At 72.6% G+C, this 54,121-nt stretch carries 53 protein-coding genes (1 of these 53 cut by a window edge); 18 read left to right on the forward strand and 35 right to left on the reverse strand.

What is annotated here, in order from left to right; translation table 11 throughout:
• From ACQB60_RS16990 to argH, 3 genes are all read right to left on the reverse strand, one after another.
• Positions 1-997: the 5' portion of an MFS transporter gene (locus tag ACQB60_RS16990; protein ID WP_496926820.1), read on the reverse strand. It extends 557 nt beyond the left edge of the window; 997 of the gene's 1,554 nt are visible here — the first part of the coding sequence; it begins with the start codon at positions 995-997; its stop codon lies beyond the left edge, outside the window.
• A complete protein-coding gene (locus ACQB60_RS16995) occupies positions 994-1,545 on the reverse strand; it encodes a TetR/AcrR family transcriptional regulator (RefSeq protein WP_496926821.1) in 552 nt (183 codons plus the stop codon). Before ACQB60_RS16995 ends, ACQB60_RS16990 begins: the two co-directional genes overlap by 4 nt.
• Before the next feature lie 82 nt (positions 1,546-1,627).
• Positions 1,628-3,058 carry an argininosuccinate lyase gene (gene argH / locus ACQB60_RS17000; protein WP_496926822.1) on the reverse strand — a complete coding sequence of 477 codons (1,431 nt, stop codon included), beginning with the start codon at positions 3,056-3,058 and terminating at the stop codon, positions 1,628-1,630.
• 146 nt (positions 3,059-3,204) lie between these two features.
• On the opposite strand from argH, the gene ACQB60_RS17005 reads away from it, so the two are divergent.
• The 3 genes from ACQB60_RS17005 to ACQB60_RS17015 all read left to right on the forward strand — a co-directional run bounded on the left by ACQB60_RS17005 (position 3,205) and on the right by ACQB60_RS17015 (position 5,567).
• Positions 3,205-3,792: a pyridoxamine 5'-phosphate oxidase family protein gene (locus ACQB60_RS17005; protein ID WP_496926823.1), complete on the forward strand. Its 588-nt coding sequence runs from the start codon at positions 3,205-3,207 to the stop codon at positions 3,790-3,792.
• A gap of 3 nt (positions 3,793-3,795) precedes the next feature.
• Positions 3,796-4,509, forward strand: coding sequence for a L,D-transpeptidase family protein (locus ACQB60_RS17010; protein ID WP_496926824.1), 714 nt, complete (start codon positions 3,796-3,798; stop codon positions 4,507-4,509).
• Positions 4,510-4,589: 80 nt separating this feature from the next.
• Positions 4,590-5,567 carry a bile acid:sodium symporter family protein gene (locus ACQB60_RS17015; protein WP_496926825.1) on the forward strand — a complete coding sequence of 326 codons (978 nt, stop codon included), beginning with the start codon at positions 4,590-4,592 and terminating at the stop codon, positions 5,565-5,567.
• A gap of 22 nt (positions 5,568-5,589) precedes the next feature.
• On the opposite strand, the gene ACQB60_RS17020 is transcribed toward ACQB60_RS17015, so the two are convergent.
• From ACQB60_RS17020 to argC, 5 genes are read right to left on the reverse strand one after another with little or no spacing between them, the layout of a single operon-like run.
• Positions 5,590-6,171, reverse strand: a complete 582-nt coding sequence (locus ACQB60_RS17020; RefSeq protein WP_384843216.1) for an arginine repressor — start codon at positions 6,169-6,171, stop codon at positions 5,590-5,592.
• A gap of 16 nt (positions 6,172-6,187) precedes the next feature.
• The gene (locus tag ACQB60_RS17025) at positions 6,188-7,393 is read right to left on the reverse strand and encodes an acetylornithine transaminase (protein WP_496926826.1); all 1,206 of its coding nucleotides are present in this window, start codon (positions 7,391-7,393) and stop codon (positions 6,188-6,190) included.
• A complete protein-coding gene (argB, locus tag ACQB60_RS17030; protein ID WP_496926827.1) occupies positions 7,390-8,316 on the reverse strand; it encodes an acetylglutamate kinase in 927 nt (308 codons plus the stop codon). Before argB ends, ACQB60_RS17025 begins: the two co-directional genes overlap by 4 nt.
• Positions 8,313-9,470 carry a bifunctional glutamate N-acetyltransferase/amino-acid acetyltransferase ArgJ gene (gene argJ, locus ACQB60_RS17035; protein WP_496926828.1) on the reverse strand — a complete coding sequence of 386 codons (1,158 nt, stop codon included), beginning with the start codon at positions 9,468-9,470 and terminating at the stop codon, positions 8,313-8,315. Before argJ ends, argB begins: the two co-directional genes overlap by 4 nt.
• Positions 9,467-10,495 carry an N-acetyl-gamma-glutamyl-phosphate reductase gene (argC, locus tag ACQB60_RS17040; RefSeq protein WP_496926829.1) on the reverse strand — a complete coding sequence of 343 codons (1,029 nt, stop codon included), beginning with the start codon at positions 10,493-10,495 and terminating at the stop codon, positions 9,467-9,469. The genes argJ and argC overlap by 4 nt, the downstream gene beginning before the upstream one ends.
• 189 nt (positions 10,496-10,684) lie before the next feature.
• Here argC and ACQB60_RS17045 point away from each other — a divergent pair, with 189 nt between their 5' ends.
• The 5 genes from ACQB60_RS17045 (at position 10,685) to ACQB60_RS17065 (ending at position 14,674) form a co-directional block, all read left to right on the forward strand.
• A complete protein-coding gene (locus ACQB60_RS17045) occupies positions 10,685-11,161 on the forward strand; it encodes a VOC family protein (RefSeq protein WP_496926830.1) in 477 nt (158 codons plus the stop codon).
• Between the two features lie 139 nt (positions 11,162-11,300).
• Positions 11,301-12,293, forward strand: a complete 993-nt coding sequence (locus ACQB60_RS17050; RefSeq protein ID WP_496926831.1) for an aldo/keto reductase — start codon at positions 11,301-11,303, stop codon at positions 12,291-12,293.
• A 124-nt stretch (positions 12,294-12,417) separates the two neighbouring features.
• Positions 12,418-12,990, forward strand: coding sequence for a GrpB family protein (locus ACQB60_RS17055; protein WP_496926832.1), 573 nt, complete (start codon positions 12,418-12,420; stop codon positions 12,988-12,990).
• The gene (locus ACQB60_RS17060; protein WP_496926833.1) at positions 12,987-13,451 is read left to right on the forward strand and encodes a DUF6314 family protein; all 465 of its coding nucleotides are present in this window, start codon (positions 12,987-12,989) and stop codon (positions 13,449-13,451) included. The genes ACQB60_RS17055 and ACQB60_RS17060 overlap by 4 nt, the downstream gene beginning before the upstream one ends.
• A gap of 125 nt (positions 13,452-13,576) precedes the next feature.
• On the forward strand, positions 13,577-14,674 hold the full coding sequence (locus tag ACQB60_RS17065) for a pyridoxal-phosphate dependent enzyme (protein WP_496926834.1): 1,098 nt from the start codon (positions 13,577-13,579) through the stop codon (positions 14,672-14,674).
• 24 nt (positions 14,675-14,698) lie between these two features.
• On the opposite strand, the gene ACQB60_RS17070 is transcribed toward ACQB60_RS17065, so the two are convergent.
• The 3 genes from ACQB60_RS17070 to ACQB60_RS17080 all read right to left on the reverse strand — a co-directional run bounded on the left by ACQB60_RS17070 (position 14,699) and on the right by ACQB60_RS17080 (position 17,348).
• The gene (locus ACQB60_RS17070; protein ID WP_496926835.1) at positions 14,699-15,301 is read right to left on the reverse strand and encodes a histidine phosphatase family protein; all 603 of its coding nucleotides are present in this window, start codon (positions 15,299-15,301) and stop codon (positions 14,699-14,701) included.
• A gap of 140 nt (positions 15,302-15,441) precedes the next feature.
• Complete coding sequence (locus tag ACQB60_RS17075) at positions 15,442-15,894, reverse strand: GNAT family N-acetyltransferase (protein ID WP_496926836.1); 453 nt, start codon at positions 15,892-15,894, stop codon at positions 15,442-15,444.
• Positions 15,891-17,348 carry an aminotransferase-like domain-containing protein gene (locus tag ACQB60_RS17080; RefSeq protein ID WP_496926837.1) on the reverse strand — a complete coding sequence of 486 codons (1,458 nt, stop codon included), beginning with the start codon at positions 17,346-17,348 and terminating at the stop codon, positions 15,891-15,893. The genes ACQB60_RS17075 and ACQB60_RS17080 overlap by 4 nt, the downstream gene beginning before the upstream one ends.
• Between ACQB60_RS17080 and ACQB60_RS17085 the strand changes: the two genes are divergently transcribed.
• Positions 17,347-18,408, forward strand: coding sequence for a DMT family transporter (locus ACQB60_RS17085; protein ID WP_496926838.1), 1,062 nt, complete (start codon positions 17,347-17,349; stop codon positions 18,406-18,408). The two genes, ACQB60_RS17080 and ACQB60_RS17085, sit on opposite strands and share 2 nt — an antisense overlap.
• A gap of 77 nt (positions 18,409-18,485) precedes the next feature.
• The gene (locus ACQB60_RS17090; protein WP_496926839.1) at positions 18,486-18,683 is read left to right on the forward strand and encodes a DUF1918 domain-containing protein; all 198 of its coding nucleotides are present in this window, start codon (positions 18,486-18,488) and stop codon (positions 18,681-18,683) included.
• Between the two features lie 7 nt (positions 18,684-18,690).
• Here ACQB60_RS17090 and ACQB60_RS17095 read toward each other — a convergent pair whose 3' ends face one another.
• On the reverse strand, positions 18,691-19,926 hold the full coding sequence (locus ACQB60_RS17095; RefSeq protein WP_496926840.1) for a glycoside hydrolase family 10-like protein: 1,236 nt from the start codon (positions 19,924-19,926) through the stop codon (positions 18,691-18,693).
• A gap of 206 nt (positions 19,927-20,132) precedes the next feature.
• Here ACQB60_RS17095 and ACQB60_RS17100 point away from each other — a divergent pair, with 206 nt between their 5' ends.
• Entirely contained in the window at positions 20,133-20,993 is an 861-nt protein-coding gene (locus tag ACQB60_RS17100; RefSeq protein WP_384843170.1) for a 3-hydroxybutyryl-CoA dehydrogenase, read from the forward strand.
• 224 nt (positions 20,994-21,217) lie between these two features.
• A complete protein-coding gene (locus ACQB60_RS17105; RefSeq protein ID WP_384843168.1) occupies positions 21,218-21,475 on the forward strand; it encodes a hypothetical protein in 258 nt (85 codons plus the stop codon).
• A gap of 13 nt (positions 21,476-21,488) precedes the next feature.
• Here the strand turns inward: ACQB60_RS17105 and ACQB60_RS17110 are convergent, their stop codons facing one another.
• The 10 genes from ACQB60_RS17110 to infC form a co-directional block, all read right to left on the reverse strand.
• Positions 21,489-22,031 carry an NUDIX hydrolase gene (locus ACQB60_RS17110; RefSeq protein ID WP_384843165.1) on the reverse strand — a complete coding sequence of 181 codons (543 nt, stop codon included), beginning with the start codon at positions 22,029-22,031 and terminating at the stop codon, positions 21,489-21,491.
• 134 nt (positions 22,032-22,165) lie between these two features.
• Complete coding sequence (locus ACQB60_RS17115; RefSeq protein ID WP_384843162.1) at positions 22,166-23,518, reverse strand: NsdA family TPR-like regulatory protein; 1,353 nt, start codon at positions 23,516-23,518, stop codon at positions 22,166-22,168.
• 290 nt (positions 23,519-23,808) lie between these two features.
• Positions 23,809-24,957 (reverse strand): PP2C family protein-serine/threonine phosphatase, encoded by a 1,149-nt coding sequence (locus tag ACQB60_RS17120; protein ID WP_496926841.1) that lies wholly within the window; start codon positions 24,955-24,957, stop codon positions 23,809-23,811.
• 195 nt (positions 24,958-25,152) lie between these two features.
• The gene (gene pheT, locus ACQB60_RS17125; protein ID WP_496926842.1) at positions 25,153-27,708 is read right to left on the reverse strand and encodes a phenylalanine--tRNA ligase subunit beta; all 2,556 of its coding nucleotides are present in this window, start codon (positions 27,706-27,708) and stop codon (positions 25,153-25,155) included.
• Entirely contained in the window at positions 27,708-28,829 is a 1,122-nt protein-coding gene (gene pheS / locus ACQB60_RS17130; RefSeq protein ID WP_496926843.1) for a phenylalanine--tRNA ligase subunit alpha, read from the reverse strand. The genes pheT and pheS overlap by 1 nt, the downstream gene beginning before the upstream one ends.
• A 149-nt stretch (positions 28,830-28,978) precedes the next feature.
• A complete protein-coding gene (locus ACQB60_RS17135) occupies positions 28,979-30,121 on the reverse strand; it encodes a sensor histidine kinase (protein WP_496926844.1) in 1,143 nt (380 codons plus the stop codon).
• A 55-nt stretch (positions 30,122-30,176) separates the two neighbouring features.
• Complete coding sequence (locus ACQB60_RS17140) at positions 30,177-31,022, reverse strand: TrmH family RNA methyltransferase (RefSeq protein WP_496926845.1); 846 nt, start codon at positions 31,020-31,022, stop codon at positions 30,177-30,179.
• Positions 31,023-31,140: 118 nt separating this feature from the next.
• Positions 31,141-31,527 carry a 50S ribosomal protein L20 gene (rplT, locus tag ACQB60_RS17145; RefSeq protein ID WP_055699044.1) on the reverse strand — a complete coding sequence of 129 codons (387 nt, stop codon included), beginning with the start codon at positions 31,525-31,527 and terminating at the stop codon, positions 31,141-31,143.
• 94 nt (positions 31,528-31,621) lie between these two features.
• Positions 31,622-31,816 carry a 50S ribosomal protein L35 gene (gene rpmI, locus ACQB60_RS17150; RefSeq protein WP_007829094.1) on the reverse strand — a complete coding sequence of 65 codons (195 nt, stop codon included), beginning with the start codon at positions 31,814-31,816 and terminating at the stop codon, positions 31,622-31,624.
• Positions 31,817-31,922: 106 nt separating this feature from the next.
• A complete protein-coding gene (gene infC / locus ACQB60_RS17155; RefSeq protein WP_496927100.1) occupies positions 31,923-32,594 on the reverse strand; it encodes a translation initiation factor IF-3 in 672 nt (223 codons plus the stop codon).
• Positions 32,595-32,967: 373 nt separating this feature from the next.
• Here infC and ACQB60_RS17160 point away from each other — a divergent pair, with 373 nt between their 5' ends.
• A complete protein-coding gene (locus tag ACQB60_RS17160) occupies positions 32,968-33,333 on the forward strand; it encodes a DUF1844 domain-containing protein (protein WP_496926846.1) in 366 nt (121 codons plus the stop codon).
• Positions 33,334-33,359: 26 nt separating this feature from the next.
• On the opposite strand, the gene ACQB60_RS17165 is transcribed toward ACQB60_RS17160, so the two are convergent.
• From ACQB60_RS17165 to ACQB60_RS17175, 3 genes are all read right to left on the reverse strand, one after another.
• A complete protein-coding gene (locus ACQB60_RS17165; RefSeq protein ID WP_496926847.1) occupies positions 33,360-34,091 on the reverse strand; it encodes an SseB family protein in 732 nt (243 codons plus the stop codon).
• 62 nt (positions 34,092-34,153) lie between these two features.
• Complete coding sequence (mycP, locus tag ACQB60_RS17170; protein ID WP_496926848.1) at positions 34,154-35,344, reverse strand: type VII secretion-associated serine protease mycosin; 1,191 nt, start codon at positions 35,342-35,344, stop codon at positions 34,154-34,156.
• Positions 35,341-36,945, reverse strand: coding sequence for a hypothetical protein (locus ACQB60_RS17175; protein WP_496926849.1), 1,605 nt, complete (start codon positions 36,943-36,945; stop codon positions 35,341-35,343). The genes mycP and ACQB60_RS17175 overlap by 4 nt, the downstream gene beginning before the upstream one ends.
• A gap of 160 nt (positions 36,946-37,105) precedes the next feature.
• Between ACQB60_RS17175 and ACQB60_RS17180 the strand changes: the two genes are divergently transcribed.
• Entirely contained in the window at positions 37,106-38,314 is a 1,209-nt protein-coding gene (locus ACQB60_RS17180; RefSeq protein ID WP_496926850.1) for an amino acid deaminase/aldolase, read from the forward strand.
• 34 nt (positions 38,315-38,348) lie between these two features.
• On the opposite strand, the gene ACQB60_RS17185 is transcribed toward ACQB60_RS17180, so the two are convergent.
• The 6 genes from ACQB60_RS17185 to ACQB60_RS17210 all read right to left on the reverse strand — a co-directional run bounded on the left by ACQB60_RS17185 (position 38,349) and on the right by ACQB60_RS17210 (position 45,707).
• On the reverse strand, positions 38,349-39,401 hold the full coding sequence (locus ACQB60_RS17185; protein WP_496926851.1) for a DUF2510 domain-containing protein: 1,053 nt from the start codon (positions 39,399-39,401) through the stop codon (positions 38,349-38,351).
• Positions 39,402-39,444: 43 nt separating this feature from the next.
• A complete protein-coding gene (locus tag ACQB60_RS17190) occupies positions 39,445-40,767 on the reverse strand; it encodes an HAD family hydrolase (protein ID WP_496926852.1) in 1,323 nt (440 codons plus the stop codon).
• A 22-nt stretch (positions 40,768-40,789) separates the two neighbouring features.
• Complete coding sequence (locus ACQB60_RS17195) at positions 40,790-42,088, reverse strand: haloacid dehalogenase-like hydrolase (RefSeq protein ID WP_496926853.1); 1,299 nt, start codon at positions 42,086-42,088, stop codon at positions 40,790-40,792.
• Positions 42,089-42,165: 77 nt separating this feature from the next.
• Positions 42,166-42,948: a 3-oxoacyl-ACP reductase gene (locus ACQB60_RS17200; RefSeq protein ID WP_496926854.1), complete on the reverse strand. Its 783-nt coding sequence runs from the start codon at positions 42,946-42,948 to the stop codon at positions 42,166-42,168.
• The gene (locus ACQB60_RS17205; RefSeq protein WP_496926855.1) at positions 42,945-44,327 is read right to left on the reverse strand and encodes an aldehyde dehydrogenase family protein; all 1,383 of its coding nucleotides are present in this window, start codon (positions 44,325-44,327) and stop codon (positions 42,945-42,947) included. Before ACQB60_RS17205 ends, ACQB60_RS17200 begins: the two co-directional genes overlap by 4 nt.
• A gap of 9 nt (positions 44,328-44,336) precedes the next feature.
• Positions 44,337-45,707 carry a glutamine synthetase family protein gene (locus tag ACQB60_RS17210; protein WP_496926856.1) on the reverse strand — a complete coding sequence of 457 codons (1,371 nt, stop codon included), beginning with the start codon at positions 45,705-45,707 and terminating at the stop codon, positions 44,337-44,339.
• Between the two features lie 77 nt (positions 45,708-45,784).
• Here ACQB60_RS17210 and ACQB60_RS17215 point away from each other — a divergent pair, with 77 nt between their 5' ends.
• The 3 genes from ACQB60_RS17215 to ACQB60_RS17225 all read left to right on the forward strand — a co-directional run bounded on the left by ACQB60_RS17215 (position 45,785) and on the right by ACQB60_RS17225 (position 48,873).
• Entirely contained in the window at positions 45,785-46,510 is a 726-nt protein-coding gene (locus tag ACQB60_RS17215) for a FadR/GntR family transcriptional regulator (RefSeq protein WP_496926857.1), read from the forward strand.
• Positions 46,511-46,688: 178 nt separating this feature from the next.
• Positions 46,689-48,134, forward strand: a complete 1,446-nt coding sequence (gene eat, locus ACQB60_RS17220; RefSeq protein ID WP_496926858.1) for an ethanolamine permease — start codon at positions 46,689-46,691, stop codon at positions 48,132-48,134.
• Positions 48,135-48,147: 13 nt separating this feature from the next.
• Positions 48,148-48,873: a gamma-glutamyl-gamma-aminobutyrate hydrolase family protein gene (locus ACQB60_RS17225; RefSeq protein WP_496927101.1), complete on the forward strand. Its 726-nt coding sequence runs from the start codon at positions 48,148-48,150 to the stop codon at positions 48,871-48,873.
• 349 nt (positions 48,874-49,222) lie between these two features.
• On the opposite strand, the gene ACQB60_RS17230 is transcribed toward ACQB60_RS17225, so the two are convergent.
• Positions 49,223-50,140 carry a LysR family transcriptional regulator gene (locus ACQB60_RS17230; protein WP_496927102.1) on the reverse strand — a complete coding sequence of 306 codons (918 nt, stop codon included), beginning with the start codon at positions 50,138-50,140 and terminating at the stop codon, positions 49,223-49,225.
• A gap of 139 nt (positions 50,141-50,279) precedes the next feature.
• Here ACQB60_RS17230 and ACQB60_RS17235 point away from each other — a divergent pair, with 139 nt between their 5' ends.
• Entirely contained in the window at positions 50,280-51,404 is a 1,125-nt protein-coding gene (locus ACQB60_RS17235; RefSeq protein ID WP_496926859.1) for a TDT family transporter, read from the forward strand.
• Here ACQB60_RS17235 and ACQB60_RS17240 read toward each other — a convergent pair.
• The 3 genes from ACQB60_RS17240 to ACQB60_RS17250 form a co-directional block, all read right to left on the reverse strand.
• Positions 51,373-52,101, reverse strand: coding sequence for a helical backbone metal receptor (locus ACQB60_RS17240; RefSeq protein ID WP_496926860.1), 729 nt, complete (start codon positions 52,099-52,101; stop codon positions 51,373-51,375). The genes ACQB60_RS17235 and ACQB60_RS17240 overlap by 32 nt on opposite strands.
• Before the next feature lie 14 nt (positions 52,102-52,115).
• On the reverse strand, positions 52,116-52,700 hold the full coding sequence (locus ACQB60_RS17245) for a helix-turn-helix domain-containing protein (RefSeq protein ID WP_496926861.1): 585 nt from the start codon (positions 52,698-52,700) through the stop codon (positions 52,116-52,118).
• Positions 52,701-52,852: 152 nt separating this feature from the next.
• Complete coding sequence (locus tag ACQB60_RS17250; protein WP_496926862.1) at positions 52,853-53,893, reverse strand: hypothetical protein; 1,041 nt, start codon at positions 53,891-53,893, stop codon at positions 52,853-52,855.
• Between the last annotated feature and the right edge of the window lie 228 nt (positions 53,894-54,121).

Genomic DNA, 54,121 nt, shown 5'->3' on the forward strand with positions numbered 1-54,121 from the left:
CCGTCACCGCCCCGACCGCGGCCGGGAGTTCGGCGAGGCCCGCCTCGAACGGGCGCCTCCCCTGGACCAGTTGGAGGAACTGGGACAGGAAGAACACCAGGCCCGAGAGGCCGAGCACGGTCAGCAGGTCGGCCAGGACCGCGCCCGAGAAGCCCCGGTTGCGGAACAGGTGCATGTTCAACAGGGGCGCCGCGAGGGTCAGTTGACGGCGCACGAACCAGGTGAGCGCCGCCACGCCCAGGACCGCCGCGAGCGCGATGTCCCAGCGGAAGCCGTGCGCGGCCGCCTCCTTGATGGCGTACACGATCGCGATCATGCCGATGAGGGAGAGCGCGACGCTCATCAGGTCCCAGGGGCCCGGTGCCGGGTTCTTCGACTCCGGGAGGAGCTTGATGCCGACCAGGACCAGGACCGCCATCACGGGGAGGTTGATCAGGAAGACCGAGCCCCACCAGAAGTGTTCGAGCAGGAAGCCGCCGACGACCGGCCCGACCGCCGCGCCCGCCGAGGCCATGGCGCCCCAGATGCCCACGGCGAGGCTGCGCTCGCGCGGGTCGTGGAAGATGTTCCGGATCAGCGCGAGCGTGGACGGCATCAGGGTCGCGCCCGCGACGCCGAGCAGCGCCCGAGCCACGATCATCATCTCGGGGCTCGTGGCGTAGGCATTGAGCACCGAGACCGCGCCGAAGGCGACCGCGCCCGTCAGGAGCAGCTTCTTGCGGCCGATGCGGTCGCCGAGGCTGCCCATGGACACCAACAGCCCGGCGATCACGAACGAGTAGACGTCGCCGATCCACAGCAGCTGGGTGCCGGACGGCTTGAGGTCCTCGCTGATGTACGGGGTCGCGAGGCCGAGCACGGTCGCGTCGACGGCGACCAGGAGGACGGCGAGGACGAGCACCGCGAGCGCCAGCCAGCGGCCGGGGCTCTTCTCCACCTCGGACGACGGGGACGAGGGCGGAGGCGGGGGTGTCGCGCGCTGCTGTGTGCTGCTCATGACTCCACCCTCCGCCGGGCGCCGCCGATCAGCAGCTCGGAGATCATGTACGAGAAGTCCTTGGCCGCGACCCGGCCGTCCTGGACGGCCCAGGCGCCCGAGCCGATGAGGCCGTAGAGCGCCTCGGTGAGCCATACGGGGCTCAGGTCGATGCGGAACTCACCGCTCTCCTGGCCGCGCCGGAACAGGGCGGCCACGCGCTCGTCCAGGCGGGCCCAGCCCTCGTTCATGGAGTCGCCCTCGAAGAGCTGGTTCTCGGTGACGAGGAAGGCGAGCAGCCCCGCGGCGGGTTCGATCTCCTGGACCAGGCGGCGCAGGGCCTCCTCCGCGCCGCCCTCGTCCAGGCGGGCCGCGTCGAGGGCGGCCTCGCACTCCTGGAGGCCGAGGTCCTCCAGGGCGCGGACGAGGGCGTCGCGGCCCGCGAAGTGGCGATGGAGGGTGGCTCGGCTGATGCCCGCCGCGCGGGCCACCTCGTCCATGGTGGAGGTGGCCTTGCGGGTGAGGAGGGTGGCTGCGCTGCGGAGTACATGGGCGCGGTCGACTGACATGAGACGACCTTAACGCACGTGAGACATCTCCGTCTCACGTGCGCCGGTGCCCCGCGACCCCGCAGGCCGAGGCGGGGGGGAGCTACTTCTTCGCCTCCGCCCACTCCCGCTGCACCGTCAGGTCCACCTTGACCTCCGCCAGCTGCACCGCCACCGCCGACGGCGCCGTACCCCCGCGCCCGTTGCGCGAGGCCAGCGCGCCGGGGACGTTGAGGACCGTGCGGACCTCGGGGGTGAGCTGGGAGGAGATCTTGGCGAACTGGTCGTCCGTGAGCTCGTCCAGCTCCTTGCCCTCGGACTCGGCGACCTTGACGCACTCGCCCGCGACCTCGTGCGCGACACGGAACGGGACGCCCTGCTTGACCAGCCACTCCGCGATGTCCGTGGCGAGCGAGAAGCCGGCCGGGGCCAGCTCCTCCATGCGCGCGCGGTTGACCGTGAGGGTCGCCATCATCCCGGTGAACGCCGGGAGCAGGACCTCCAGCTGGTCGCAGGAGTCGAAGACCGGCTCCTTGTCCTCCTGGAGGTCGCGGTTGTAGGCGAGCGGCAGCGCCTTGAGCGTGGCCATCAGGCCGGTGAGGTTGCCGATCAGACGGCCGGACTTGCCGCGCGCCAGTTCGGCGATGTCCGGGTTCTTCTTCTGCGGCATGATCGAGGAGCCGGTCGAGAAGGCGTCGTGCAGCGTGACGAAGGAGAACTCCTTCGTGTTCCAGATGATGACCTCCTCCGCGATCCGGGAGAGGTTCACGCCGATCATCGCCGTGATGAAGGCGAACTCCGCGACGAAGTCGCGCGAGGCCGTGCCGTCGATGGAGTTGGCCGCCGAGCCGTGCTCGAAGCCCAGGTCCTTGGCCACCGCCACCGGGTCCAGACCGAGCGACGAACCCGCGAGCGCGCCCGAGCCGTACGGGGAGACCGCCGTCCGCTCGTCCCACTGGCGCAGCCGCTCGGCGTCCCGGGACAGGGACTGGACGTGGGCGAGGACGTGGTGCGCGAAGAGGACCGGCTGGGCGTGCTGGAGGTGGGTGCGGCCCGGCATCGCGACGTCCGGGTGCGCCTCAGCGAGACCCACGAGGGCCTCCTGGAGCTCGGTCAGCAGCCCGCCGATGACGCGGGCGTGGTCCCGCAGGTACATCCGGAAGAGCGTCGCCACCTGGTCGTTGCGGGAGCGTCCGGCGCGGAGCTTGCCGCCGAGGTCGGGGCCGAGCCGCTCGAGCAGACCCCGCTCCAGGGCGGTGTGCACGTCCTCGTCGGCGATGGTGCCCACGAAGGAGCCGTCGGCGACGTCGGCCTCCAGCTGGTCGAGCCCGGCGAGCATGCGGGTCAGCTCGTCCTCGGTGAGCAGCCCCGCCTGGTGCAGCACACGCGCGTGGGCGCGGGAGCCGGCGATGTCGTACGGGGCCAGGCGCCAGTCGAAGTGGACCGAGGCGGAGAGTTTCGCCAGGGCCTCGGCGGGGCCGTCGGCGAACCGTCCGCCCCAGAGCCGGACGTCACCGCTGTTGCTGCTGCTCACTGCACGTGCTCCTCAAGGATGTCGCTTCATCCACCGTCCTGCATGATTATGCAGTGGACCGTATGTTTCGTCAATCCGGCCACCGGTCGAGACGATCGACCAAGTCGTTAGACAGGCGAACGACCTCTGCTCAATAATCCATGGCCATGGGAAAGACTCACGCACGCATCGACGGCAGACTCCGCACCTTCATAGAGGAACAACCGCTGTTCTTCACCGCCACCGCGCCCCTCACGGGCGACGGCACGGTCAACCTCTCCCCCAAGGGCCTGACGGGCTCGTTCGCCGTCATCGACGAACTCACCGTCGCCTACCTGGACTTCGCGGGCAGCACCGCGGAGACCATCGCCCACCTCCGCGAGAACGGCCGCATCACCCTCATGTGGTGCGCCTTCCAGGGCCCGCCGAACATCGTCCGGGTGCACGGCAGGGGCGAGCCCGTCTTCCGCGACGACCCGCGCTTCGCTGAGCTCCTCGGCCACTTCCCCGGCATCGACCCGGCCCTGCACGGACTGCGCGCCGTCATCGTCGTCACGGCCGAACTCATCCGTGACTCCTGCGGCTACGGCGTGCCCTTCATGTCCTACGACGAGGACCGCGACCTGCACGCCAGGCGCTTCGCCCGTGAGGACGACGCGTCCCTGAGCGCGTACTTCGAGAAGAAGGAACACATCGCATCCAGCCTGGACGGACTTCCGGGGCTGCCGTTGCCGCTGCCGCCCAGTACGGTCTGAGCCATGCGCTTACGTGGAGCCGCCGCCCTCGCCTCCGTGACCCTGCTCGCCGCCACCGCGCTCGGCGCCGCCCCCGCCCCGGCCGCGACCGCGCCCCTGCCCGCCCGCATGGCCGACACCGGCGGCGGCACCCAGCTCATCACCGCGCAGGCCGCCCGCACCTCCTCCACCACGGGCACGGTCACGTGGTGGGAGCGGCGCGGCGGGCGGTGGGCGAAGGCGGGGTCGGCACCCGCGCGCTTCGGCTCGAAGGGCCTCGCGGAGGGCGGCTCGCGCAAGCAAGGCACGTACACGACGCCGACGGGCCTGTACGACCTGCCGTACGCCTTCGGGATCAGGTCCGCGCCGCGCGGCACCACGGCCCCGTACCGCCGCGTCCACCAGAACTCGTGGTGGTGCCAGGACAACAAGTCGACGCGGTACAACCGCTGGACCGAGCCCCGCCCCCACGACTGCCGCGCCGCCGAGTCCGAGCACCTCATCACCTACGACCCGCAGTACGCGCACGCCCTCGTCATCGGGTTCAACTACCACCGGCCGGCGCGCGGGCGCGGGGCGGGAATCTTCCTGCACGTCAACGGGCGGGCGGCGACGGCCGGTTGTGTGTCGGTGCCGAAGGACGCGATGCGGCGGATCCTCGCCTGGGTCAGGCCGGGCCGGGCGCCGCACATCGCGATCGGCACGGCGTCGGGGCCGACGGCGATCACCCGGTACTGACCTGCGCCCGCGGGTGCCTGTAGGGACCACATATCGAGACGGGGTTGCGCGGGCGGTGTGCCGCGTCGTTGGCTCGGCCGGTGCAGACCGAACATACGATCCCCTCCCCCGCGGACCCCGGCGGCTCCGGCGACTCCGGCGGCCGCGCCGCCCGCCGTGCCGTCACCGTCTTCCCCGTCCTCGTGCTCGCCGCGGGCGCGCTCGGCCTCGCGACGCCGGACACCTTCAAGGGCTGGGGCACGAACGTCCCGTATCTGCTGGGCGTCGTCATGTTCTGCATGGGCCTGACCATGACCCCGCTCGACTTCAAGGGCGTCGCCAAGCGGCCCTGGGCGGTCGGGCTCGGGCTCGTCGCGCACTACGTGATCATGCCAGGGCTCGGCTGGCTGATCGCCCACGCCCTCGACCTGTCACCGCAGTTGGCGGCCGGAGTGATCCTGGTGGGCTGCGCGCCGAGCGGCACCGCGTCGAACGTGGTGACCTATCTCGCCCGGGGCGACGTGGCGCTCTCGGTCTCCGTCGCCACCGTCTCGACCGTGCTCGCGCCGCTCGTCACACCGCCGCTGACGCTGCTGCTCGCGGGCGAGTACCTGCCCGTGGAGGCGGGGGCGATGGTCACGGACATCCTGAAGACCGTGCTGCTCCCCGTCGCCGGCGGGCTGATCGTGCGGCTGCTCTTCGGGCGGTACGTGGACCGGGTGCTCGGCGCGCTGCCGTGGCTGTCGGCCCTGACCATCGCCGCGATCGTGGCGATCGTCGTCGCGGGCAGCGCGGCGGCCATCAAGTCGGCCGCGGCGATGGTCCTCCTGGCCGTCGTGCTGCACAACGGCCTCGGTCTCGCGCTCGGTTACGGCGCGGGCAGGCTGGCCCGGCTCGGCGCCCCGTCCTCGCGGGCCATGGCCTTCGAGGTCGGCATGCAGAACTCGGGCCTCGCCGCCTCCCTGGCCACGGCCCACTTCAGCCCCCTGGCCGCGCTGCCCGCCGCCGTGTTCTCGGTCTGGCACAACGTGTCCGGGGCCGTGGTCGCCGCGTGGATGTCCCGGCGTACGAAGGGCTGATGCCCGCGGCTCGTACGGAGTGCTAGTGCTCGTTCGACGCCAGGCGCAGCAGGTGGTCGGCGAGGGCCTGGCCCCCGGTCGGGTTCCTGCTGATCAGCATCAGCGTGTCGTCGCCCGCGATCGTGCCGAGGATGTCGTGCAGTTCGGCCTGGTCGATCGCCGAGGCGAGGAACTGCGCGGCGCCCGGCGGGGTGCGCAGGACCACGAGGTTGGCCGATGCCTCGGCGGAGATCAGGAGCTCCGCCGAGAGGCGCCGCATCCGCTCCTCCTTCGCCGACTCGCCGAGCGGGGCCCGCGGGGTGCGGAAGCCGCCCTCGCTCGGCACGGCGTAGATGAGGTCGCCCTCGGCGTTGCGGATCTTCACCGCGTTCAGCTCGTCCAGGTCGCGGGAGAGCGTGGCCTGGGTGACCGTCAGGCCGTCGTCGGCGAGGAGCTTCGCCAACTGGCTCTGGGAGCGCACCGGTTGCCGGTTGAGGATGTCCACGATCCGGCGGTGGCGCGCGGTGCGGGTCTGCGGCACGGCGGGGCCCGCGTGCTCCGCCCCGGCCGTCGCCCCCGCGTCCGCCGTGTCTGCCACGTGTTCGTTGCCTCGCGCCTGGCTCATCGTCGTCGTCCCATTCTCAGGCTCGTCCGTCCCCGTCGACCGCGTCGAGCACGCCGGGCAGCGCCCGCAGGAACGCGTCCACCTCGTCGTCACGCAGATTCAGCGGCGGCATCAGCCGTACGACATCGGGGGCGGGCGCGTTCACGAGGAGACCGGCGTCCTGGGCCGCCTGCTGCACCTGCGGCGCCAGCGGCTCGGTGAGCACGATACCCAGCAGGAGGCCCGCGCCCCGGACATGGTCGACGAGCGGGTGGCTCGAAATGCCGTCGGCGCCCTCGATCCCGGTGCGCAGCTTCTCGCTCTGCGCCTTCACGTTCTCCAGCAGCCCCTCCTCCGCGATCGCGTCCACGACCGCGAGGCCCGCGGCGCAGACGACCGGGTTGCCGCCGAACGTCGTGCCGTGCTGGCCGGGCCCCAGGAGGTCGGCCGCGGCGCCGAACGCGACGGTGGCGCCGAGCGGCAGGCCGCCGCCCAGGCCCTTCGCGAGCGTGACCACATCGGGCGTGACGCCCTCCTCGGCCTGGTACGCGAACCAGTGGCCGGTCCTGCCGATGCCCGTCTGCACCTCGTCCAGGACGAGCAGGGTGCCGGTGGCGGCGGTGATCTCGCGGGCCGCCCTGAGGTAGCCCGGGGGCGGCACGACGACGCCGTTCTCGCCCTGGATCGGCTCGATCACGACCAGCGCCGTGTCGGTGGTGACCGCGGCGCGCAGCGCCTCCACGTCCCCGTACGGCACGTGCGTGACGTCACCGGGCAGCGGCAGGAACGGCTCCTGCTTGCCGGGCTGGCCGGTGAGGGCGAGCGCCCCCATGGTCCGGCCGTGGAAGCCGCCCTGGGTGGCGACCATGTGCGAACGCCCGGTCAGGCGGCCGATCTTGAAGGCGCCCTCGTTGGCCTCGGCCCCGGAGTTGCAGAAGTAGACGCGGCCCTCGCGCCCGAAGAGCTGGAGCAGCCGTTCGGCGAGCGCGACCGGCGGCTCGGCGACGAAGAGGTTCGAGACGTGGCCGAGTGTGGCGATCTGGTCGCTGACCGCCCGGACGACCGAGGAGTGGGCGTGGCCGAGGGCGTTCACGGCGATGCCGCCCACGAAGTCGAGGTACTCCTTGCCGTCGGCGTCCCAGAGCCTCGTGCCCTCGCCGCGGATCAGGGGCAGGCGCGGCGTGCCGTAGTTGTCCATCAGCGCGCCCTGCCACCGCCGGGTCAGCTCGGTGTTGCTGCTCATGCCTGTGACTCCCCCTCGGGGTCCGTTCCTGCGGGCTCGTCCGGCACGACCATCGTGCCGATGCCCTCGTCGGTGAAGATCTCCAGCAGGATCGAGTGCTGGACGCGCCCGTCGATCACGCGTGCCGTCTCGACCCCGTTGCGCACCGCGTGCAGACAGCCCTGCATCTTCGGGACCATGCCGCTCGCCAACTCCGGGAGCAGCTTCTCCAGTTCGGTCGCGGTGAGCCTGCTGATCACCTCGTCCGAGTTCGGCCAGTCCTCGTACAGGCCCTCGACGTCCGTGAGGACCATCAGCGTCTCGGCACCCAGCGCCGCAGCGAGTGCCGAAGCCGCCGTATCAGCATTGACGTTGTAGACATGTCCGTCGTCCTGGGAGCGGGCGATCGAGGAGACGACCGGGATGCGGCCGTCGGCGAGGAGCGCCTCGATCGCGCCGGTGTCGATCTCGGTGATCTCGCCGACCCGGCCGATGTCGACCGGCTCGCCGTCGATCTCGGGCCAGTGCTTGGTGGCGGTGATGGTGTGCGCGTCCTCGCCGGTGAGGCCGACGGCGAGCGGTCCGTGCTGGTTGAGCAGGCCCACGAGCTCGCGCTGCACCTGCCCGGCAAGGACCATCCGTACGACGTCCATGGCCTCCGGCGTGGTGACGCGCAGGCCCGCCTTGAACTCGCTGACCAGGCCCTCCTTGTCGAGGCGCGCGCTGATCTGCGGGCCGCCGCCGTGCACCACCACGGGCTTGAGGCCCGCCTGGCGCAGGAACACGACGTCCTGGGCGAAGGCGTGCTTCAGCTCCTCGTTCACCATCGCGTTGCCGCCGAACTTGATGACGACGGTCTTGCCGTAGTGCCGGGTGAGCCAGGGCAGCGCCTCGATGAGGGTCTGGGCCTTGGGCAGTGCGGTGTGCTTGCGGGTCTGGCTCATGAGCTGTAGGCGCTGTTCTCGTGCACGTAGTCGGCGGTCAGGTCGTTGCCCCAGATCACCACGGGCTCGGCGGTGCCGGCGGCGAGGTCGGCGGTGATGACGACCTCGCGGTAGCGCATGTCGACCAGGTCGCGGTCCTCGCCCACGGAGCCGTTCTTGCAGACCCAGACGCCGTTGATGGCGACGTTCAGCTGGTTCGGGTCGAAGGCCGCGGAGGTGGTGCCGATCGCGGACAGGACCCGGCCCCAGTTGGGGTCCTCGCCGTGGATCGCGCACTTGAGGAGGTTGTTGCGGACGATGGAGCGGCCCACCTCGACGGCGTCGTCCTCGCTCGCGGCGTTGATCACCTCGACGCGGATGTCCTTGCTGGCGCCCTCGGCGTCACCGATGAGCTGGCGGGCCAGGTCGTCGCAGACGGCGCGGACGGCGGCGGCGAACTCACCCTGTTCCGGGGCGACTTGGGAGGCACCGGAGGCGAGCAGCAGCACGGTGTCGTTGGTGGACATGCAGCCGTCGGAGTCGACCCGGTCGAAGGTGACGCGGGTGGCGTCGCGCAGCGCCCGGTCCAGGACGCCGGAGTCGACGTCGGCGTCGGTGGTGAGCACGACGAGCATCGTGGCGAGGCCGGGGGCGAGCATGCCCGCGCCCTTCGCCATGCCGCCGACGGTCCAGCCGTCGCCCTCCACCACGGCCGTCTTGTGCACGGAGTCCGTGGTCTTGATGGCGATGGCGGCCTTCTCGCCGCCGTGCGGGGAGAGTTCGGCCGCGACGGCCTCGACTCCCGGAAGGAGCTTGTCCATCGGCAGCGTCAGACCGATGAGACCGGTCGACGCGACGGCGACCTCACCGGCGCTGACGCCGTCGAGGACCTCGGCGACCTTCTCGGCGGTGGCGTGCGTGTCCTGGAAGCCCTGCGGGCCCGTACAGGCGTTGGCGCCGCCGGAGTTGAGGACGACGGCGGCGACCTGGCCGCCCTTGAGGACCTGCTCGGACCAGAGGACGGGGGCGGCCTTCACGCGGTTGGAGGTGAAGACGCCCGCGGCCGCGAGACGGGGCCCGGTGTTGACCACGAGGGCCAGGTCCGGGTTGCCGTTCTCCTTGATCCCGGCGGCGATGCCCGCGGCCGTGAATCCCTTGGCTGCCGTCACACTCACGGCGCGACTCCGATCGTAGAGAGTCCTGTGGTCTCGTCGAGGCCCAGGGCGATGTTCATGCTCTGCACCGCGGCGCCCGCGGTGCCCTTCGTGAGGTTGTCGATGGCGGCGATCGCGATGACACGGCCCGCGGCCTCGTCCAGGGCGACCTGGAGGTGCACGGCGTTCGAGCCGTACACGGCGGCGGTGGCGGGCCACTGCCCCTCCGGGAGGAGGTGGACGAACGGCTCGTCGGCGAGCGCCTTCTCGTACGCGGCCCGCACGGTCTCGGCGGTGACGCCCGGCTTGGCCTTGGCCGTGCACGTGGCGAGGATGCCGCGCGGCATCGGGGCGAGGGTCGGCGTGAAGGAGACGGAGACGGCGGCGCCCGCCGCCGCGCTGAGGTTCTGGATCATCTCGGGGGTGTGCCGGTGGCCGCCCCCGACCCCGTACGGCGACATGGAGCCCATGACCTCGCTGCCGAGCAGGTGCGGCTTGGCGGCCTTGCCCGCGCCGGAGGTGCCCGACGCGGCGACGATCACGGCCTCGTGCTCGGCGAGCCCCGCCGCGTACGCGGGGAACAGCGCGAGCGAGACGGCCGTGGGGTAGCAACCGGGCACCGCGATGCGCTTGGACCCCTCCAACACGGCGCGGCCGCCCGGCAGTTCGGGCAGCCCGTAGGGCCAGGTCCCGGCGTGCGGCGAGCCGTAGAACTTCTCCCAGTCGCCCGCGTCCTTCAGCCGGAAGTCGGCGCCCATGTCGACCACGAGGACGTCCGGGCCGAGCTGCTGGGCGACGGCGGCGGACTGTCCGTGCGGCAGCGCGAGGAACACGACGTCGTGACCGGCGAGGACCTCGGCCGTGGTCGGCTCGAGGACGCGGTCGGCCAGCGGCAGCAGGTGCGGCTGCAGCGCGCCGAGACGCTGGCCCGCGTTCGCGTTGCCGGTCAGGGAGCCGATCTCCACCTCGGGGTGGACGAGGAGCAGGCGCAGCAATTCGCCGCCCGCGTATCCGCTCGCCCCTGCCACTGCTGCGCGTACCACCATGGAACCTTCCCTCTTGGATGGCATGACTATACGCAGACCTGCACGTTTATGCAAAGCCGATTCTTGCTCCGGTGGCGATGAGTTCCGGGCGGCGGGACGGTCAGTACTGGCGAAGGAAGTACTGGCGAAGGAAGCGTCCGCTCAAGCCGTTCGCCCTATGAGAGCACCCTCCAGGAAGAGGAGCCAGCCATGCCCGCGATCAAGCCCTGCCTCTGGTTCGACACCAAGGGCCAGGAGGCCGCCGAGTTCTACGTCTCGGTCTTCCCGAACTCCAAGATCAACCACGTCTCCCACTACGGAGAGGGCGCTCCCCGGCCCGCCGGTTCCGTCCTGACCGTCGACTTCGAGCTCGACGGGCAGCCGTACATCGCACTCAACGGCGGCCCCGAGTTCACCTTCGACGAGGCCGTCTCGCTGACCATCGACTGCGCCGACCAGGAAGAGGTCGACCACTACTGGTCCAAGCTGACCGAGGACGGCGGCGAGGAGGGCCCCTGCGGCTGGCTCAAGGACAAGTTCGGGCTGTCCTGGCAGGTCGTCCCGACCATCGTCGGAGAGCTGATGGCGGACCCCGACCCGGCCCGCAACCAGCGCGTGATGACGGCCATCTTCGGCATGAAGAAGCTCGACGTGGCGGCGCTGCGCGCGGCGGCGGACGGGGCCTGATCTCCCCTGTACCTCCTGCCGCCTGGCTGCCCCCTGGCACCCCTGGCGAGCGGGCTTGACTTCGAGCGCGCTCCAACTCCTACGGTCGGCACCGGAGTCAAGCCCGCAGCACCGGGCACCACTGCCAGGAGGAACACGCATGACCAGCAGCGTCCCCGCCCGCCGCCTCGGCGCGCTCACCGTCTCCGCGCAGGGCCTCGGCTGCATGGGGATGAGCCACGGCTTCGGCGCCTCGGACGACACCCGGTCCGTCACGACGATCCACCGCGCCCTCGACCTCGGCGTCAGCCTCCTCGACACCTCGGACTTCTACGGAGCGGGGCACAACGAACGGCTGCTCGGCCGGGCGCTCGCCGGGGCGCGGCGCGAACAGGCCGTGGTGGCTACCAAGTTCGGCTTCGCCAACAAGCTGGGCGAGCCCGCGCACATCCGGGGCGACGCCGCGTACGTGCGCGAGGCGTGCGACGCCTCGCTGCGGCGGCTCGGCGTCGACCACATCGACCTCTATTACCTGCACCGGGTGGACCAGGGCGTGCCGATCGAGGAGACCGTCGGGGCGATGGCCGAACTGGTGCGGGCCGGGAAGGTGCGCCACCTCGGGCTCTCCGAGGCGAGCGCCCGCACGATCCGGCGGGCCCACGCGGTGCACCCCGTCGCCGCGCTGCAGAGCGAGTGGTCGCTGTGGACCCGGGACCTGGAGGCCGAGATCGTTCCGGTCTGCCGCGAACTGGGCGTCGGCATCGTGCCGTTCTCGCCGCTCGGCCGGGGCTTCCTGACCGGCCGCTACACATCCGTCGAGGGACTGCCCGCGGACGACCTGCGGCGCACCCAGCCCCGCTTCGCCGACGGCAACCTCGAACGCAACCTCGCCATCGTGGACGCCCTGGAGGCCCTCGCCGCCGAGAAGGGCGTCACGGCGGGCCAGCTCGCGCTCGCCTGGGTCCAGCACCAGGGCGCCGACGTGGTGCCGATCCCGGGGACGCGGCGCACCACGTACCTGGAGGAGAACCTGGGCGCCCTCGATGTCGAGCTCTCGGCCGCCGAGCTCGCCGCGATCGACGCGGCGGCGCCCGCGGGGCAGGTCGCCGGGGCGCGCTACGACGAGGGCAGCCTCTCCGTCATCGACCGCTGAGGAGTGGCGGCCGACCGCCGAAGTGCGGGCTGTCGCCCCCTCCCCCGGGGCGGTGGGCCGCGGCCGCCGGACGGGGGCGAGCACACGCTCGCCCCCGTCCGGGCGGGACGCGTAGCCTGCGGGTATGCCCTTCCCCGACGAGTCCGCGCACCCCCTCGCGGTCGTGGACTACAAGGACGCGTGGCCGGGCGAGTTCGAGGACGTCGCCGCGCGGCTGCGGCCCGCGCTCGAGGACCTCGCGGTCGGCTTCGACCACGTCGGCTCCACCTCCGTGCCGGGGCTCGCGGCCAAGGACTGCATCGACGTACAGGTGCGGATGCGCTCCCTCGACGAGGCACGGTCCGTGCCGCGGCTGACCGCGATCGGCTTCCGGTGCCGGCCGGAGCCGTGGAACCAGTCGGAGATCTCCTTCGGGCACCGCTCCCCCAAGCTGGTCTTCGCCCCGCCGGCCGGCGGCCGCCGCTGCAACATCCACCTGCGCGTCCACGGCGGCCACGGCTCGCGGTACGCGCTGCTGTTCCGCGACTACCTGCGCGCGGACGCGGCGGCGCGGGCGGCGTGGGGCGCCTTCAAGCGGCGGCTCGCGCACAGCGTGTCCACGCTGGAGGACTACGGGCAGATCAAGGCCCCGGCCACCGAGGTGCTGATGGCCGGGGCGCAGCGGTGGGCCGCCGAGACCGGGTGGGAGGCCCCGTGACCGGCCGCGCCGCGCCCTTCCCCGTGCCCGACGTGCTCGCGTATCTCGTCGGTACGTGGCGGGTCGAGCGGACGGTGCGGGACCTGTCGAGCGGCGCCGAGGGCCGTTTCACCGGCACGGTCCGCTTCACTCCCGACGACGGCGGCCGCCTCCGCCAGCACGAGTCCGGCACCTTCGTCTGGCAGGGCACCCCGCGACCGGCCGAGCGGACCCTCGATTTTGAGCCAGGTGTGGAACCGGGCACCGCCCTGGTGCGCTTCACGGACGGCCGCCCCTTCCACGACCTGGACCTCCGGTCGGGCCGTCACACAGCAGACCACCCCTGCGCACAGGACCTCTACAAAGGCGAGTTCGAGGTCCAGGACGAGGGGCACTGGCGCATGCGTTGGCGGGTCCGCGGCCCCGCAAAGGACCTGGTCCTGACGACGGACTGCATCCGGGACATCACGCAGAGCTCCTGAGGAGTCCGCCCCTCGGTCGCGCCGGGGCCCCCGCACCCCCAAGCCCGTCCACTCTCTGCCAAGCAGCGTCGACTCTCTGCCAAGCGGCGGGGAACCCGCCCATCGGGGCGAGGATCATAGGCGACATGAAGGACAGCGCCAGCGGCAACGAGAACGCCTGGGCGGCACACGCCGTCCGCCTCCTGGTCGCGGACGCGCGACCGACGCCCCTGGCCACGCTGCCTGTTCCCGTCGGCGCCGACCGCCGGGTCAGGATCCGGGTCAAGGACGAGTCGGCGCAGCCCACCGGCAGCATCAAGCACCGGCTGGTGCGCGCGCTCCTCGTGGCCGCGGTGCGCCGCGGCGAACTGCGCAGGGGCGGCACGGTGGTGGTGGCGACGGGCGGGGCGGTGGCGGTCGCCGGGGCCTACTTCGCCCGCGTCATCGGCGTCGGCTTCGTCGCGCTCGTGCCGCGGCGGACCCCGGGCTCCGTGCGCGAGCGCGTCCAGGCGTACGGAGGCAGGGTGCTCGACGCGACGGCGCCGCCCGCGAGCGTCCAGGACGAGGCGCGCCAACTGGCCCGCACCGTCGACGGGTTCTTCCTCGACCACTTCACCCCCGGCGCCGCGGCGACGCTCGCGGACTGCCCCGCGCCGACCCTCGCCGACGAACTGCTGCCCCGGACGCGGCCGCCCGCCTGGGTGGTCGTCGGGGCGGCGACGGGCGTGACGTCGGCGCTCATCGGGCGGCGCATCCTCGACGACGCGCTGCCCACCCGGCTCGCGGTGGTCGACTCGGAGCACTCCGCGTACTTCCCGGCCTGGGTGAGCGACGTGGACGACTTCATGACAGGGCTGCCCTCGCACATCCCGGGGCTCGGCCGGCCGCGCACCGAACCGGAGTTCCGGCCCGACGTCATCGACCTGGTGATCCCGGTGCCGGACGCGGCGAGCATCGCGGGCATGCAGTGGCTGAACGCGCACGCGGGCCTCGCGGTGGGCCCGGCGGCGGGCGCGGGCTTATGGGGCGCCTGCCATCTGGCCACGCGGCTGCGGGAGTCGGGCGGCCGGGGCACGGTGGTGATGGTCGCCGGGGACGGCCTCGCGGCATACCGCGGCACGTACGACGACGGGGAGTGGCTGGCGGGCCGCGGCCTCGACCCGGAGCCGCATCTGTCGGTCCTGGAGCGGTACTACGAGGGCGGCGCCTGGGAGTGGCCGCGCCGCTCGGCCCGCGCGGGCTGAGCCCGTCCGCGCTGTCCGAGGCGGCTACAGCGGGACGGTCCCGCTGCGATCCGCGGCCGCCGCGTCCAGGCGGAGGTTCCAGCGGCCGCCGTGGCCGGTGAGGGAGACCGCCGCCAGGGGGCGCACGTCGATGTTCCAGTACGAGGACGGGGGCGCCTTCAGGGCGTAGACGAGCGCGGCCCGCACCACGGCGGGCTCGGCGACCGCGAGGACCCGGCTGCCGTCACCGACCGGCCGGGTGTCCAGCCAGCCGCCGACCCGGGAGATGAAGCCGAGCAGCGACTCACCGCCGTGCGGGGCCGAGCGCGGATCGCCCAGCCAGGCGTCGACGGCCGCCGGTTCGCGGGCGGTCACCTCGGCGAGGGTCAGGCCGCGCCAGCGCCCCATGTCGCAGTCCCGCAGCGCCGGTTGGGCGAGCGGCGCGAAGCCGAGGGCGTCGCCGGTGGCCCGGCTGCGCGGCGTGGGCGAGCAGTAGCGCAGCTCGGCCGCGCCGAGGGGCAGGAGCGCGGGGGCGGCGCGCTGCACCTCGTGCCAGCCGGCCTGGTCGAGCGGCCGGTCGTCGTCGAAGCGCTCCGCGAGCAGCGAGGCGCTGCGGGCGGCGGCGATGAGTGTGACGCGAGCGTGCATGCGGTGATCGTGGGGTTCGTGGGACGCGAGGTCAAGGTTTCCCCGCGAGTGCGGAATTCCTCACGCCGTTCCGGGAACCCCTGGGGCTTCGGGAGCCGGGAGCCCTGGGACCCCCTGGAGCCCCGTGCCTGTCCCGCGGCTCAGGACTGGTCGAAGTGCAGCACCATCCACTGCTCCGGCTTGGGCAGCGCGGTGAAGCCCGCCTTCTCGTACACCCCGTGCGCGTCCCCGGTCGCGAGCAGCATCCGCCGCAGGCCGAGCGGCTCGAGCCACTCCCGTACGGCGGCCACGAGCGCGACGCCGAGCCCCTTGCCGCGGGCTTCCCGGTCCACGTACACATCGCAGAGCCAGGCGAACGTGGCCTCATCGGTGAGAACCCGGGCATACGCCACCAGCAGCCCCGAACTCCGGTCGATCACCCCGAAGTTGAGCGAACCCCGCATCGCCGCGGCCTGCTTCTCGCGCGTGCGCCCGAGGGCCCAGTACGCGTCGGTGGAGAGCCAGGCGTGCACGCGGTCGACGTCGATGCGCTCGGCATCGGCGGTGAACTCGTACCCCTCGGGGAGGGCGGGCAGTGGGGCGCTGTCGTTCATGACCTGAGCCTTTCACGGCCGCCCCGGACCGCCTCCCAGGCCCCCCGCAGCCGCTCCACGCCCTCCCCCAGCTCGGCGGCGCCGGACGCCGCCCCGAAGCTCAACCGCACGTGGGCGGCCGGGGGTTCGGCGGCAAAGTAGGGGCGGCCGGGGGCGATGGCGACGCCCGCGCGCAGGGCCGCCGCGACGAAGGCCGCCTCGTCGGTGCCGTCGGGCAGGCGCAGCCACAGGTGGTAGCCGCCCGCCGGGACGTGCGGCAGGGCGAGCTCGGGGAGGCGGCGGCGCACCGCGGCGGCCAGGGTGTCCCTGCGGCTCTGCAACTCGCCCGCCACGTTGCGCAGATGGCGCGGCCAGGCCGGGGACCCGGCGAGCTCCAGGGCCGCCTCCTGCAGCGGCCTGGGCACGAAGAAGTGGTCGACGACCTGGATCGCGCGCAGCCGCTCCAGGACGGGGCCGCGGGCGGCGAGGGCGCTGACCCGGAAGCTCGGCGAGGTCGCCTTGGTGAGCGAGCAGACGTGCACGACGACGCCGTCGTGGTCGTCCTCGGTGAGCGGGCGCGGCAGCGGCCCGGCGTCCTCGTGGACCAGCCGCCGCACGAAGTCGTCCTCGATCACGAAGGCCCCCGCCTCGCGGGCGATGCGCAGGACCTCGGGGCGGCGCTCGGCGGAGAGCACCGCACCCGTCGGGTTCTGGAACAGCGGCTGGCAGACGAACACCCGCGCGCCGGTCGCCTTGAGCGCGGCGGCGAGCAGGTCGGGGCGGACGCCGTCGGTGTCCACCGGCACCGGTACCGGGCGCAGTCCCGCGGCGCGGGCGATGGCCAGCAGGCCGGGGTACGTGGGCGACTCCACCAGGACCGGGGAGCCGGGCGGGGCGAGGGCGCGCAGGGCGGTGGTGAGCGCGCTCTGGCCGCCCGCCGTGATCAGCACCTCGGCGGCCGTGAGCGCCCCGCCCATACCGCGCGCGAACCACTCGCGCAGCTCCGGCAGCCCGTCGATGGGCGGGCGCCCCCAGGCGCCGGGGCGCCGGCCGGCCCGCGCGAGCGCCGCGGCCATGGCCCGCTCGGGCTGGAGCGAGGGGTGCAGATAGCCTCCGCTGAGCTCGATGACACCGGTCGGCGGGGTGGTGAGCGTGACCAGGACGGCGGAGGCGTCGACGGCGCGCGGCACGAGTTCGGCGGCGGCGTCGGCGCTCAGCGCGACCTCCTGCCAGGAGGTGTCCCCCGCGGGCTCCGCGGCCGCGCGCGCCTCGGCCCGGAACGCGCCCGCGCCCGGCCGGGTCACCACGAGCCCCTCGGCGGCGAGCTGGGCGAGCGCCCGGGACACCGTCACGGGGCTCACCCGGAACCGCTCGACCAGCGCCCGGCTCGATGGCAGCTTTCCACCTGGAGAGTAGCGGTCAAGCTCACTTCTCAGCTGTTTCGCCAACTCACCCACACTGCTACCGTGGTTCATGAGAGCGCACAGTAGCACTACTGAAGAAACTGGGATAGCGGTCAACGGCGGCCGCCCCGCCGCCGGGGCCACCGGGGCCACCGGGGCCGGAGCCACGGGAACCGGAGCCTTCCGCGCCGGAGCCGCGGAAGCCGGAACCGTGGAAGCCAGAACCGCGGAAGCCGGAGCCGGCGCGGCCGACGACCTCGCCGCCCGCGCCCACCGCCACCGCACCGGCACTCTCCTCGCCGCCGTCGGCGTCACCTCCTTCTCGCTCACCTTCCCCGCCACCGCCTGGGGCCTCGAAGGCTTCGGCCCGTGGTCCCTGGTGGCCGTGCGCAGCGTTCTCGCCGCCGTCATCGCGGGTGCGTGCCTGCTCGCGCTGCGGGTGCCGGTGCCCGAGCGGCGGCACTGGGGCGGGCTCGCGGTCGTCGGCGCCGGGGTGGTGCTCGGCTTCCCGATGCTCACCACGCTCGCCCTGGAGACGGCGACGACCGCGCACTCGGCGGTGGTGGTGGGCCTGCTGCCGCTGACCACGGCCGTGCTCTCCTCGCTGCGCACGGGCGCCCGCCCCTCGCGGACCTTCTGGATCGCCGCGTGCGCGGGCGCGGCGGCGGTGATCGCCTTCACCGTGCAGCAGAGCGGCGGCGCCCTCACCCGCGCCGACCTGTATCTCTTCGGGGCGCTGCTGATCTGCGCGGCGGGCTACACCGAGGGCGGCCGGCTCGCCTCGGTCATGCCCGGCTGGCAGGTCATCTCCTGGGCGCTCGTGCTGTGCCTGCCGCTCGCCGTCGCCGGTGCGGCGGTCGCGCTCGCGCACGAGCCGGTGCGGCTGACCGGGCACGCGGTGGCCGGCCTGCTGTGGGTGGCGGCGGGCTCGCAGTTCCTCGGCCTGGTCGTCTGGTACAAGGGCATGGGCCTGATCGGCATCCCCAAGGCCAGCCAACTCCAGCTCGCCCAGCCGCTGTTGACCCTCGTCTGGTCGGTGTTCCTGCTCGGCGAGCACCTCACCGTGGCCGCGCCCATCACCGCGGCCGCCGTGCTCATCTGCATCGCGGTGACACAACGGGCGCGCGGGTAGAGCCCAACTCCCTCCACCCGACGTACACTTGCCGCCACACAACGCCACCATGTGACGGGACGAGGAGGGCAGTCCCCATGCAGGCATCCGTGGGTGACCGGCTGTTGGTGCACGGCCGGATCGTCGGACAGCACGACCGGACTGCGGAGATCATCGAGGTTCTCGGGGCCGACGGCGGCCCGCCGTACCGGGTCCGCTTCGAGGACGGCCACGAGACGCTGATGTCACCGGGCCCCGACACGGTCGTGCGGCCCTTTGGCGACGACGAGGGCTAGCCCCCTCTCAGCGCGGCGGCCGGGCCGGTTCTTGGTAGTGGTCGGCGACCACCCGCGCCATCGCGCCGATCTTGTCGACGGTGACCTCCTTCGCCGAGAAGAAGACGTGCCCGCGCACCTGCCGGAAGCCATCGGCGTACGTCAGGTGCCGGGACAGCTCCGCCGGGTCCTGCCAGGCCGGGGGCTGCGCCGGGTCGCCCGCCTTGTACAGCGCCTCGCCCGCGTAGAGCCGCACGCCCGTGCCGCGCACCACGTCCGACCACCACGGCACCAGCTTCGCGTAGTCGGCGACGGCGAAGCCCATGTTCCAGTACAGCTGCGGACAGATGTAGTCGAGCCAGCCCTTCTTGACCCAGCCGCGGGTGTCCGCGTGGAGGTTGTCGTAGGTCTGGACCCCGGCCTGGGTGTCCGAGCCGAGCGGGTCGGTCGAGGCGTTGCGCCAGACCCCGAAGGGGCTTATCCCGAAGTCGACGCCCCGCTTCACCTTCTTCACCCGCACCGACATCTCCCGCACCAGGCGGTCTATGTTGTCCCGCCGCCAGGCCGCGCGGTCCGGGAAGCCCCCGCCGTAGCGCGCGTAGGCCGCGTCGTCGTCGAAGACCTGGCCCGCCACCGGATACGGGTAGAAGTAGTCGTCCCAGTGCACCGCGTCGATCGCGTAGTGGCGCAGCGCGTCCAGCATCGCGTCCTGGACGAAGGCCCGGACCTCGGGGAGCCCCGGGTTGTAGTAGAGCTTGCCGCCGTACGGCACGACCCAGTCGGGGTGGACGCGGGCCGGGTGCGTGGGGACCAGGCGCGAGGGATCCGTGTGGTTGGCGACGCGGAACGGGTTGAACCAGGCGTGCAGCTCAAGCCCGCGCCGGTGGGCCTCGCGGACGGCGGTGCCCAGCGGGTCCCAGCCGGGGTCCTGGCCCTGCACGCCGGTGAGGTACTCCGACCAGGGCTCGTACGGCGAGGGCCAGAGCGCGTCGGCGGTGGGCCGCACCTGGAAGATCACCGTGTTGAGCTTCCGTCGCACCGCCGTGTCCAGGTACGCGAGGAGCTCGGCGCGCTGCTGTGCCGCCGGCAGGCCGGGCTTGGAGGGCCAGTCGCGGTTGGCGACGCTCGCCACCCACATCCCCCGCATCTCACGCCGCGGCCGCCCCCGCGCCCCGGCGGCCGCCGCCGCGTCCCCGGCCGTGGCGAGCCCCGCCACCGTCACGGCCGCCGTCAGCGCGAAGCCTCTGCGTGACATACGCCTCATCGAGTCGCCCCCCTGAGTCCGAACTCCCGCCGCCGCCACGGCCGCAGAGGACAGCATGCCCGACCCGGCCCCCCAAGCACCCGAGGTTGCGGAGTAACGTTCACGGCCGAGGGGGCGCTTGACCATGCTCCCCGGGCAGGCACCGCAACCGTACGGGGGACCTGCCGGCCCCGTTGATCAGTGAAAGGCACGAGGTGACCGACTCCATGACCGATATCACGCGCGTCGGAGTGGTGGGCTGTGGCCAGATGGGCGCCGGGATCGCGGAGGTCTGCGCCCGCTCCGGACTGGATGTGAAGGTCGCGGAGACCACCGGTGAGGCCCTGGAGATCGGCCGCACGCGGCTGTACAACTCCCTGACCAAGGCCGCCGAGCGCGGCAAGATCTCCGACGAGGAGCGGGACTCGGCGCTGGACCGGCTCTCCTTCACCACGGACCTCGGCGAGTTCGCCGACCGCGACCTGGTGATCGAGGCCGTCGTGGAGAACGAGCAGGTCAAGACCGAGATCTTCCAGGTCCTCGACCAGGTGGTGACCCGCCAGGACGCGATCCTCGCCTCCAACACCTCCTCGATCCCCCTGGTGAAGCTGGCCGTCGCGACGTCCCGCCCCGACCAGGTCATCGGCATCCACTTCTTCAACCCGGCCCCGGTGCAGCAGCTCGTCGAGCTGATCCCGGCCCTCACCACGTCCGAGGGCACCATCAGCCGCGCCCAGGTCCTGGTCGAGAAGGTCCTCGGCAAGCACGCGATCCGCGCCCAGGACCGCTCGGGCTTCGTGGTCAACGCGCTGCTCATCCCGTATCTGCTCTCCGCAATCCGGATGTTCGAGTCGGGCATCGCCAGCCGCGAGGACATCGACAACGGCATGGAGCTGGGCTGCGCCCACCCGATGGGCCCGCTCAAGCTCGCCGACCTGATCGGTCTGGACACGGTCGCCTCGGTCGCCGACTCCATGTACGCCGAGTACAAGGAGCCGCTGTACGCCGCTCCCCCGCTCCTGCAGCGCATGGTCGACGCGGGCCGCCTCGGCCGGAAGTCCGGCTCGGGCTTCTACACGTACGCCTGAACCCGCTCGGGGAGCCGTACGGCTGACCACAGAGCGTAAAGACAGAAAGCGACAGAACACCACGGGTCCGGCACTCCCACGAGTGCCGGGCCCGTGGCGTTCACACACCGTGTGCGCAATGGGCTCGCATATGCCCCTCGCACACGCTCCCGCCGCGCCCACCAGGCGAGTTGACTTTCGGTGCGCATCAGGGGGATGGACGACTACAGAAAGGAGCGGATCCCGTGATCGCCGATCCCGACCATCCCGTGGTCCCGGAAGAACTCGCTGAGTTACGGCGCAACCTGGATGTGGGCCTGGCCCGCGTCGACGGACGGCTTGCGCTGCTCACCCAGCACGACGAACAGAGCGTCAGGAACCAGGAGGCCCTGATCACTCGGGTCACCGCCCTGGAGAACACCCGCTGGCCGCTGCCCGCCATCGTCGCGCTCGCGGCGGTCGGAGCACTCGCCGTATCGATCTGGCAGGCGCTCGGCCGCTAGCGGGGCCATGCCGCTAGCGCCCGTCCTGACCGAGGCGCAAGTGGTGCAGGAGGAGCAGGGCCGCGGCCATGTTGGCGGCCGGAACCTCGCCGCGGGCCACCATGTCGGGGACCAGCTTGAGCGGGACCCACTCGCGGCGGTCCGACTCGAAGTCGTCTTCGGGGTGGCCGATGTACGTCCCTTCGTCGGACCAGTAGATGTGGTGCTTGGCGTCCGTGAGCCCGTTCGAGGGCTCGACGCTCATCAGGTGCCGCAGCGGTCCCGGCCGCCAGCCGGTCTCCTCCTCCATCTCCCGTGCCGCCGCGTACGCGATGTCCTCGCCGTCCTCGACGACGCCCGCCGCGAGTTCCCAGCCCCAGCTGTCCGTGATGAAGCGGTGCCGCCACAGCAGCAGCACCTCGTTGGCGTCGTTGACGACGGTGGCCACGGCGACGGGCCGCAGCCGTATCAGGAAGTGATCGAGGTGCCGGCCGTCGGGCAACTCGACATCTGCGAGATTGACCGTGAACCATCGATTTCCATACACAGTTTGTTCGCTCTGTTTCGTCCACTGCACGGTTCTGCCACCTTCCGCCGGGTAGATGGCAATATCGCAGCAGCAGAGTCTTCGGAGCAGGAGAGTGTGTGCAGCGCCGGACGGCCTCCGGAACACTCCCCCCGTGAACCCCGTGAAACAGAACGCGCGCCGACTTACAGCGGGACGCGCAGGGCCCCGTCGATGAGTTCGGCCGCCTCGGCCGTGCCGGCGCAGTCGCTGCGTACGAGATGTTCGCGCACCGCGCGCAGCCGGTCGCGCAGCCGTTGCGACTCCATCCCCCGTGCCTGTTCTGCCATTTCCACCGCCGTGGCCACCGCCTCGTCGGTGTTTCCCTGGCGCAGTTCGATCTGGCTGAGCATCGCGAGGCGGTGCACCCGGCCCCGGTCGTGCGCCGGGGTGTCCACGGCCGCCGCGGCGTGTTCGCGCGCCCCGGTCAGGTCGCCGAGGCTCAGGAGTGCCTCCGCCACTTGTACGTTGACCAGGCCCGGCTGGACATAGCCGGTCTCGTCCGGCTCCCGGCCGCGGCTGATCCGGTCGGCCGCGGCCTCGGCACGCCGGATGCAGGACAGCGCGCTGCTGCCGTCGCCCAGGTGCGCGTACGCCTTGGCCTGCATCGCGTACAGGTCGGAGGCGAGGGCGGGCGTGATGTCGCGGCCCGCGGCACGCAGGGCGGCCTCCGCGAAGGCGACGGCCTGGCGGTACTCGCGCATGAACAGCGACTGGTTGACGAGCAGGGCGATGACATAGGCCCCGAGCCCCCTGTCCCCGCTGGCCTTGGCGAGCCGCAGCGCCTGGTGGAAGTAGCGCTGGGCAAGGCCGTGGGCGTCCGAGTCATAGGCGCAGATCCCCGCGATGGCCACCAACCCGCCGGTGGAGCGGTGCAGTTGGCGCCCGGTCGCGTCCGTGTAGCTGCCGCGGAGCAGCGGCGCCACCTCGGAGTTGAGGAAGCCGACGATCCGGCTGCGCGTCGCGATGCCGCCCGTCTTGCGGTACATCTGCTCGTAGTGGGCGCGGGCCGCCCGCATCATGTCGATGTCGGCCGTGCTGACGGGGTGGCGCCCGCCGCGCGACACGTCCACGTCCTCCGGCGGGTTCTCCCACTCCCATACGGGCATCACGGCGGGCGTTCCGGTGACCGCGGGCGCGCCCAGGAGGTGCGGGCGCTGCTGCTGGTCCGAGCGCCACAGGGCGGTGGCCCGCTCCACGAAGCCGGAGAGCGTGGAGGAGGCGGCGGCGCCGAAGCGGGCGGCCGGTACGCCGGGCACGCCGAGGCCGATGTCGTCGAGGGTGACCGGGCGTTGGAGACGGGCGGCGAGCACTTCGCAGATGAGATCGGGGACTTGGCCGCGCGGCCGCTGCCCCTTCAGCCAGCGGGCGACGGCCGTGTGTTCGTACCTCAGCGCGAGACCTCTGGCCTTGCCGGCGTGGTTGACGTGGGCGGCGAGGCCCGCGTGGGAGATTCCCGCTTCGTCGAGTATCGCGTCGAGCAGGGTGTTGGGCTGCATGGTGCCCTCCGATGGCTCGGTCCGGCCAGCCTAGTTGAGGCGGCTTCACACGGGGTGTGAACGGAATGCCCGCATCCGGTGAGTGCACGCGCTGTCGCGGCTGGGGCACGATCGGTTGACTGAGGTGCCTCACAAGGAGGCCGGCGGGGCCGTCGGCTCCCCCCTCGAAGTGCGCGGCGGCCCACTCTGGCGCCGCCCGTGCCCGCCGGTCTGCCCGACACTCCACGGCGGGACGGGCGGCGCGCGCCGGTCGGGCCCGGAGCGCTGGAGCCCTGGGGCCCTGGGGCCCCTCAACTCAGCGTGCGGGCCCGGTGCACGGGCTCGGATTGCTGCACGGGGACGCGTCTGCGCTCGTTGCGCAGCACCAGGAGCGCGGCGTCGTCGGTGGGCAACCTGCCGGTGTGGCGCAGCAGTTCGGCGTAGACCGAGCGGATCAGTGACTCCGGCGCCGACGACTGGCCGCGCACCGCTTCGGTGAGCGCGCTCTGCAGCGGGAAGAACCGGCCGTCCGCGTCGCGCGCGTCCTCGATCCCGTCCGTGTGCAGCACCAGGGTCTCCCCCGGCAGCAGCGGCCCGCAGGGCAGCACCGGCAGCTCGGCGGGGAGCGGGAAGGACCCGAGCGGCGGCAGCGGTTCCCCGCCGGGGAGCTGCTCGGCCCGGCTGTCCAGGCGGTACGGCCAGGGGTGACCGCAGTTCAGCGCGGACACCTCGCCGTCCGCGCCGATCTCCAGGAGCAGGACCGTCACGAACTCCTCGCCCAGCGGGCAGTCGGAGACCACGCCGCCACCCGCCGGGTGCTCCGCGCGGGAGCGCTCCCTCAAGTGGCGTGCCAGGGCCCGCTCCAACCGGCGCAGCACCAGCGGCAGTTCGGGTTCGTCGTGGGCGGCCTCCCGGAAGGAGCCGAGCACGGCGGCGACCGTGGCGATGGCGGCGAGGCCGTGCCCGCGCACATCGCCCATGATCACCCGCACCCCGTGGTCGGTGGCCACGACCTCGTAGAGATCGCCGCCGACGGAGGCGCCGTCCGACGCGGAGAGCCGCCCGGCCGCGATGCCGAGGCCCTCGATGCGCGGCGGCAGGGGCCGCAGCAGCACGTTCTGGGCGGCGCCCGCGACCTCGCGCATCTGCCGCAACTCCCGCTGCAGCGCCCGCCGTACGTGCAGTATCAGGCCGGTGCCGACGACGAAGAAGACGGCGCTGGTGACGATGCGCGCGCCCAGGCCGTTCTGCTGGGCCAGCGGGCAGGCGAGCTTGTAGGTGATCGCGAACGCACCCCAGACGGTGGGGAGTCCGAGGGTGAGCGCCCGCCGGGCCCGCTTCGGTCCGATACGGGGGACACGGGAGACACGGGGGATGCGCGAGATCCTGGTGACGATCTTCCTCCGGAACCGAGCCCGGTGCCTCGCCCGGTGAGGAGAGCGAGGCTTGATACGGATCATGCCGATGGCCCCCCTAGGCCCTGTTCAGCGAGCAGTCCGGCCGCTATTGGCCGGATTGATTCTGTCGACCACCTGGACCGATCGGGCCAGAGAGGCCGCACTTGTCACTCAAACGAGTGAGGGACGTACCCGATGGTCCAGGTACGTCCCTCTTCAATCCCGTCTGCACGGGGGCGCGTTGACTACGCCGGGTGACTATGCCCCGCGCAGCACCGCCCCGGTCACCTCGGCCGCGCGCGCCACGGCGGCGTCCCGGGCCGCGGTCGCCTCGTCGACGGTCAGCGTCCGGTCGTCGGCGCGGAAGCGCAGCGCGTACGCGAGCGACTTCTTGCCCGCGCCGAGCTGCTCGCCCTCGAAGACGTCGAACAGGCGGATGGACTCGAGGAGTTCACCGGCGCCGTCGCGCAGGTACGCCTCGACCACGGCGGCCGGGACCTCCTGGTCGACGACGAGCGCGACGTCCTGCGTGGCCACCGGGAAGGTGGAGATGTGCGGGGCCTTGACGGTCCCTTCCCCTGCCTCGCCGAGCAGGTCGAGGTCGAGCTCCATCGCGCAGGTGCGGGCCGGGAGCCCGAACGCCTTGGTGACGCGCGGGTGCAGCTCGCCCGCGTGCCCGATGGTGACCAGGTTGCCCTGCTCGCCCTCCGGGCCCGCGGCGCTCTCCAGGTATACCTGCAGCTCGGCGCAGCGGCCCGGGTGCCAGGGGCCGTACTGCCCCTGCTGGACGATGAGTTCGGCACCGGCCTCGCGGGCCACCACGCGGGCCGCCTCGACGGCGTCCGCCCAGTCGGCCGGGCGGCCCTTGCCCCACCAGCCGGCCTGCTCGCGGGCGCCCGTGAGGACGGCGGCGAGGTGGCGGGGCTGCTCGGGCAGGGCGGCGTCGAGGCCCGCGATCTCCTCGTCGGTGGGACGGCGGTCGACGGGCAGCTGCGCGGCGGCTCCGGCGTCGTCCTTCGGGTGGAAGACCAGGCCCGTCTCGAAGAGCGCCAGGTCGTGGCTGCCGCGGCCCTCGTTGCGGCGGACCGCGGTGAGCAGGCCCGGCAGCAGCGACGTGCGGAGCGCGGGCTCCTCGTCGTTGAGCGGGTTGGCGAGCTTGACCACGCGGCGGTTGGCGTCGTCCGCCTCCAGGCCCAGCTGGTCGAAGACCTGCTCGCCGACGAACGGGTAGTTGAGCGCCTCCACGTAGCCCGCGGCGGCCAGGGCGCGCCCGGCCCGGCGGTGCAGGCGCTGGCGCTCGGTCAGGCCGCGGCCCGCGGGGGGCCTCGGCAGCGTCGACGGGAGGTTCTCGTAGCCCTCCAGGCGGATGACCTCCTCGGCGAGGTCGTTGGGCTCGCCGAGATCGGGGCGCCAGGTCGGCACGGTGACGGTCAGGTCGTCCTGCCCGTACACGTCGCAGCCGACCTGCTGGAGGCGGCGGACGACCGTCTCGCGGCCGTACTCGACGCCGGCGACCTTGTCCGGGTGGTCGGCGGGCATGGTGATCGTGCGCGGCCCGGTGGGCGCGATGACCTCCGTGACCCCGCTGTCCGCGGTGCCGCCCGCGAGGAGCACGAGCAGGTCGACGGTGCGCTGCGCGGCGGCGGCCGCGGCCTGCGGGTCGACGCCGCGCTCGAAGCGCTTGGACGCCTCGGAGGACAGCTTGTGGCGGCGCGCGGTGCGGGCGATGGAGACGGCGTCGAAGTGCGCGGCCTCGATGACGACCTCGCGGGTGCCGTGGAACTCACCCGTCTCCGGGTCGGCGACGGCGTCGGCGATCTCCGTGTTGGCGCCGCCCATCACACCGGCCAGGCCGATGGCGCCGCGCTCGTCGGTGATGACCAGGTCACCGGCGTCGAGGACGCGCTGGGCGCCGTCGAGCGTGGTGAACTTCTCGCCCTGCTCGGCACGGCGGACCCCGATGGTGCCCTCGACGCGCGAGCGGTCGTAGGTGTGCAGGGGCTGGCCGAGCTCCATCATCACGTAGTTGGCGATGTCGACGGCGAGCGAGATCGGGCGCATGCCGACCTTCTGCAGGCGGCGCTGCAGCCAGATCGGGGAGCGCGCCTCGGGCTGCAGGCCCGAGACGGTGCGCGCGGTGAAGCGGTCGCAGCCGCGCGGGTCGCCGATCTGCACGGGGTAGCCCGTGGAGTTCGGCGCGGGCACGTCCAGGAGCGCCGGGTCGCGCAGCGGGAGCCCGTACGCGATGGCGGCCTCGCGGGCGACGCCGCGCATCGACAGGCAGTCGCCGCGGTTGGCGGTGACGGCGATGTCCAGGACCTCGTCGACCAGCTCGAGCAGCTCGATGGCGTCGGTGCCGGCCTCGTGCTCGGGCGGCAGCACGATGATGCCGCCGGACCCGTCGTCGCCCATGCCCAGCTCGTCGCCGGAGCAGATCATGCCGTGCGAGGTCCTGCCGTACGTCTTGCGCGCGGAGATCGCGAAGTCGCCGGGCAGGACGGCGCCGGGCAGGACCACGACGACCTTGTCGCCGACGGCGAAGTTACGGGCTCCGCAGACGATCTCCTGCGGCTCACCGGTGCCATTGGCCTGGCCGACGTCGACGGTGCAGAAGCGGATCGGCTTCTTGAAGCCCTCCAGCTCCTCGATGGTCAGGACCTTGCCGACGACGAGCGGGCCCTTGAGGCCCGCGCCGAGCTGCTCGACGGTCTCGACCTCGAGACCGGCGGACACGAGCTTGGCCTGCACGTCGCGGCCGGTCTCGGTGGCGGGGAGGTCGACATACTCCCGCAGCCAGGAAAGCGGGACCCGCATCAGATCTCCATCCCGAACGGCCGGGTGAACCGTGCGTCACCCTCGACCATGTCTCGCATGTCTTCGACGTTGTGGCGGAACATCAGCATCCGTTCGATGCCGAACCCGAAGGCGAATCCGCTGTACTTCTCGGGGTCCACACCACAGGCGACGAGCACCTTCGGGTTGACCATGCCGCAGCCGCCCAGCTCGATCCAGCCCTCGGAGGAGCAGGTGCGGCAGGGGCGGTCCGGGTTGCCGACGGACTCGCCACGGCACACGTAGCAGACCATGTCCATCTCGGCGGACGGCTCGGTGAAGGGGAAGAAGTTCGGCCGCAGCCGGGTCTCCATGCCCTCGCCGAACAGCGACTGGACCATGTGGTCCAGGGTGCCCTTGAGGTCGGCCATGGTCAGGCCCTCGTCCACGGCGAGCAGCTCGACCTGGCGGAAGACCGGGCTGTGCGTGGCGTCCAGCTCGTCCGTGCGGTACACGCGGCCGGGGCAGATCACGTAGACCGGCGGCTCGCTGCTGAGCATCGAGCGGATCTGCACGGGCGAGGTGTGCGTGCGCAGCACCACGCCGGAGTCGGCCGAGCCGTCCGGCCCCTCCACGAAGAAGGTGTCGTGCTCGGTGCGCGCCGGGTGGTCCGGGCCGATGTTGAGGGCGTCGAAGGTGAACCACTCGGCCTCGACCTCGGGGCCCTCGGCCACCGCGTAGCCCATGGCCACGAAGATGTCCTCGATGCGCTCGGAGAGCGTCGTCAGGGGGTGCCGGGCACCGGCGGCCACGCGGTCGTACGGCAGCGTGACGTCCACCGCCTCCTCGACCAGGACGCGGGCGTCGCGCTCGGCCTCGAGCTCGGCCTGGCGGGCGGCGAGCGCCTTGCTGACGGCGCCGCGGGCCATGCCGACCCGCTTGCCCGCCTCGGCCTTGGCCTGCGGCGGCAGCGCGCCGATCTCGCGGTTGGCGAGCGCCAGGGGCGAGGTGCCGCCGGTGTGGGCGGTCTTCGCCTCCTGGAGCTGGGCGAGGTCACCGGCGGCGGCGAAGGCGGCGAGCGCCTCGTCCCGCATCCGCTCGATCTCTTCCGGTTTCAGTGCCTCGACCTCGACAGGGTCGTACGACTTGTTCGGTGCCGACATCTCTTCCCGTGCTTCCGGTTGGCTTGGCTGATGGTCCCCGTCCACGACTCGGAGACGAATCGTCCACATGAGGGGACGCAAACGTGCCAAAGGACGAGTCTAACGGGGGTGACGCAGGTGACTGAGCCCGCGGGCGGCGCTCGGGCGGATCAGAGCAGATACGCCGGGGTGCCCACGGGCAACGTAAATCGGAACTGGGCGCCGCCGCCGGGCGCGCGGCCGACGGTGATCGAGCCGCCGTGCGCTTCCACGATGCCCTTCACGATGTACAACCCCAGTCCTGTCCCGCCGCGCTTGCTGCCCCGCCAGAAGCGGGTGAAGACGCGGCCCATCGACTCCTCCGGAATCCCGGTGCCCTCGTCGCTCACGGTCACGGCCGTGCCTGCGGGGTCCCGCTCGCGCGGGGTGGCCGAGGGCGCCACGTCAATGGTGACCGTTCCCTCCCCGTGGCGCACCGCGTTTTCCAGCAAGTTGCTGAGCACCTGGTCGACCTTGTCGGGGTCGGCCCAGAGGTCGGGCAGCGGCTGCTGCACGCGGACGAGGAAGCGGTCGGCGTCCTGGCCCGCGGCCACGTACGCCTGGACGTGGCGGCCGACGGCGGCGGCGATGTCGACGGGCTGGCGGCGCAGCTCCAGGCGGCCGGAATCGATGCGGGAGATGTCCAGGAGCTCGGCGATGAGGCGGGTGACGCGGTCGGCGTCGGCGTCGACGGTCTCCAGCATCAGCTTCTTCTGGTCGTCCGTGAACCGCTCCCACTTCGCGAGCAGCGTCGCCGTGAAGCCCTTGACGGAGGTCAGCGGGGAGCGCAGCTCATGGGCGACGGTGGCGATCAGCTCGGCGTGGCTGCGCTCGGTGCGGCGGCGGGCCTCGGTGTCGCGCAGGGAGACGACGACGCGGTGGACGGGGCCGGTGGGCGCGGTGCGGAGGTAGCGCGCGGAGACGAGCACCTCACGGCCGCCCGGCAGCAGCAGATTGCGCTCGGGCTGCGCGACGCGGATGGCCAGGCCGCCGTACGGGTCGGTGAGCTGCCACCAGCGCCGGCCTTCGAGGTCCTCCAGGGGCAGCGCGCGCTCCAGCGGGGTGCCGAGGGCGTCGCCCGCGGGCACCGAAGTGATGCGCGTGGCGGCCTTGTTGAAGCAGATCACCCGGCCGTTCTCGTCGGCGACCACGAGGCCGTCGGGCAGCTCGTCCGGGTCGAGGCCGAGGCCGGTGAGGACGGCGGGGGCGTGGCCGGTCACGGGAGGGCACAGTACGTCCCGCACTCCCGGTGGTCTGCTGGTGCCGACACCCATGTCCCCGTACCCCACCTTTCAGCTCCGGGGGAGCGCCCCCGAGGCCGTCACCCTACTAGCTGGAGGTGACGGAGCGGCACCCTCCCGCCGCGCGCTGTGCACGGGCGGAGGCGTAGAGGCAAACCGCTGCCGCCGTCGCGAGGTTGAGGCTCTCGGCCTTGCCGTGGATCGGAACGCGCACCACGGCGTCGGCGAGTGCGCGGGTCTCCTCCGGGAGCCCCCACGCCTCGTTCCCGAACACCCAGGCGCTGGGCGTGCCCATGGTGCCCCGGTCGAGCTCGGTGTCGAGGTCGTCCTCGCCCGCCCCGTCGGCGGCGAGGATCCGCACGCCCGCGTCCTTGAGCCCCTCGATGGCCCGCTCCACGGGCACGCCCACCGCGACGGGCAGATGGAACAGCGAACCCACCGAAGCGCGCACGCACTTGGGGTTGTAGAGGTCCACGGACGCATCGGTCAGCACGACCGCCTCGGCACCGGCGGCGTCGGCGCAGCGCAGCACGGTGCCCGCGTTGCCGGGGTCGCGGACGTGGGCGAGGACGGCGACGAGCTTGGGGCGGGCGGCGAGGATGTCCTCGAAGGGGGTGTCCAGGAACCGGCAGACCCCGACAACTCCCTGTGGCGTCACGGTCGTCGAGATGTCGGCGATGACGTCCTCGGCGGCCAGGTGCACCCGGGCGCCCGCGCTCCGGGCCTCCCCCACGATGTCGGCGTACCGCTCGGCGGCCTCGACGGTGGCGAACAGCTCCACGAGGGTGCCCTGGTGCCCGGCCGCCTCCCGCACGGCCTGCGGCCCCTCGGCGAGGAAGAGCCGCTCCTTCCCCCGGAAGTTCCGCTTGGCCAGCCGCCGGGCGGCGGTGACGCGGGGGGAACGGGGAGAGATCAGTTCGGGGGCGACGGCCATGAACTCACTTTCGGAGGTACGGGGGTACGGGGCACGGGGTGGAGAAGGGGCCGGAAGCGCTCGGACCCGCAAGCCCCCCAGGGCTTACGGGTCCGAGTGAGGGTCAGCGACCCACCGATCAGGCAGCGGCCTTCGGGGCGTTGACGTCCGAGGGAAGCGCCTTCTGCGCGACCTCGACGAGCGCGGCGAACGCGTTCTCGTCGTTGACGGCCAGCTCCGCGAGGATCTTGCGGTCCACCTCGATGTTGGCGGCCTTCAGACCCTGGATGAAGCGGTTGTAGGTGATGCCGTTGGCGCGGGCAGCGGCGTTGATGCGCTGGATCCACAGCTGACGGAAGTCGCCCTTGCGCTTCTTGCGGTCGTTGTAGTTGTAGACCAGGGAGTGGGTGACCTGCTCCTTGGCCTTGCGGTACAGGCGCGACCGCTGGCCGCGGTAGCCGCTGGCCTGCTCGAGGATCGCCCGACGCTTCTTGTGCGCGTTGACTGCGCGCTTGACGCGTGCCACTTGTTAACTCCTTGTAGCGGGGCCGTGGTTGGACTCACACGGCCCGAAATCGATTGGGTCCCGGTCCGAGTTCAGGCGCTCACGCGCCCGAAGCTCACTTGCCGAGAAGCTTCTTGATCTTCTTGGCGTCGCCCGGGGCCATCTCGGCGTTGCCGGTGAGGCGACGCGTCAGGCGCGACGACTTGTGCTCGAGCAGGTGGCGCTTGCCGGCGCGCTCACGGAGCACCTTGCCGGAGCCGGTGACCTTGAAGCGCTTGCTGGCACCGCTGTGCGACTTGTTCTTCGGCATAGCGCCGTTCTCTCCTCGTCAGTGGCGCTCCGATGCCCGGTCGTGAAACCGGGCATCCGGGAGCGTCATGTGTATCGGTTGTCGTCCCTGGACTCGCGTCCGGGGATCAGGCCTCGGCAGGGGCCTCGGCGGGAGCCTCGGAAAGCTCCTCCTCGGCGGCGTTCTGCGAGCGGCCGGGGTTGGCCTTCGCGTCGGCCTTGCGAGCCGCCTGGGCCTCACGGGCCTCGGCCATGGCCTCGGTCTTCTTCTTGTGCGGACCGAGAACCATGATCATGTTGCGGCCGTCCTGCTTCGGGTTCGACTCGATGAAGCCGAGGTCCTGGACGTCCTCCGCGAGCCGCTGCAGCAGTCGGTAGCCGAGCTCCGGCCGGGACTGCTCGCGACCACGGAACATGATCGTGATCTTGACCTTGTCGCCCTGCTTGAGGAACCGGACGACGTGACCCTTCTTGGTGTCATAGTCGTGCGGGTCGATCTTCGGCCGGAGCTTCATCTCCTTGATGACCGTGTGCGCCTGGTTCTTGCGCGCCTCACGGGCCTTCATGGCCGACTCGTACTTGAACTTCCCGTAGTCCATGAGCTTGCAGACGGGCGGGCGAGCGTTCGCCGCCACCTCGACCAGGTCGAGGTCGTACTCCTGAGCAAGCTCAAGGGCCTTGGCAAGCGGAACAATCCCGACCTGCTCGCCGCTGGGACCGACAAGTCGCACTTCGGGAACGCGAATCCGGTCGTTGATGCGGGGCTCGGCGCTGATGGATCCTCCTCGGTAGCACCACACGACGGTCTGGCGGACCGCCGCGTACGTCTGTTTCCTAAGTACCAACCGCGCCGACGCACAAAAAATGCCCCGGACGGTACACAGGGGGGCTCCAAGAACTACCGGAGCACCGCCACGGTGACCGCGGGGCGCACTTCGGACGGTTCCATCGTCCGTACGGAACGATGGGGACCGTCTGACCGGTGACCCGCCGTCCGCGAGGACGGCCAGGTGGGAGATCGGAGCCTCCACTTGTGGGCCGGTCACGCGGGATGGTCTTGCTTGATTCCGTGCGCGTCCGGCCGGTCGTTACACAAGGTTAGCAGCTCCCGCACGTACGGGCTAACCGCCCACCGGGACGGGACCCCGCAGGTGAGCGCCTATCGTGTGGGGCATGAGTGAGCCTGCACCCCAGACGCCCCAGACACCCGACTTCGACACCATGGCCCGCGACATCGCGGAGGTCCCCGCGGTCGAGGTCATCGTGACCGTCGCGGTGAACCTGATGAGCGCCGCGGCCGTGAAGCTCGGCCTGACCGAGGAGGGCGAGGCCCACAAGGACCTGGACGAGGCCCGCAAGCTGGTGCACGCCCTCGCGGGGCTGCTCGACGCGAGCGCGACGGAGATCAGCTCCTTCCACGCGGCGCCGCTGCGCGATGGACTCAAGTCCCTGCAGCTGGCCTTCCGGGAGGCGTCCCTCGTCCCGGACGAGCCCGGCCAGGGCCCCGGCGAGAAGTACACGGGCGCCCTCTACGGCTAGCGCCCGCTTGCTTCCCTTACGCCCGTTTACTCCCGTACGAACAGGGGCTCGCCCGGTGGCGTGGCCTCGGCCGGCAGCAGTGCCAGGTCGAGACCGCGCACCAGGCGGGCCCTCAGCGTTTCGTCGGCCGCGATGCGCCGGGCGACGCGCTGCGCGGCCTCCGCGGGGGCCGCGGCCGGGTCGAGTACGAGGGCCAGGGTGCCGTCTCCCGCACCGGGGCCGAGGTGGGCGCGGAGGACCGCGGGTTCGGCGGCGACGGCGGTGCGCACGGCCTCGGTGACGGCCGGGTCGGTGAGGGCGTCCGTGCGGGTGCGGCCCTCGGCGAGGGCGAGCAGCGCGCGGCGGTTCAGCTCGTAGGGGACGGGCCCGGCGAGGTCGAGGACGATCGTGTCGGCCTTCTCGTGGGCGGCGGCGGCCAGGGCCTGGTGCAGGGGCACCGCGACGGGGCGGGCGGCCGGGTCCCAGAGGGCGAGCGCCTCGGTGGAGGTGAAGGCGGGCAGGGCGGTCCGCTCCCCCGCCTTCAGGGTGGGCACCGCCATGTCGCTGGTCTTCTCGCGCTTCAGCCCGTTCTCGTCGACCTCGACCTCGCCGAGCACGGCGACGACGGGGACGAGGAGCCGGGCGTCCGCGAGGGCCTCGAGGACCGGGCCGTGCGCGGTGCGGTCCTCGGCCCAGGCGGCGAGGGCCGCGCTCAGCCGGGGATCGGCGGAGCCGTCGTCGTTCGAGAAGCCGGGGTCGGGAATGTTCTTGTTCGCCACGGTCTCGACCCTACCGAGCGGCCGGGCGCCCCGGTCCGGGGGCTCGGTCCGACCGGCTCGGGTCAGCGGCGGCGGGGCGCGCGGCCCCGCCACAGGTAGACCGCCGCCGCGAGGAGCGCCGCGCCGAGGGTGCCCGCGACGGGGCCGACCCAGGCGGCGGGGCCGGTGTCCGTGTCCTCCTCGGCCGGGCCCGCGCCGAAGTACTTCTTGCCGTAGGCCGCCGTGGTCAGGCCCTCCGGCTTCAGCTTGCCGCCGCGCTCGATCGCGGCGGCCGGGTCGATGAGGCCGAAGCCGCGGGCGTCGTCGCGGCCGCCGCTCGGGGCGTCCCGCGCGGTGTCCTCGAGGAGCTTCTTGATCTGGGCCGGGGTGAGCCCGGGGTGGGCGGCGCGGATGAGGGCGACGGCGCCGGAGACGAAGGCGGAGGCCGCGCTGGTGCCCCAGCCCTCGTAGTACTGGCGGGACGGGTCGGGGATGGCGATCTTCTTGCCGGGGGCGGCCACGGTCGCGTACCAGCGGCGGGTGGAGAACGAGGCGCGGTTGCCGTTGGGGTCGACCGCGGTGGCGGCGATCACTCCGGGGTAGGCCGCCGGGTAGGAGATGTGGTCGCCGTGCTCGCCGCCGTTGCCCGCGGAGGCGACGACGGCGATGCCCTTCTTCAGGGCGTACTGGATCGCGGCGTCCTCGGCGGGCTCGGGGTGCGCGGACTTGGAGTCGTCGCCGAGCGAGAGGTTGATGACGTCCGCGCCGTGGTCGGCGGCCCAGCGGATGCCCTCGGCGAGTGCGTTGCCGCGGGTGTCGCGGGCCTTCGCGCGGTGCGGGTCGCCGTCCTCGAGGATCACCCGGACCGGCAGGATCTTCGCCTGCGGGGCGATGCCGAGGACGCCGTCACCGCGGCCGCGGCCGTGTCCGTGGCCCGCGATGATCCCGGACATGGCGGTGCCGTGGTGGGCCCAGGACTTGTCGCCCCGCTTCGCCCCGAAGCCGACCATGTCCTTGCCGGACAGGACGTTGCCCTTCAGGTCGGGGTGGGTGGCGTCCACCCCGGTGTCGAGGACCGCGACGGTGATGCCCTTGCCCTTGGTGGTGCGCCACGCCTCGTCGGTGTGCATCGCGGACAGCGCCCACTGCTGGGCGCGGATGCCGTCGGAGGCGTGCGCGGCGGTGGCGGCCGGTCCTGCGAGCACGACGGCGCCCGCCACCAGGGCGGTGGTCAACTGCCTCAATCCCATGGGGACTTCCCGGGACTTCCTCATGAAGTCTTCTTCTCCGTGTCCGCGGTGAGCGTCGTGCGCAGGCCGCGCTCGATCCGGTCGGCGATGCCCTTCGCCTCGTTGCCGAGGCCCGACTCGGCGGGGGCGGTGGTGGCGCCCTCCTTCATCGCCTCGGCGGCGGACTGGGGCTCCGTGACGACCCGGCCGTCGGCGAAGCCGGAGACCGCGTACGCGACGACGGGCGCGTCCGGCAGCACGGACACCGTCCACGAGGCCCGCTGCGCGTCGCCGAAGCCCGCCGCGAGGGTGCCCTTGGCGGCGTACGGGCGCGGCATCAGGTCGGAGCGGGCGTCCAGGCCCTCCTCGGTGAAGCGGGTGCGCAGGGCGCGCATGGCGTCGGCGTCGGCCTTGGTGAACAGCAGGCCCACGGTGGTGACATGGCTGCTGGTCGCGTCCGTGTAGGTGGCGCGGAGCAGGCTCAGACAGCCGACCGGGGCGAGGGCCTTGCGCAGCAGCGGGTCGAACGCGTCCTTGCAGCTGCCGCTGGGCGGCGCGACGGCGATCCGGGTCCAGGTGCGGTCGGCGCCGCCGGGGCCCGCGCCCTCGCCCTTCAGGGTGGTCGGGAAGAGCTTGTCGACGGGCACGCTGTGCCAGAGCTCCCCGGCGACCGCGTACTGGTCCCGCCCGGTGCCGCCCGAGGCGTCGTCGGTCAGCCAACTCCCGGTCGCGGCGCCCCCGATGAGGCCGAGCCCGAGCACGACGCAGGCCGCGGCGGCCGCCATGCGCGGCCGCACCAGACCGCGCACGGGCCGCAGCCGCGTGGTGCTGTCGTCGTACTCCGGCGGCCGCACGGTGAACACGAAGGGCCGCCCGGCGCCGGGGCCGGGGGTCAGGTCCACGGAGCCCACGGGGCGGCGGCGGGTGGGGCGTTCGGGCGGGGGCAGCTCGAAGTCGGGCTCCGGAGCGGGTGCTTCAAGGGGCTCGTCAGGGAGGGCTTCCGGAGGAACCGACGGCTGCGAGGGTACGGCGGAAGCGCTCGGGCGCCGCGGCGGCAGGGGCACCTGTCCGGTGGGCGGGCCGTCGGGGAAGCGGGCCGAGGCGGCGGGGGGTGGCGGGGCGCTCGGGCTCGGCGGAGTGGCTTCGGTTGTCGGCGGGGTGGCCGGGTTCGGCGGAGTGGCTCCGGTCGGCGGGGTGGCGTCGCGGTGGAACGGTTCGCCTGCGACGGGGCGCTCCGTCGGCGGGGACAGGGGGCGCCTCGGCGGCGGGTCCTGGGGCGGCCGGTCGGCCGGGCGGTCAGCCTGAGCGGTCATCGGCTCGGGCGCCGCCGCACCGAACGCGTCCCTCGACTCGGCTCTCGGCTCGGCCCTGGACTCGCCCCTCGACTCGTCGATCGACGACAGCAGTTCGCCGAACATCCGGCCACGCCGCTCGGCCGGCGACTCGGCGGGCGGCTCGGCACGAGGCGGGGCGACGGGCGGGTCCAGCGGCGGGCGGGCCTCGGGGAAGCGGGACGAGGCGGCCGGGGGCGGTGGCGTCGTCGGAGCCGGGGGCGGCGTCGGGACCGGGGGCGGCGGCTCGGTGGGCCGGGGCGGCTCGGCGGGCCTCGGGGGTACGGGGGCGCGCCGCTGCGCTTCCGTGCTCATGCACCCCCCCGTTTCCTCGCACTCGGTCCCGCCGGAGCTCCTGCGTGCGCGTCACTCTACGGGCTGGCGCAGGTCGCGCGGGAACCCAGTCCGCACCCCCGGGTGATCTGTCCCGAACGTCCCCCTACCCTCGGGTAATCGCGTCTGGCAGGCTTCGCCCATGACAGGTCCTTCTGCAGATCGGGCCCGCTACGACCGGGCCACCGCGCACCTCGACGCCCCGCTCGCGATCGTCGATCTCGACGCGTTCGACGCCAACGCCGACGATCTCGTGCGCCGGGCCGGCGGCAAGCCGATCCGCGTCGCCAGCAAGTCGGTGCGCTGCCGTGCCCTGCTCGAGCGGGTCCTCGCCCGCGACGGCTTCGCCGGGATCATGTCGTTCACGCTCGCCGAGTCCCTCTGGCTCGCCCGCTCCGGCTTCGACGACGTCCTGCTCGCCTACCCCTCGGCCGACCGCGCCGCCTTCGCGGAGCTGACCGCCGACCCCAAGCTCGCGGCGGCCGTGACCGTGATGGTCGACGACCCGGCGCAGCTGCGGCTCATCGAGGAGGCGCGGCGCGCGGGCGGGGGCGGCGAAGAGGTGCGGGTCTGCCTGGAGTTGGACACCGCGTACCGGGTGCTCGGCGGCCGGGTGCGGATCGGTGCGCTGCGCTCGCCGCTGCACTCCCCCTCCCAGGTCGCAGCCCTGGCCCGCGCGGTGGCCCGGCGGCCCGGGTTCCGGCTCGTCGGCGTGATGGCGTACGAGGGACATGTGGCCGGTGTCGGGGACGCGATCGCGGGGCGGCCGGTGCGGTCGCGGGCGATCCGCCTCATGCAGGCCGCCGCGCGCAGGGAGCTGGCGGCGCGGCGGGCCGAGACGATCCGGGCGGTACGGGCTGTCGCGCCGGACCTGGAGTTCGTCAACGGCGGCGGCACGGGGAGCGTGCAGCACACGGCGGCGGAGGGCGCGGTGACGGAGATCGCGGCCGGGTCGGGGCTCTATGTACCGCGGCTCTTCGACAACTACACGTCGTTCAGCGGGCGTCCGGCCGCGCTGTTCGGGGTGCCGGTGGTGCGGCGGCCCGGGGTGGGGGTGGTGACCGTGCTCGGCGGCGGCTATCCCGCGTCGGGGGCCGCGGGGGCCGACCGGTCCCCCGTCCCGTATCTGCCGGAAGGGCTTGGGTACGACCCCCAGGAGGGGGCCGGGGAAGTGCAGACGCCCTTGGTGGGGGCGCCCGCGGACGACCTGCTGATCGGCGACACGGTGTGGTTCCGGCACGCGAAGGCCGGGGAGCTGTGCGAGCGGTTCGAGGTGCTGCACCTGGTCGAGGGCGACCGGGTGGTGGGGACGGTGCCGACGTATCGGGGCGAAGGCCACACGTTCCTGTGAGGGGGCGGGCGGCTTCGTGAGGGGCCGGGTCGCGCTACTGCGTGGGTGAAGGGCCCACGCTGCTGCCCACGCCGCCCGAGCCCGAATCCCCGATGGCCCGGACGCCCTTGGTGATCTCGTCCATGTCGGTGACCGGCGGCGGGGTCTTCGCGCCGGCCTCGCCCGTACCGCCGGGGGCGTCGATGACGAAGCGGATCAGGACCAGCGTGTCCGCGCGCGACGCCGACGGGAACACCAGCGACTGCACATAGCCGCCGGGGCCGGTCGCCGTCCGCACGCGCCAGCGGACCACATAGCCGCTGCGGCCCGCCACGGCGACGTTGCCCTGCTTGACCACGGTGTGCGACGTGAGGCCGTCGAAGGGGCGCCGGTCGAGCTTGTCGCGGTCGTACGCGCGGTCCGCCGCGTCCTCGATGTCGCGCTTCGCCACCTTCTCGGGCGAGCGTTCGTCCGTGGCCGTGACCGTGCGCGAGTAGACCGTGCCGTGGCGGCAGAGGCTGCCCTCGCCGGGGCAGTCGTAGATCTCCGGGGTCTGGATGGTGGGGTCGCCGTCGAGGGAGTCCTCGGCCTTCTCCCAGCCGTCCGGTACGGGGATCGTGATGGCGTTGATGTCGTCGGTCAGGGTGTCCGGGGACGGGTCGGGCGCCGAGGTGGTGGGGGTCGGCGAGGAGGAGTCCGACGACTCGTCCGTCGGCTGCGGGGGTGCGGTCGGTCCGGGGCCGCCGCCCTGGGGGTCGACGCCGTCGTCCCTGCCGAGCACGACGACGCCGGTGACGATCGACGCGAGCAGGACGACCGCGGCGGCCGACAGCGCGACGGCCTTGGCCCGGCTCCCGCGAGGCCCGCCCGGCAGCGGTGCGACCGCCGTCGTGGCGGGCATCTGCCCCTGCTCCCCCGTCGCGGGTCCGAACCCGCCCGCGGCCGAGCCGAATCCTCCCGTCGACGGGCCGAACCCCGGCTGCGCCGGGGCCTGTTGGGGAGCCTGCGGCGTGCGCCGGTGCTCGGTCCACGAGGACCCGTCCCACCACCGCTCGACGGCGGGTGAGGACGGGTCCGGGTACCAGCCGGGCGCGGGCGTCATGCTCATCCCGGCACTCTAATGGGCGCCGCAACGGGCACTGCCGCGCGCCTCAGCCGTGGATCGTGTCCTTCTGGTCGGGCACCACCGAGCCGTCGTCCCGCAGGAGCGGGCCGAAGCCGCCCTCCGGCTTGTTGTACGCGGCCGTGGCGCACGGGTACGGGTCCGCCTTCCGCGGCAGGGGCTCGATGAACATGGGGTTCACGACCCAACGGCCGTCGGCGTTGTCGTACGCCCGGCACATGACCTCGTTCTTGTTGCGGTTGAGCACGAGGTGCGCGCCCGTCGCGTCGCCGACGAAGGTCACGTCCGTGTCGGCGTCGCCGCCGCCGAGCGCGATGCGGTGGCGCCAGTCCTGCTTCTCCCAGGCCGACTTGCCCTTGACGCCGTAGATCTCCTGGTTGATCCAGCAGCGCTTGCCGTCGATGTACGGGATGGCCTCGCCCTTGTTCACGCCGACGCCGCCGCAGCCCTGGTTCCAGGTGGTGATGCGGCCCTTCTTGTCGAGGACCGAGCGGATCGCGATGGTGTGCTTCCGGTCGATGCCGACGCCGCCCTTGCCGCCCGACCAGACCTCGGTGACCGGCTCGGAGCCCGCCGAGACGATGTAGACGTCGAACCCGGCCTTCTTGAGCGTCCGGATCAGGTCGCGCTGCTGCTCGTAGTAGCGGACGTAGCCGGGGATGACGTGCGTGCCCACGGTCTGGGTGGACCCGACGGGCGCGGCGAGTGCCTCCTTGCGGGCCTTGCGGGCGTACGACTCCAGCTCCTTGACCGTGTGCCCGGCGAACAGCTGCGGCACCCAGGCGTACTGGGGAACGGTGCGGCGGTGGTTCCACTCGCCCGCGAAGGCGGCGGCGCCGCTCATCGTCTTGCCGGACTCGCGGATGTTGAAGATCTCGTCCGCGCAGGCGGTGTCGGTGGAGGTCGGCAGCGGGGCGCCCACGGGCACGTCGGTGCCGCAGGCCGTGGTGAGCGCCTTGTCGGCCTCGTCCGTCATCCACTTGCTGGACTTCTTCCAGCTCGCGGGGCGCAGGATCTTGTCGTGCCGCAGCGACCAGGCGATGGTCGCGTCCGTGACGTCGTTCTTGGAGACGGTGTTGTCCCAGTCGAAGGCGGCGACGGGCCGGTGCTTCGCGGCCGAACCGCCGTGCGCCAGGCGCGGGTTGGAGCAGGTGCCGCGCTCGTCGATGACCTTCTGGAGGCGGGCGCGGTTCTCCCCGTACCAGGGGAGTTTCGTGGAGAGCTGCGGGCAGTGCGCGCGCTTCGCGGTGGGTGCGGCCGTGGCGGCGGCCGCGGGGAGCGACGCGGCCACGGCTGCCAGCGAGGTGGCGGCCGTGGCCAGAGTCAGCGCCAATACATGTCGGTTACCCATGTGAGTGGACCGTACATCAGGGTCAGTTCGCCGTTGAGGCCCGGTACACGGAGTCGTTCTGATCGGGGATGACCGAGCCGTCCGTACGGCGTACCGGGCCCTCGGAACCGTCGCGTCCGGTGTAGCCGGTGGTGGCGCAGGGGTAGGGGCCGGCCTGCTTGCCCTTGGGCTCGATGAACATGGGGTTGACCAGCCAGCGGCGGTCGCCGTTGTCGTAGGCGCGGCACATCAGCTCGGTCTTGTTGCGGTTCAGGACGAGGCGCAGGCCCGTCGCGTCGCGCAGGAACGAGACGTCGGTGTCGGAGTCGCCCGCCGCGAACACCTGGCGCTTCGCGGCCGGTTGGACCTTCTCGGCGGCCGCGCCCCTGACCTTGAGGATCCGCTCGTTGATGGCGCAGCGCTTGCCGTCGATGTACGTGATCATCGAGTCGGCGCCGTCCCTGACGGAGCCGCAGCCCTTGAGGTGGGCGGTCTGCCTGCCGTGCGCGACGACGTTGCGGATGCCGATGACGTGGCGCGCGTCGAGGCCCACGCCGCCCTTTCCTGCGGCCCAGACCTCGGCGACGGGCTCGGGCGAGGCGGAGACGATGTAGACGTCGAACCCGGCCTTCTTGAGCGTGCGGATCAGGTCGCGCTGCTGCTCGTAGTAGCGCGCCCAGCCGGTGACCTTGCCGGTGCCGACGGTCTGTTCGGTGCCGACGGGGGCGGCGAGGTTCTCCTTGCGGGCGGCGGCCGCGAAGCCCTTGACCTGGCGGCCCGTCCAGCCCTGGGTGAGCTGGGCGAGCCAGGCGTACTGGGGCTCCATGCGGCGGTGGTCGAAGCCGTCGAAGGCGGTCTTGCCGCCGGTGGTGGTGCCCTCGCCGTAGACGGCGGCGATCTCGTCGGCACAGGCCGTGTTCTTCGCCGTGGGGAGCGTGCGGCCGGTGGCGGGGCAGGCCGTGGCGAGGGCGGTGGCGGCCGGGTCGGTGAGGTAGCGGCTGGTGGTGTGCCAGTCGCCGCCCTTGGGGGTGCGTACCTTGCTGTTGCGCAGCATCCAGAACATGGTGGCGTCGCCCACGTCGTTCTTGATGACCGTGTTGTCCCAGTCGAAGACCGCGAGGGGCTTCGCCTTCTTGTCGTACGCGTCGCCGCAGCGGCCGTAGGTGTCCAGCATCCGCTGGAGCTTCGCCTTGTTGGCGCCGTACCAGCCCTTGGAGACGTGCAGGGCGGGGCACTTGTGGGCGTGGGCGGGGGCCGTCTGGGTGGCCTGGGCGGTGGCGAGCCCGGTCCCGGCCACGGCGAGGGCGGCGGCGGCCGCGTACCAGCGGTGCTTGATCTTCATGAACACGCTCCTTGTCTACGCAGGACAGCCGGGCGTCGTGCGACGCCCGGCTGTCGGGATGCTGGATGCGAGATGAACTACAGGGGCGTGACGTACGCCCCGGTGAGCCCGCCGTCGACGAGGAAGTCGGTGGCGTTCACGAACGAGGAGTCGTCGCTCGCGAGGAACGCGACGGCGGCGGCCATCTCCTCGGCCTCCGCGAAACGGCCCACGGGAATGTGCACGAGGCGGCGCGCGGCCCGCTCCGGGTCCTTGGCGAACAGTTCCTGGAGCAGCGGGGTGTTGACGGGGCCCGGGCACAGCGCGTTGACGCGGATGCCTTCCCGGGCGAACTGCACGCCCAGCTCGCGGGACATGGCAAGGACACCGCCCTTGGACGCCGTGTACGAGATCTGCGAGGTGGCGGCGCCCATCCGCGCCACGAACGACGCGGTGTTGATGATCGAACCCTTGCCCTGGCGGCGCATGTAGGGGATCGCGGCCTTGCAGCACAGGTAGACGGAGGTGAGGTTGACCTCCTGGACCCGCTTCCACGCCTCCAGGCCGGTGTCCAGGATGGAGTCGTCGTCGGGCGGCGAGATGCCCGCGTTGTTGAAGGCGATGTCGACGGAGCCGTAGGTGTCGTACGCGGTCTTGAAGAGCGCCTCGACCTGCTCGGCGTCGGTGACGTCGACCTTCACGAAGGTGCCGCCGACCTCCTCTGCGGCCTTCTTGCCCGCGGTCTCGTCGATGTCGCCGCAGACGACGTGCGCGCCCTCGGAGGCGAGGCGGCGTGCGGCGGCGAGGCCGATGCCGCTGCCGGCGCCGGTGATGACGGCGGTACGGCCGACGAGGCGGCGGCAGACAATCTCTTCGGTCACTGGGCGGGCCCTTCCGTGCTGATGAAGACGTTCTTCGTTTCGGTGAAGGCGGCAAGGGCGTCGGGGCCGAGTTCACGGCCGAGCCCGGACTGCTTGTAGCCGCCGAAGGGGGTCCAATAGCGCACGCTGGAGTGCGAGTTGACGGACAGGTTGCCCGCCTGGACGGCCTGCGAGACGCGCAGCGCCCGGCCGACGTCGCGGGTCCAGATCGAGCCGGACAGGCCGTACTCGGTGGCGTTGGCGAGCCGGATCGCGTCGGCCTCGTCCTCGAAGGGCAGGACGACGGCGACGGGCCCGAAGACCTCCTCGACGGCGGCCGGCGCGTCGGCCGGGACGTCCGTGAGGAGGGTCGGCGGGAACCAGAAGCCGGGGCCCTCGGGGGCGGTGCCGTGGATTCCGGCGCCCGGCGTCACGTACGAACGGACGCGCTCCAGCTGGGACTTGGAGATCAGCGGCCCCATCTGGGTCTTCTCGTCGGCCGGGTCGCCGACCACGACGGACTCGACCGCGGGCGCCACCAGCTCCAGGAACCGGTCGTACACGGAACGCTGCACCAGGACGCGGGTGCGGGCGCAGCAGTCCTGCCCGGAGTTGTCGAGGTACGACATGGGCGTGGCGAGCGCGGCCGCCTCCACGTCCGCGTCCGCGAAGACGATGTTCGGGCTCTTGCCGCCGAGTTCGAGGGTCACGCGCTTCACGCGGTCGGCGCACTTGGCCATGATCCGCTTGCCGACGCCCGTGGAGCCGGTGAACACGATCTTCGCGACGCCCGGGTGCTCGACGAGCGCGTCCCCCGCGACGGCGCCGACGCCGGGCAGGACCTGGAAGAGGTGCTCGGGAAGCCCGGCCTCCAGGGCGAGTTCGGCGAGGCGAAGCGCGGTGAGCGGCGTCGTCTCGGCGGGCTTGAGGATGACGGCGTTGCCCGCGGCGAGCGCGGGGGCCGTGCCCCAGGCAGCGATCGGCATCGGGAAGTTCCACGGCGCGATCACGCCGATGACGCCGAGCGGTTCGAGGATCGTGACGTTCAGACCGCCGGGGACGGGGATCTGCCGTCCGCTGAGCCGCTCCACTCCCCCGGCCGCGAACTCCAGGAGGTCGCGGACGTTGCCCGCCTCCCAGCGCGCGTTGCCGATGACGTGCCCGGCCTCGCGGACCTCCAGCTGGGCCAGTTCCTCGCGGTGGTCGTCGACGACGGCGGCGAAGCGGCGCAGGAGGCGGGCACGGTCGGCGGGGGCCACGGCGGCCCAGCGGATCTGCGCGGCGGCGGCGCGGGTGACGGCCGCGTCGACGTCCTGCGCGGTGGCGGCGGGGACGGTCGCGACGACCTCTTCCGTCGCCGGGTTCAGTACCTCGAGTACGTCAAGTACGTCCTGTTGCAAGGGTGTTCCTCACATGCGTTCGAAGGAGCGGCGGAGCTCCCAGTCGGTCACCGCGGAGTCGAAGGCGTCCAGCTCGACCCGGGCCATGTTCCGGTAGTGCGCGACCACCTCGTCGCCGAAGGCGGCCTTGGCGATGGGGCTGTTCTCCCAGAGCTCGGCGGCCTCGCGCAGGGTGGTGGGCACGTGCTCGTAGTCGGCCGTGTACGCGTTCCCCGCGCACTCCTCGGGCAGTTCGAGCCGCTGCTCTATGCCGTACAGACCGGCGGCCACGAGTCCGGCGACCGCGAGGTGCGGGTTGACGTCGCCGCCGGGCAGCCGGTTCTCGAAGCGCAGGGAGCGGCCGTGGCCGACGACGCGCAGCGCGCAGGTGCGGTTGTCGTAGCCCCAGGCGACGGCGGTGGGCGCGAACGAGCCGGGGCGGAACCGCTTGTACGAGTTGATGTTGGGCGCGTACAGAAGGCTGAAGTCCCGCAGGGCGGCCAGCTGTCCGGCGAGGAAGTGCCGCATCGTCTCCGACATCCCCCCTGGGTCGCCGGAAGAGCCCGCCATGGCGTTGTTGCCGTCGGCGTCCTGGAGCGAGAGGTGGATGTGGCAGGAGTTGCCCTCGCGCTCGTTGTACTTGGCCATGAAGGTGAGCGAGACGCCCTCCTGGGCCGCGATCTCCTTGGCGCCGGTCTTGTAGATGGCGTGCTGGTCGCAGGTGACGAGGGCCTCGTCGTAGCGGAACACGATCTCGTGCTGGCCGGGGTTGCACTCGCCCTTCGCCGACTCGACGACCAGGCCCGCGGCCGCCATGTCGTTGCGGATGCGGCGCAGCAGCGGCTCGATCCTGCCGGTCCCGAGGACCGAGTAGTCGATGTTGTACTGGTTGGCCGGGGTGAGCTCCTTGTAGCCCGCGTCCCACGCCTGCTCGTAGGTGTCCTTGAAGACGATGAATTCGAGTTCCGTGCCGACGTGGGCGCTCAGACCGAGCTCGGCGAGCCGGTCCAGCTGGCGGCGCAGGATCTGCCGGGGCGCGGCGACGACGGGCGAGCCGTCGTTCCAGGCCAGGTCGGCGATGAGCAGGGCCGTGCCCTCGTTCCAGGGCACGCGGCGCAGGGTCGCCGGGTCGGCGTGCATGGCGAAGTCGCCGTAGCCGCGGTCCCAGGAGGACATCGCGTAGCCGTCGACGGTGTTCATGTCCGCGTCCACGGCCAGGAGGTAGTTGCAGCCCTCCGTGCCGTGTTCCAGGACCTCGTCGAGGAAGAAGCGGGCGGCGAACCGCTTGCCCTGGAGCCGCCCTTGCATATCGGGGAAGGCCAGGACGACAGTGTCGATCTCGCCGCTCGCGACGAGGGCCTTGAGCTCCTCGATCCCGAGCGGGGGTGTGCGGTCTGCCACGGGAAAAGCCTCCTTGGGTCAGCCGAGGGCCATAAGGTATTGCGGAGAACCATTGCTTGGGAAGGGGGTTGGGCCAGATGTCGCACGCGGACGGTGACGGCGGCCTCGCGACGGTGCTGCGGCCGGTGCGCGCGGGCAACGGCTTCGAGGAGGCGCTGGAGCAGATCCTCCAGGTCGTCCGGCTCGGTCTGGTGCCGGGCGGTGAACGGCTGCCGTCCGAGCGGGAGTTGGCGGACCGGCTCGGCATCAGCCGGGTCACGCTGCGCGAGGTCCTGAAGGTGCTGCAGGACCAGGGCCTGGTGGAGTCGCGGCGCGGCCGGTACGGCGGCACGTTCGTGCTGCCGCGCCCCGAGGCGGCCGGCGAGGACGAGCTGCGCCGCCGCATCAGGGACGTCGACGTCGAGGACGTGCTGCGCTTCCGCGAGGTCCTGGAGGTGGGCGCGGCCGGGCTCTGCGCCGCGCACGGCCTGGACGGCGCCCAGGTGGAGCGGCTGCGCGCCGCCCTGGCCGACACCCATGACGCGCCGCTCGCCGACTACCGCCGCCAGGACACCCTCCTGCACCTCACCCTGGCCGAGCTCTGCGGCTCGGCCAGCCTCACCGCGCAGTACGCGGCGGTGCGCGCCACGGTCAACGACCTCCTCGACTGCATCCCGCTGTTGGTGCGGAACCTGGAGCATTCCCAGCGCCAGCACACCGCGCTCGTCGAGGCGGTGCTCGACGGGGACGCGGACGGAGCCCGGGAGATGATGCGGGAGCACTGCGGGGGGACGGCTGCCCTGCTGCGGGGTTTCCTGACGTGAGGGGGCCGACGCCGGGGGCGGCGTGAGCAACGGTTAACCACCGGGTAACGCAAGGGTCTTGATTTCTTCGGTACGGCACCGCAAAGGTATGGATCCGTTCCATTGAGTCCATCCAGCTGAACCTCAGTTGAGTCCGTCGAGCTGATCCTCAGTGCCGCCGTCGCATGGGAGCCCTGCCATGACCCTGGAGTCCACCAAGCCGTCCGCCGGCCAGGAGGCGGACGACTATCTGGAGCGCAGAACCCTCCAACGAGGCAACGCGGGCTGGGTGTTGCTCACCGGTCTCGGCGTCGCCTACGTCGTCTCGGGGGACTTCTCCGGCTGGAACTCGGGGCTCGCCGAGGGCGGCTTCGGCGGGCTCGGCATCGCGATGGCGCTGATGGGCGTCATGTACGCGTGCATGGTGTTCTCGCTGGCGGAACTCTCCTCGGTCCTGCCCACGGCGGGCGGCGGCTACGGCTTCGCGCGCCGGGCGCTCGGCCCCTGGGGCGGCTTCCTCACCGGCACGGCGATCCTCATCGAGTACGTGCTCGCGCCCGCCGCCATCTCCCTCTTCATCGGCGACTACGTGGAGTCCCTCGGCCTGTTCGGGCTGACCTCCGGCTGGCCGGTCTACCTCGCCTGTTTCGCGATCTTCATCGGCATCCACCTGTGGGGCGTGGGCGAGGCGCTGCGGTTCTCCTTCGTGGTGACCGGCATCGCGGTGGTCGCCCTCGTCGTCTTCGCCGTCGCCGCGTTCACGGACTTCGACGCCTCGAAGCTCAACGACGTGGCCGTGGACCACAGCGCGTTCGGCGCCAACTCCTGGCTGCCGCTCGGCCTGCTGGGGATCTGGGCGGCCTTCCCCTTCGGCATGTGGTTCTTCCTCGGCGTGGAGGGGGTGCCGCTGGCGGCCGAGGAGACCAAGGACCCGGCGCGCACGCTGCCGCGCGCCATCCGCTGGTCGCTGTGCATCCTCGTGGTCCTCGCCGTCGTCACGTTCTTCGCCTCGGCGGGAACGCGGGGCTCGGCCGCCATCCAGTCGTCCGGCAATCCGCTGGTCGAGGCGCTGCAGCCGGACGGCAAGGCGACGACGCTGAGCCGGATCATCAACTACGCGGGCCTCGCCGGCCTGGTGGCCTCCTTCTTCTCCCTCATCTACGCGGGCTCGCGCCAGCTCTTCGCCCTGTCCCGCGCGGGCTACCTGCCCCGCTTCCTCTCCCTCACCAGCAGCCGCAAGGCCCCCTACCTCGGGCTCCTCGTGCCCGGCGCGATCGGCTTCGGCCTGGCCGCGGCGACCGGGGACGGGGCGCGGATGCTGAACGTCGCCGTGTTCGGCGCCACCATCTCGTACGCCCTGATGTCGCTCTCCCACATCGTGCTGCGCCGCCGCGAACCGGAGCTCGAGCGGCCCTACCGCACCCCTGGCGGCGTGCTGACGTCCTCGGTGGCGCTGGTCCTCGCCTGCGCGGCGCTGGTCGCCACCTTCCTGGTGGACGTGACGGCGGCGCTCATCGCGCTCGGGGTATACGTGGTGGCGATCGCCTACTTCGGGCTCTACAGCCGGAGGCACCTGGTGGCGTCGGCGCCGGAGGAGGAGTTCGCGGCGCTGGCGGCGGCGGAGGCGGAGCTTGAGCGCGACTGAGGCAACCGGACTGATGCAACCGGGGCTTACGGAAAGGGAGTTCAGCACAGTGAACAGGCCGTTGATCGGGGTCAGCACCTACCTGGAGGCGAAGGCGAGCTACCGCGTGTGGGAGCTGCCCGCGGCGCTCCTGCCCGCCGGGTACCCCCGGCTCGTCCAGGCGGCGGGCGGCCTCGCCGCGATGGTGCCGCCGGACGACCCGGAGCACGCCGCCTCGGTCGTCGCCCGGCTCGACGCCGTCGTGATCGCGGGCGGCGAGGACGTCGAGCCGACGCGGTACGGAGCCGAGCCGGAAGACCGCACGGGCCCACCCGCACGAGAGCGCGACGCGTGGGAACTGGCCCTGATCGACGCGGCGTTGGCATCGGGCACTCCGCTGCTGGGCATCTGCCGCGGCATGCAGCTCCTCAACGTGGCGCTGGGCGGCACGCTGGTGCAGCACATGGAGGGCCACACGGGTGGGGTGGGCGTCTTCGGCTCGCACCCCGTGACCTCTGTACCGGGCACGCGCTACGCCACGATCGTCCCGGACGCTTCGGCGGACGTCCCCACGTACCACCACCAGGCGGTGGACCGCCTCGGTGAGGGCCTCGTGGTCTCGGCACACGCGGCGGACGGAACCGTGGAGGCGGTCGAACTCCCCGGCGACGGCTGGGTGGTGGGCGTGCAGTGGCACCCCGAGATGGGGACGGACACGCGGGTGATGGCGGCGCTGGTGGCGGAGGCGGCCGGGCGCTGAGCCGGTGGGGGCGGGGTGGGGACGCGGCGGTATGTCCGTCCTCGAAACGCCTCGGGCGCCGGACGATTTCACGAGTACTGGCTCGGGTGGCTTGCTGTACTGCGGGCGGACATACCGCCGCGTCCCCACCCCTCCCGCCGTCGCCTGTCTGCGGGTCGGCGGGTGGCCATTTCAGCCCGTCCGGCGTTTACGGGTGCCCATTTCAGCCCGTCCGGCGTTTGAGGACGAGGCTGTTCAGGCCGATGGGGGGTCTGGGGGCACAGCCCCCAGGAGGGCGCCTCAGGGGCGACGGAGTCGCGGATTCGGGAAGGGGCGGGGTCGGGGAAGAGGCCCCCGGCAGGGCAGCGCCTCACCCCACCCCCCGCGTCAGCCCCAGCAGATCCCGCGCAGGCCCCACCGGCCGCTGCCCCGTCGGCCACACAGCCCGCAACGCCCTCCCCAGCCGTACGCCGTCCAGGGGCACCTCCACAAGCCGGCGAGCCGACAGCTCCTCCCCCACCGCCAGCTCGCTCAGAACCGCGGGACCCGCCCCACTGACCGCCGCCGCCTTGACCGCCGTCGTGGAGGAGAGCTCCATCAGCGGACGGGCGAGACCGCCGAGCGCCGCGTCCAGGACCTGCCGGGTGCCCGAACCCTGCTCCCGGAGAATCAGCGGCGTGTCCGCCAGCTCCCCCGCACCCAGCGGCTTTCGGCGCCGCGCCCACCTGTGGTCCGGCGCCGTCACCACGATCAGCCGGTCGTGCGCGATCACCGCCGAGTCGAGGCCCGTCGGCAGGGTCAGGCCCTCGACGAAGCCCAGGTCGGCCTCGCCGCCGAGCACCCGCTCCGCGACCACGGCCGAGTTCCCGGCGAGCAGGGACACCGCCGTGTCGGGGCGCTGCCCGCGCAGCGCGATGAGCCAGCCCGGCAGCAGGTACTCCGCGATGGTCATGCTCGCCGCGACCCGCAGCCGCGAGTCCCTCCGGTCGCGCAACGCCTGCGCCCCCGCGTCGAACGCCTCCGCCGCCTCCACGACCCGCCGCGCCCAGTCCGTGACCAGGGCACCCGCGTCGGTCAGCCGCGAGCCGCGCGGGGAACGCTCGACGAGGGCCACGCCGAGCTGGCGCTCCATGGACCGGACGCGGCTGCTGGCCGCGGGCTGGGTGATGCCGAGCTCCCGCGCGGCCCGCCCCAGACTGCCCAGGCGCGCCACGGCGAGCAGCAGCTCCAGCGCGCCGAGGTCCGGCACCCGATGGGACAGCGACGACACCGGACCCGACACCGGCATCACCACCGCGGCCGCAACCGCGGTCGCATCCGGCGTCCCATCACTGCTCTCCCGCTTCACCTCACCCATAAGGCCACTTTATGACCTCATAGACGAGTGGTCCCTGGCGGGCCGCCCCGAAGGGGATCACCGTGGAGTCATGGTCACCGCAGCATCCCAGCCCCTCGGCGCCACCGCCCGCACCCGCGTCGGCACCCGCGCCCCCGCCGTCCGCCACCTCGGCCCCAACTGGTACGCCTCCGTCATGGGCACCGCGATCATCGCCAACGCCGGCGCCGCCCTCCCGGTGCACGTACCGGGCCTGCGCACGGCGTGCACGGTGGTGTGGGCCCTGTCCCTGCTGATGCTGACCACCCTGCTCGGCGCCCGCGCCCTGCACTGGCGCCACCACCGCGACCAGGCCCGCGCCCACCTCCTCGACCCGACGATGGCGCCCTTCTACGGCTGTCTGTCGATGGCCCTGCTCGCGGTCGGCGGCGGCACCATGATGGTGGGCGTCGACTGGATCGGCACGACCGCCGCGGTCGCCCTCGACACCGTCCTGTTCGTCGCGGGCACCCTCATCGGGCTCGCGGCCGCCGTGGCGATCCCGTATCTGATGGTGGCCCGGCACAAGATCGCCGCAGACCAGGCGTCGCCGGTCTGGCTGCTCCCCGTCGTGGCCCCCATGGTCTCGGCCGCCCTCGGCCCGCTGCTGATCCCGCACCTCCCGGCCGGCCAGGCACAGCAGACGATGCTGTACGCCTGCGTGGCGATGTTCGGGCTCAGCCTGCTCGCCACCCTGGTGATGCTGCCGATCATCTTCGCCCGCCTGGTCACCGGCCCCGCCCTGCCGCTCGCCCTCACCCCGACCCTGTTCCTGGTCCTCGGCCCGCTCGGCCAGTCCACCACCGCCACCAACAAGTTCGCCGACCTCGCCCCCGGCGTGGTACCCGCCCCGCTCGACCAGGGCTTCACCGTCTTCGCCGTCCTGTACGGCGTGCCGGTGATGGGCTTCGCCCTGATGTGGCTGGCCCTCGCGCTCGCCATGGTGGTGCGCGCCCGCCGCCAGGGCATGGGCTTCGCGATGACCTGGTGGGCCTTCACCTTCCCTGTCGGCACCTGCGTCACCGGCGCCGAGGGCCTCGGCAAGCACACCGGCCTGACGGCCTACAACTGGCTCGCGGTCGGCCTGTACGCCTTCCTGGTCCTCGCAGCAGCCACGGCCCTCATCCAGACAACCCGCGGCCTCCTCAACGGAAAGCTGCTCGCAGCGCCCCGCTGAGCACCCCCGCAGCCTCCGCCAACGACGGCCCGTACCAGGTGAGATGGCGCCCGCTGACCAGCGCGACCGGCAGTCCGGCGGGGAACGCCTCCGGGCCGTCGTCCCGCGTGAAGCGGTACGGCTCGTCGGGGAGGATCACCAAGTCGAGCTGCCCGGAGTGGAGTTGGTCCAGGGGGATGCGGGGGTAGCGCTCGGCGTGGGTCGCGTAGACGTTGTCGATGCCCAGGCGGTGCAGAAGGTCACCGGCGAAGGTGTCGCGGCCCAGGACCATCCAGGGGCGGCGCCAGATGGGGATCGCCGCCCGCAAGCGGTGTGCGGGCGCGGGGAGTTGGGACCAGGTCGCCGCCGCCCGGTCCAGCCACTCCGGGCGGGCCGCGCCGCAGGCCGTGAGCACCCGGGACAGTTCGTCGAGTGCCTGGTCGAGCGTGCGGATCTCGGTCACCAGGACGTCGAGGCCCGCCGCGCGCAGGGCCGCCAGGTCGGGGGCGCGGTTCTCCTCCTCGTTGGCTATCACCAGGTCCGGTGCGAGGCGCACGATGCCCGGCACGTCCGGGTTCTTCGTGCCGCCCACCCGCACGACGTCAAGGCCGGCCGGGTGGCTGCACCACTCCGTGGCCCCGACCAGGACGCCCGGCGCGCTCACCGCGACCGCCTCGGTCAAGGAAGGGACGAGGGAGACCACGCGCGGGCCTGGCACGGCGGGGCTCCTCCTCAGCGGCGACTGTCGTCCACGGCCTCGATGTGGTCGCCGACGGCCACCACCAGGACCCGGGTGTCCGCGCTCGCGGCCCGCCAGCGGTGTCGCACCCCACCGGTCAGATAGAGGCAGTCGCCGGGACCCAGGTGATAGGCCCGGCCCTCCGCCTCCACCTCGACGCCGCCCTCGACGACGTACATCAACTCGTCGTTGCGGTGCTGGAATTCGCGGCCCTCGTCGTGGTCGCCGGTGAACTCCAGGGCCTGCATCTGGTGGTGTCCGCGGATCAGTCCGCGCAGCTTCGCGTCGGGCGAGAAGTGGGCCGGACCGCCGCCGTCCCCCGCCTCGCCGGCCCGGACGACGTCGACGGAGCAGGCCGGGTCGGCGGCGGCGAGCAGCTCCACCGCGGTGGTGCGCAGCGCGTCGGCGACGGCCTGGAGGGAGCGCATGCTGGGCCGCGCCCGCTCGTTCTCCACCTGGCTGAGGAAGGGTACGGAGAGGCCGCTTCGCTCGGCGACGACGGCGAGGGTGAGCTCCAGCTCGCGGCGGCGCCGCCGGACGGCAGAGCCGACCCTGGGGGTCTCCTTGTTCTCGTCCATCGCTGCGGCTCCCTTCTGCGCTTCGGTCCACCGGTCCCGGCCACCGTGGTCCGTCGCTCGGCCCTGATGGGTTCAATGCACCCTACGCATGTTCGCCAAACGGTTTTGCCTGGTTTCACTCGCCAGGTACTAGAGCTTTCGCCCGAGGCGTACTAGAGCTCACGCCAGTAGAGCAGCTGACCGGCCTCCCCGGGGGCCGATCCCTCCCCCGGTACGAACACGCTGACCAGCAGCGCCGGTTGGCCGCCCGGGGCGGTGAGCAGGGTGGCGGAGGGGTTGGCGAAGGCGTCGCTGCCCCCGTGGGTGCGAATGCCGATCCGGTCGGCCCGGCCGCCCGCGGGGTCGTACGCGTACGTGCGCCAGCTGCCGAAGTCGCCGCGCCAGCCCTGCCCCTCGATGAACACGACGGGCCGCCCGTCCAGCTCGACGCCGGACCGGTCCCCGATGTTGCCGCTGTTGCCCCAGGCTTCCAGGGCCCGGTCGAGGCGGTGGTCCGGGGCGGCGTGCCAGGTGCGGAAGCCGGTGAGGGTGGCGCGCAGCTGCCGGTCGGTGTCGCAGTTCGCGCGGTAGTGGCCGGTCAGCTCGACGGTGTCGCCGCGCACGGCGGTGATCGCGGGGGTGCCCTCGGCGCAGCGCGAGAGGGTGCGGGGCGCGTCGTAGGCGTCGCGGGCCCGCCCGGCGAGGAGGGCCGCCAGATCCTCGTAGCCGCGGACCGCGATGTGGTTGCGGGGGTCCTTCTCGTACGCGAGGACGTAGCCGCCCCGGCCGTCGTGCGCGAGCGACGCCTGGTGCGTGCCGGGGCCGAAGTCGTGGCGGCGCTGCCAGTGGCGCAGGTCGGTGGAGGTGGCGACCGCCGCGTGGAAACGGCCGTCGTCGAGGAGGGTGTGGTAGACGGCGAGGTAGCTGCCGTCGGGGGCCTGGGCCACCTGCGCGGCGTCCATGGTGCGGCCGGTGTCGTCGCGGGCGTCGTAGCGGACCCCGTCGGCGTCCCGTACGTCCCCGGCGAGCGCGGCCAGGCGGGCGGTGGCCGGGGAGGCGGGGGCGGCCCCGGCGTTCGGTATCTGGCACAGGACCAGGGCGACGGCGAGCGTGAGCACCAGGGCGACGAGGGGCGCGGCGGGCGCCGGCTCCGGCAGACCGGGCTGACGGCCAGGCTGACGGCCGGGCCGGGAGAGCAGGTGGGGGCGGGGCATGGAGCGGGGGCGACTTTCCGGTGGCGGGCGCTGTCGAGCGTAAGGAGTGACGACGGCCCACCGGAACGCCGTGCGGGGTGGGCTTCGCCACATGGAACATGGCGAGGCCCACCCCGCACGGCACGATGCGCGGATCAGCTCTCAGCGGTACGCGGTCGTCGACCCGCCCGCGGGCGCGGGGGCCGCGCCGACAGGGGCGGCCGCACCGGCGCCACCCGCCCGGCCATC

It is taken from the genome of Streptomyces odontotermitis (assembly GCF_050510915.1).
GTDB lineage: Bacteria > Actinomycetota > Actinomycetes > Streptomycetales > Streptomycetaceae > Streptomyces.

What these genes read in the sequence shown, in the direction of transcription:
- ACQB60_RS17085 (WP_496926838.1), top strand. Translation starts at nt 17,347, where the DNA reads ATGAGAGCGCACAGTAGCACTACTGAAGAAACTGGGATAGCGGTCAAC.
- argB (WP_496926827.1), bottom strand. Translation starts at nt 8,316, where the DNA reads ATGAGCCAGACCCGCAAGCACACCGCACTGCCCAAGGCCCAGACCCTC.
- ACQB60_RS17010 (WP_496926824.1), top strand. Translation starts at nt 3,796, where the DNA reads ATGCGCTTACGTGGAGCCGCCGCCCTCGCCTCCGTGACCCTGCTCGCC.
- ACQB60_RS17175 (WP_496926849.1), bottom strand. Translation starts at nt 36,945, where the DNA reads ATGAGCACGGAAGCGCAGCGGCGCGCCCCCGTACCCCCGAGGCCCGCC.
- ACQB60_RS17250 (WP_496926862.1), bottom strand. Translation starts at nt 53,893, where the DNA reads ATGCCCCGCCCCCACCTGCTCTCCCGGCCCGGCCGTCAGCCTGGCCGT.
- ACQB60_RS17090 (WP_496926839.1), top strand. Translation starts at nt 18,486, where the DNA reads ATGCAGGCATCCGTGGGTGACCGGCTGTTGGTGCACGGCCGGATCGTC.
- ACQB60_RS17120 (WP_496926841.1), bottom strand. Translation starts at nt 24,957, where the DNA reads ATGATCCGTATCAAGCCTCGCTCTCCTCACCGGGCGAGGCACCGGGCT.
- ACQB60_RS17195 (WP_496926853.1), bottom strand. Translation starts at nt 42,088, where the DNA reads ATGAAGATCAAGCACCGCTGGTACGCGGCCGCCGCCGCCCTCGCCGTG.
- ACQB60_RS17095 (WP_496926840.1), bottom strand. Translation starts at nt 19,926, where the DNA reads ATGAGGCGTATGTCACGCAGAGGCTTCGCGCTGACGGCGGCCGTGACG.
- ACQB60_RS17160 (WP_496926846.1), top strand. Translation starts at nt 32,968, where the DNA reads ATGAGTGAGCCTGCACCCCAGACGCCCCAGACACCCGACTTCGACACC.
- argC (WP_496926829.1), bottom strand. Translation starts at nt 10,495, where the DNA reads ATGGTGGTACGCGCAGCAGTGGCAGGGGCGAGCGGATACGCGGGCGGC.
- ACQB60_RS17005 (WP_496926823.1), top strand. Translation starts at nt 3,205, where the DNA reads ATGGGAAAGACTCACGCACGCATCGACGGCAGACTCCGCACCTTCATA.
- ACQB60_RS17075 (WP_496926836.1), bottom strand. Translation starts at nt 15,894, where the DNA reads ATGAACGACAGCGCCCCACTGCCCGCCCTCCCCGAGGGGTACGAGTTC.
- pheS (WP_496926843.1), bottom strand. Translation starts at nt 28,829, where the DNA reads ATGTCGGCACCGAACAAGTCGTACGACCCTGTCGAGGTCGAGGCACTG.
- ACQB60_RS17025 (WP_496926826.1), bottom strand. Translation starts at nt 7,393, where the DNA reads ATGAGCAGCAACACCGAGCTGACCCGGCGGTGGCAGGGCGCGCTGATG.
- ACQB60_RS17235 (WP_496926859.1), top strand. Translation starts at nt 50,280, where the DNA reads ATGGTCACCGCAGCATCCCAGCCCCTCGGCGCCACCGCCCGCACCCGC.
- ACQB60_RS17225 (WP_496927101.1), top strand. Translation starts at nt 48,148, where the DNA reads ATGCAACCGGGGCTTACGGAAAGGGAGTTCAGCACAGTGAACAGGCCG.
- ACQB60_RS17045 (WP_496926830.1), top strand. Translation starts at nt 10,685, where the DNA reads ATGCCCGCGATCAAGCCCTGCCTCTGGTTCGACACCAAGGGCCAGGAG.
- mycP (WP_496926848.1), bottom strand. Translation starts at nt 35,344, where the DNA reads ATGAGGAAGTCCCGGGAAGTCCCCATGGGATTGAGGCAGTTGACCACC.
- eat (WP_496926858.1), top strand. Translation starts at nt 46,689, where the DNA reads ATGACCCTGGAGTCCACCAAGCCGTCCGCCGGCCAGGAGGCGGACGAC.
- ACQB60_RS17190 (WP_496926852.1), bottom strand. Translation starts at nt 40,767, where the DNA reads ATGGGTAACCGACATGTATTGGCGCTGACTCTGGCCACGGCCGCCACC.
- ACQB60_RS17070 (WP_496926835.1), bottom strand. Translation starts at nt 15,301, where the DNA reads ATGCACGCTCGCGTCACACTCATCGCCGCCGCCCGCAGCGCCTCGCTG.
- ACQB60_RS17115 (WP_384843162.1), bottom strand. Translation starts at nt 23,518, where the DNA reads ATGCAGCCCAACACCCTGCTCGACGCGATACTCGACGAAGCGGGAATC.
- ACQB60_RS17185 (WP_496926851.1), bottom strand. Translation starts at nt 39,401, where the DNA reads ATGAGCATGACGCCCGCGCCCGGCTGGTACCCGGACCCGTCCTCACCC.
- ACQB60_RS17080 (WP_496926837.1), bottom strand. Translation starts at nt 17,348, where the DNA reads ATGAACCACGGTAGCAGTGTGGGTGAGTTGGCGAAACAGCTGAGAAGT.
- ACQB60_RS17055 (WP_496926832.1), top strand. Translation starts at nt 12,418, where the DNA reads ATGCCCTTCCCCGACGAGTCCGCGCACCCCCTCGCGGTCGTGGACTAC.
- ACQB60_RS17230 (WP_496927102.1), bottom strand. Translation starts at nt 50,140, where the DNA reads ATGCCGGTGTCGGGTCCGGTGTCGTCGCTGTCCCATCGGGTGCCGGAC.
- ACQB60_RS17180 (WP_496926850.1), top strand. Translation starts at nt 37,106, where the DNA reads ATGACAGGTCCTTCTGCAGATCGGGCCCGCTACGACCGGGCCACCGCG.
- pheT (WP_496926842.1), bottom strand. Translation starts at nt 27,708, where the DNA reads ATGCGGGTCCCGCTTTCCTGGCTGCGGGAGTATGTCGACCTCCCCGCC.
- ACQB60_RS17050 (WP_496926831.1), top strand. Translation starts at nt 11,301, where the DNA reads ATGACCAGCAGCGTCCCCGCCCGCCGCCTCGGCGCGCTCACCGTCTCC.
- ACQB60_RS17020 (WP_384843216.1), bottom strand. Translation starts at nt 6,171, where the DNA reads ATGAGCCAGGCGCGAGGCAACGAACACGTGGCAGACACGGCGGACGCG.
- ACQB60_RS16995 (WP_496926821.1), bottom strand. Translation starts at nt 1,545, where the DNA reads ATGTCAGTCGACCGCGCCCATGTACTCCGCAGCGCAGCCACCCTCCTC.
- ACQB60_RS17245 (WP_496926861.1), bottom strand. Translation starts at nt 52,700, where the DNA reads ATGGACGAGAACAAGGAGACCCCCAGGGTCGGCTCTGCCGTCCGGCGG.
- ACQB60_RS17215 (WP_496926857.1), top strand. Translation starts at nt 45,785, where the DNA reads ATGTCGCACGCGGACGGTGACGGCGGCCTCGCGACGGTGCTGCGGCCG.
- rpmI (WP_007829094.1), bottom strand. Translation starts at nt 31,816, where the DNA reads ATGCCGAAGAACAAGTCGCACAGCGGTGCCAGCAAGCGCTTCAAGGTC.
- ACQB60_RS17100 (WP_384843170.1), top strand. Translation starts at nt 20,133, where the DNA reads ATGACCGATATCACGCGCGTCGGAGTGGTGGGCTGTGGCCAGATGGGC.
- ACQB60_RS17135 (WP_496926844.1), bottom strand. Translation starts at nt 30,121, where the DNA reads ATGGGTGTCGGCACCAGCAGACCACCGGGAGTGCGGGACGTACTGTGC.
- ACQB60_RS17140 (WP_496926845.1), bottom strand. Translation starts at nt 31,022, where the DNA reads ATGGCCGTCGCCCCCGAACTGATCTCTCCCCGTTCCCCCCGCGTCACC.
- ACQB60_RS17065 (WP_496926834.1), top strand. Translation starts at nt 13,577, where the DNA reads ATGAAGGACAGCGCCAGCGGCAACGAGAACGCCTGGGCGGCACACGCC.